Annotated in this window: 56 protein-coding genes and 1 tRNA gene (1 of these 57 running past the window's edge); 30 read left to right on the forward strand and 27 right to left on the reverse strand. The window is 65.2% G+C overall.

Annotation, left to right across the window (positions count from 1 at the left end; genetic code table 11):
- Positions 1-480 precede the first annotated feature (480 nt).
- From C8J42_RS16295 to rpsB, 13 genes are all read right to left on the reverse strand, one after another.
- Positions 481-798, reverse strand: coding sequence for a PilZ domain-containing protein (locus tag C8J42_RS16295; RefSeq protein ID WP_056066020.1), 318 nt, complete (start codon positions 796-798; stop codon positions 481-483).
- Between the two features lie 104 nt (positions 799-902).
- Positions 903-1,133, reverse strand: coding sequence for a 50S ribosomal protein L31 (gene rpmE, locus C8J42_RS16300; protein WP_055880673.1), 231 nt, complete (start codon positions 1,131-1,133; stop codon positions 903-905).
- A gap of 103 nt (positions 1,134-1,236) precedes the next feature.
- Positions 1,237-1,722: a 3-hydroxyacyl-ACP dehydratase FabZ gene (gene fabZ / locus C8J42_RS16305; RefSeq protein ID WP_120301394.1), complete on the reverse strand. Its 486-nt coding sequence runs from the start codon at positions 1,720-1,722 to the stop codon at positions 1,237-1,239.
- A 9-nt stretch (positions 1,723-1,731) separates the two neighbouring features.
- Positions 1,732-2,394, reverse strand: coding sequence for an OmpH family outer membrane protein (locus tag C8J42_RS16310; RefSeq protein WP_120301393.1), 663 nt, complete (start codon positions 2,392-2,394; stop codon positions 1,732-1,734).
- Positions 2,394-5,195, reverse strand: coding sequence for an outer membrane protein assembly factor BamA (gene bamA, locus C8J42_RS16315; RefSeq protein ID WP_243644545.1), 2,802 nt, complete (start codon positions 5,193-5,195; stop codon positions 2,394-2,396). Before bamA ends, C8J42_RS16310 begins: the two co-directional genes overlap by 1 nt.
- A 53-nt stretch (positions 5,196-5,248) precedes the next feature.
- Positions 5,249-6,382: a M50 family metallopeptidase gene (locus C8J42_RS16320; protein WP_120301422.1), complete on the reverse strand. Its 1,134-nt coding sequence runs from the start codon at positions 6,380-6,382 to the stop codon at positions 5,249-5,251.
- Complete coding sequence (locus C8J42_RS16325; RefSeq protein ID WP_133020916.1) at positions 6,379-7,536, reverse strand: 1-deoxy-D-xylulose-5-phosphate reductoisomerase; 1,158 nt, start codon at positions 7,534-7,536, stop codon at positions 6,379-6,381. The genes C8J42_RS16320 and C8J42_RS16325 overlap by 4 nt, the downstream gene beginning before the upstream one ends.
- On the reverse strand, positions 7,533-8,288 hold the full coding sequence (locus C8J42_RS16330) for a phosphatidate cytidylyltransferase (RefSeq protein ID WP_133020980.1): 756 nt from the start codon (positions 8,286-8,288) through the stop codon (positions 7,533-7,535). Before C8J42_RS16330 ends, C8J42_RS16325 begins: the two co-directional genes overlap by 4 nt.
- 65 nt (positions 8,289-8,353) lie before the next feature.
- A complete protein-coding gene (locus C8J42_RS16335) occupies positions 8,354-9,073 on the reverse strand; it encodes an isoprenyl transferase (protein ID WP_279388758.1) in 720 nt (239 codons plus the stop codon).
- A gap of 41 nt (positions 9,074-9,114) precedes the next feature.
- The gene (gene frr / locus C8J42_RS16340; RefSeq protein WP_056055952.1) at positions 9,115-9,672 is read right to left on the reverse strand and encodes a ribosome recycling factor; all 558 of its coding nucleotides are present in this window, start codon (positions 9,670-9,672) and stop codon (positions 9,115-9,117) included.
- Position 9,673: 1 nt separating this feature from the next.
- Positions 9,674-10,402 (reverse strand): UMP kinase, encoded by a 729-nt coding sequence (gene pyrH / locus C8J42_RS16345; protein ID WP_107954783.1) that lies wholly within the window; start codon positions 10,400-10,402, stop codon positions 9,674-9,676.
- A 1,128-nt stretch (positions 10,403-11,530) separates the two neighbouring features.
- Positions 11,531-12,463 carry a translation elongation factor Ts gene (tsf, locus tag C8J42_RS16350; protein WP_133020917.1) on the reverse strand — a complete coding sequence of 311 codons (933 nt, stop codon included), beginning with the start codon at positions 12,461-12,463 and terminating at the stop codon, positions 11,531-11,533.
- An 89-nt stretch (positions 12,464-12,552) separates the two neighbouring features.
- Complete coding sequence (gene rpsB, locus C8J42_RS16355; protein ID WP_133020918.1) at positions 12,553-13,407, reverse strand: 30S ribosomal protein S2; 855 nt, start codon at positions 13,405-13,407, stop codon at positions 12,553-12,555.
- A 324-nt stretch (positions 13,408-13,731) separates the two neighbouring features.
- Between rpsB and C8J42_RS16360 the strand changes: the two genes are divergently transcribed.
- Positions 13,732-13,965, forward strand: a complete 234-nt coding sequence (locus tag C8J42_RS16360; RefSeq protein WP_056489532.1) for a hypothetical protein — start codon at positions 13,732-13,734, stop codon at positions 13,963-13,965.
- Here C8J42_RS16360 and C8J42_RS16365 read toward each other — a convergent pair.
- Both C8J42_RS16365 and C8J42_RS16370 read right to left on the reverse strand, forming a co-directional pair.
- Entirely contained in the window at positions 13,904-14,749 is an 846-nt protein-coding gene (locus C8J42_RS16365) for a phosphatidylcholine/phosphatidylserine synthase (RefSeq protein WP_133020919.1), read from the reverse strand. The genes C8J42_RS16360 and C8J42_RS16365 overlap by 62 nt on opposite strands.
- Positions 14,749-15,477 carry a phosphatidylserine decarboxylase gene (locus tag C8J42_RS16370; RefSeq protein WP_056489534.1) on the reverse strand — a complete coding sequence of 243 codons (729 nt, stop codon included), beginning with the start codon at positions 15,475-15,477 and terminating at the stop codon, positions 14,749-14,751. The genes C8J42_RS16365 and C8J42_RS16370 overlap by 1 nt, the downstream gene beginning before the upstream one ends.
- Before the next feature lie 142 nt (positions 15,478-15,619).
- On the opposite strand from C8J42_RS16370, the gene C8J42_RS16375 reads away from it, so the two are divergent.
- Entirely contained in the window at positions 15,620-16,840 is a 1,221-nt protein-coding gene (locus C8J42_RS16375) for an NADP-dependent isocitrate dehydrogenase (protein WP_056055940.1), read from the forward strand.
- Between the two features lie 37 nt (positions 16,841-16,877).
- Here C8J42_RS16375 and C8J42_RS16380 read toward each other — a convergent pair whose 3' ends face one another.
- Positions 16,878-17,330 carry a hypothetical protein gene (locus C8J42_RS16380; protein WP_056065989.1) on the reverse strand — a complete coding sequence of 151 codons (453 nt, stop codon included), beginning with the start codon at positions 17,328-17,330 and terminating at the stop codon, positions 16,878-16,880.
- 66 nt (positions 17,331-17,396) lie between these two features.
- On the opposite strand from C8J42_RS16380, the gene C8J42_RS16385 reads away from it, so the two are divergent.
- Positions 17,397-19,175, forward strand: coding sequence for a cation:proton antiporter (locus tag C8J42_RS16385; protein WP_056065986.1), 1,779 nt, complete (start codon positions 17,397-17,399; stop codon positions 19,173-19,175).
- A gap of 30 nt (positions 19,176-19,205) precedes the next feature.
- On the opposite strand, the gene C8J42_RS16390 is transcribed toward C8J42_RS16385, so the two are convergent.
- Entirely contained in the window at positions 19,206-20,798 is a 1,593-nt protein-coding gene (locus C8J42_RS16390; protein WP_133020921.1) for a long-chain fatty acid--CoA ligase, read from the reverse strand.
- Between the two features lie 19 nt (positions 20,799-20,817).
- Positions 20,818-24,318: a DNA polymerase III subunit alpha gene (gene dnaE, locus C8J42_RS16395; protein WP_133020922.1), complete on the reverse strand. Its 3,501-nt coding sequence runs from the start codon at positions 24,316-24,318 to the stop codon at positions 20,818-20,820.
- Between the two features lie 106 nt (positions 24,319-24,424).
- Here dnaE and C8J42_RS16400 point away from each other — a divergent pair, with 106 nt between their 5' ends.
- Positions 24,425-25,018, forward strand: a complete 594-nt coding sequence (locus C8J42_RS16400; protein ID WP_133020923.1) for an HdeD family acid-resistance protein — start codon at positions 24,425-24,427, stop codon at positions 25,016-25,018.
- A 241-nt stretch (positions 25,019-25,259) separates the two neighbouring features.
- On the opposite strand, the gene C8J42_RS16405 is transcribed toward C8J42_RS16400, so the two are convergent.
- The 6 genes from C8J42_RS16405 to C8J42_RS16430 form a co-directional block, all read right to left on the reverse strand.
- Complete coding sequence (locus C8J42_RS16405) at positions 25,260-25,739, reverse strand: glutathione peroxidase (protein WP_133020924.1); 480 nt, start codon at positions 25,737-25,739, stop codon at positions 25,260-25,262.
- On the reverse strand, positions 25,736-26,332 hold the full coding sequence (locus C8J42_RS16410; protein WP_133020925.1) for a GNAT family protein: 597 nt from the start codon (positions 26,330-26,332) through the stop codon (positions 25,736-25,738). The genes C8J42_RS16405 and C8J42_RS16410 overlap by 4 nt, the downstream gene beginning before the upstream one ends.
- Positions 26,329-27,042, reverse strand: a complete 714-nt coding sequence (locus tag C8J42_RS16415; protein WP_133020926.1) for an ABC transporter ATP-binding protein — start codon at positions 27,040-27,042, stop codon at positions 26,329-26,331. Before C8J42_RS16415 ends, C8J42_RS16410 begins: the two co-directional genes overlap by 4 nt.
- Positions 27,035-28,285, reverse strand: a complete 1,251-nt coding sequence (locus tag C8J42_RS16420; RefSeq protein ID WP_056489550.1) for a lipoprotein-releasing ABC transporter permease subunit — start codon at positions 28,283-28,285, stop codon at positions 27,035-27,037. The genes C8J42_RS16415 and C8J42_RS16420 overlap by 8 nt, the downstream gene beginning before the upstream one ends.
- Before the next feature lie 731 nt (positions 28,286-29,016).
- Positions 29,017-30,015 carry a ribosome small subunit-dependent GTPase A gene (gene rsgA, locus C8J42_RS16425; protein ID WP_133020927.1) on the reverse strand — a complete coding sequence of 333 codons (999 nt, stop codon included), beginning with the start codon at positions 30,013-30,015 and terminating at the stop codon, positions 29,017-29,019.
- A 153-nt stretch (positions 30,016-30,168) separates the two neighbouring features.
- Positions 30,169-30,258, reverse strand: a tRNA-Ser gene (locus C8J42_RS16430).
- 156 nt (positions 30,259-30,414) lie between these two features.
- On the opposite strand from C8J42_RS16430, the gene hspQ reads away from it, so the two are divergent.
- The 4 genes from hspQ (at position 30,415) to C8J42_RS16450 (ending at position 32,417) form a co-directional block, all read left to right on the forward strand.
- Positions 30,415-30,810: a heat shock protein HspQ gene (hspQ, locus tag C8J42_RS16435; RefSeq protein ID WP_056065959.1), complete on the forward strand. Its 396-nt coding sequence runs from the start codon at positions 30,415-30,417 to the stop codon at positions 30,808-30,810.
- 237 nt (positions 30,811-31,047) lie between these two features.
- Positions 31,048-31,392 carry a 50S ribosomal protein L21 gene (gene rplU, locus C8J42_RS16440; RefSeq protein WP_056065957.1) on the forward strand — a complete coding sequence of 115 codons (345 nt, stop codon included), beginning with the start codon at positions 31,048-31,050 and terminating at the stop codon, positions 31,390-31,392.
- 13 nt (positions 31,393-31,405) lie between these two features.
- Positions 31,406-31,696: a 50S ribosomal protein L27 gene (rpmA, locus tag C8J42_RS16445; protein WP_133020928.1), complete on the forward strand. Its 291-nt coding sequence runs from the start codon at positions 31,406-31,408 to the stop codon at positions 31,694-31,696.
- A 175-nt stretch (positions 31,697-31,871) separates the two neighbouring features.
- On the forward strand, positions 31,872-32,417 hold the full coding sequence (locus C8J42_RS16450; protein ID WP_243644533.1) for a GNAT family protein: 546 nt from the start codon (positions 31,872-31,874) through the stop codon (positions 32,415-32,417).
- Between the two features lie 278 nt (positions 32,418-32,695).
- Here the strand turns inward: C8J42_RS16450 and C8J42_RS16455 are convergent, their stop codons facing one another.
- On the reverse strand, positions 32,696-33,565 hold the full coding sequence (locus tag C8J42_RS16455) for a metal-dependent hydrolase (protein WP_133020929.1): 870 nt from the start codon (positions 33,563-33,565) through the stop codon (positions 32,696-32,698).
- 63 nt (positions 33,566-33,628) lie between these two features.
- Between C8J42_RS16455 and C8J42_RS16460 the strand changes: the two genes are divergently transcribed.
- The 13 genes from C8J42_RS16460 (at position 33,629) to C8J42_RS16525 (ending at position 45,774) form a co-directional block, all read left to right on the forward strand.
- Positions 33,629-34,228, forward strand: coding sequence for a TetR/AcrR family transcriptional regulator (locus C8J42_RS16460; RefSeq protein ID WP_133020930.1), 600 nt, complete (start codon positions 33,629-33,631; stop codon positions 34,226-34,228).
- Positions 34,229-34,294: 66 nt separating this feature from the next.
- A complete protein-coding gene (gene obgE, locus C8J42_RS16465; RefSeq protein ID WP_133020931.1) occupies positions 34,295-35,341 on the forward strand; it encodes a GTPase ObgE in 1,047 nt (348 codons plus the stop codon).
- 148 nt (positions 35,342-35,489) lie between these two features.
- On the forward strand, positions 35,490-36,590 hold the full coding sequence (gene proB / locus C8J42_RS16475; RefSeq protein ID WP_133020932.1) for a glutamate 5-kinase: 1,101 nt from the start codon (positions 35,490-35,492) through the stop codon (positions 36,588-36,590).
- A 91-nt stretch (positions 36,591-36,681) separates the two neighbouring features.
- Positions 36,682-37,581: an NAD(P)-dependent oxidoreductase gene (locus C8J42_RS16480; protein ID WP_133020933.1), complete on the forward strand. Its 900-nt coding sequence runs from the start codon at positions 36,682-36,684 to the stop codon at positions 37,579-37,581.
- Positions 37,582-37,639: 58 nt separating this feature from the next.
- Positions 37,640-37,885 (forward strand): acyl carrier protein, encoded by a 246-nt coding sequence (locus C8J42_RS16485; protein WP_133020934.1) that lies wholly within the window; start codon positions 37,640-37,642, stop codon positions 37,883-37,885.
- Positions 37,886-38,020: 135 nt separating this feature from the next.
- Positions 38,021-39,283, forward strand: coding sequence for an aminotransferase class I/II-fold pyridoxal phosphate-dependent enzyme (locus tag C8J42_RS16490; protein WP_133020935.1), 1,263 nt, complete (start codon positions 38,021-38,023; stop codon positions 39,281-39,283).
- A 165-nt stretch (positions 39,284-39,448) separates the two neighbouring features.
- Positions 39,449-41,347, forward strand: a complete 1,899-nt coding sequence (locus C8J42_RS16495) for an ATP-binding protein (protein ID WP_133020983.1) — start codon at positions 39,449-39,451, stop codon at positions 41,345-41,347.
- Positions 41,348-41,436: 89 nt separating this feature from the next.
- Positions 41,437-42,630, forward strand: coding sequence for an LPS export ABC transporter permease LptF (gene lptF, locus C8J42_RS16500; RefSeq protein WP_207897156.1), 1,194 nt, complete (start codon positions 41,437-41,439; stop codon positions 42,628-42,630).
- A complete protein-coding gene (gene lptG / locus C8J42_RS16505) occupies positions 42,627-43,724 on the forward strand; it encodes an LPS export ABC transporter permease LptG (protein ID WP_133020936.1) in 1,098 nt (365 codons plus the stop codon). The genes lptF and lptG overlap by 4 nt, the downstream gene beginning before the upstream one ends.
- A gap of 79 nt (positions 43,725-43,803) precedes the next feature.
- Positions 43,804-44,220, forward strand: coding sequence for a VOC family protein (locus tag C8J42_RS16510; RefSeq protein ID WP_133020937.1), 417 nt, complete (start codon positions 43,804-43,806; stop codon positions 44,218-44,220).
- Between the two features lie 7 nt (positions 44,221-44,227).
- Positions 44,228-44,953 carry a hydroxyacylglutathione hydrolase gene (gloB, locus tag C8J42_RS16515; RefSeq protein WP_133020938.1) on the forward strand — a complete coding sequence of 242 codons (726 nt, stop codon included), beginning with the start codon at positions 44,228-44,230 and terminating at the stop codon, positions 44,951-44,953.
- Between the two features lie 39 nt (positions 44,954-44,992).
- Positions 44,993-45,409 (forward strand): hypothetical protein, encoded by a 417-nt coding sequence (locus C8J42_RS16520; protein ID WP_243644535.1) that lies wholly within the window; start codon positions 44,993-44,995, stop codon positions 45,407-45,409.
- Positions 45,409-45,774, forward strand: coding sequence for a hypothetical protein (locus C8J42_RS16525; RefSeq protein ID WP_133020939.1), 366 nt, complete (start codon positions 45,409-45,411; stop codon positions 45,772-45,774). Before C8J42_RS16520 ends, C8J42_RS16525 begins: the two co-directional genes overlap by 1 nt.
- A 213-nt stretch (positions 45,775-45,987) precedes the next feature.
- Here the strand turns inward: C8J42_RS16525 and C8J42_RS16530 are convergent, their stop codons facing one another.
- Positions 45,988-46,770 carry a crotonase/enoyl-CoA hydratase family protein gene (locus C8J42_RS16530; RefSeq protein ID WP_133020940.1) on the reverse strand — a complete coding sequence of 261 codons (783 nt, stop codon included), beginning with the start codon at positions 46,768-46,770 and terminating at the stop codon, positions 45,988-45,990.
- Positions 46,771-46,864: 94 nt separating this feature from the next.
- Here C8J42_RS16530 and C8J42_RS16535 point away from each other — a divergent pair, with 94 nt between their 5' ends.
- Both C8J42_RS16535 and C8J42_RS16540 read left to right on the forward strand, forming a co-directional pair.
- Positions 46,865-47,320, forward strand: a complete 456-nt coding sequence (locus C8J42_RS16535) for a PaaI family thioesterase (RefSeq protein ID WP_133020941.1) — start codon at positions 46,865-46,867, stop codon at positions 47,318-47,320.
- Complete coding sequence (locus tag C8J42_RS16540; protein ID WP_133020942.1) at positions 47,317-47,706, forward strand: PaaI family thioesterase; 390 nt, start codon at positions 47,317-47,319, stop codon at positions 47,704-47,706. Before C8J42_RS16535 ends, C8J42_RS16540 begins: the two co-directional genes overlap by 4 nt.
- A gap of 125 nt (positions 47,707-47,831) precedes the next feature.
- Here C8J42_RS16540 and C8J42_RS16545 read toward each other — a convergent pair whose 3' ends face one another.
- A complete protein-coding gene (locus C8J42_RS16545; protein WP_133020943.1) occupies positions 47,832-48,956 on the reverse strand; it encodes a PQQ-dependent sugar dehydrogenase in 1,125 nt (374 codons plus the stop codon).
- A 178-nt stretch (positions 48,957-49,134) separates the two neighbouring features.
- On the opposite strand from C8J42_RS16545, the gene rimP reads away from it, so the two are divergent.
- The 7 genes from rimP to C8J42_RS16580 form a co-directional block, all read left to right on the forward strand.
- A complete protein-coding gene (gene rimP, locus C8J42_RS16550; RefSeq protein WP_133020944.1) occupies positions 49,135-49,731 on the forward strand; it encodes a ribosome maturation protein RimP in 597 nt (198 codons plus the stop codon).
- Positions 49,731-51,491 carry a transcription termination factor NusA gene (gene nusA / locus C8J42_RS16555; protein ID WP_133020945.1) on the forward strand — a complete coding sequence of 587 codons (1,761 nt, stop codon included), beginning with the start codon at positions 49,731-49,733 and terminating at the stop codon, positions 51,489-51,491. The genes rimP and nusA overlap by 1 nt, the downstream gene beginning before the upstream one ends.
- Positions 51,491-51,730 (forward strand): 4-oxalocrotonate tautomerase family protein, encoded by a 240-nt coding sequence (locus C8J42_RS16560; RefSeq protein WP_133020946.1) that lies wholly within the window; start codon positions 51,491-51,493, stop codon positions 51,728-51,730. Before nusA ends, C8J42_RS16560 begins: the two co-directional genes overlap by 1 nt.
- Before the next feature lie 133 nt (positions 51,731-51,863).
- Positions 51,864-52,583, forward strand: a complete 720-nt coding sequence (locus C8J42_RS16565) for a DUF448 domain-containing protein (protein WP_347812417.1) — start codon at positions 51,864-51,866, stop codon at positions 52,581-52,583.
- A complete protein-coding gene (gene infB, locus C8J42_RS16570) occupies positions 52,580-55,435 on the forward strand; it encodes a translation initiation factor IF-2 (protein ID WP_133020948.1) in 2,856 nt (951 codons plus the stop codon). Before C8J42_RS16565 ends, infB begins: the two co-directional genes overlap by 4 nt.
- Positions 55,436-55,550: 115 nt before the next feature.
- Positions 55,551-55,940 (forward strand): 30S ribosome-binding factor RbfA, encoded by a 390-nt coding sequence (gene rbfA, locus C8J42_RS16575; RefSeq protein ID WP_133020949.1) that lies wholly within the window; start codon positions 55,551-55,553, stop codon positions 55,938-55,940.
- A 31-nt stretch (positions 55,941-55,971) separates the two neighbouring features.
- Positions 55,972-56,009, forward strand: the beginning of a protein-coding gene (locus C8J42_RS16580) for an AbrB/MazE/SpoVT family DNA-binding domain-containing protein (RefSeq protein WP_133020950.1). It continues 232 nt past the right edge of the window; only the first 38 of its 270 coding nucleotides appear in the window; it begins with the start codon at positions 55,972-55,974; its stop codon lies beyond the right edge, outside the window.

A 56,009-nucleotide genomic window follows, 5' to 3' on the forward strand; every position in this document is an offset into this window, starting at 1 on the left:
GAGGAGCCCGGAAACCGCAAGCCGCCGCCCACATGTCCCTTCATCTTAACCTACAATGTCAAAGAGCCGACAAAAATACCGACACTCGCATAACCTCCCTTGCGGAAGATTTGGAGCATCTGGTTTTCTTGCGACCGCTGCGTCCAGACCGTGTGGCCGTTCGCTGCGGTGACACCCCTCTAGGGCCACCTCCCCGACCCGTCAAACGCTATTTTACAGTTTGAGGTCGGTTTTTGGAAAAATGACGCCGAGGCGTCCAGCAGCGCCCTCTCGCACCTCCTGCATGGGCGATGGCTCGCCACTAGCGCGTTCCGGACAAAAGCTGACCTCGCCAATGCAGACCAGCTGGGCGTCGAGGCAGCCCCCCCCTTCCCCGACGGGGCAAACCGATCGAGCGCCCAGCTTCATTCTGCACGAAAATTTCGTGAGGAGAGGTGAGGAGAAATGTGGCGGACGGCGGCACGTCCACTCGGCAACGCGTCAGCCTGCGGACGCAGTAGCGACCAGCGCTTCGAATACGGACGCCGGCAGGGGAGTGTGGAACTTGCAACCCGCCGTGTAGTCATCGGCCCACATTACCTCGGCAACGACCTGCCCGATTTGCGGAAGGTTGAGCCAGATGCTGGTACCGCGCTTGAGCGCCGAATAGGTTTGAAGTCGTGCACCGTGGACCGAGATGTCGATCACTCTGCAAAGTGTGCGGCCGGTCTTACCGATCCGGACATCGAGCGAAACGGGAGCGCGAAGTGCGCTGCGCCGGGACTTGCGCTCTGCGGGTTCGAAGTCGGCGGCGAACATGGGGTCCTCGTCCTTGCGAGCCCAAATTTAGCCGTCGATCCCTAACGCCGTCTTAATAAAAGGCCCCGGAATGAATTAGTATCAATCCATTCCGGGGCTTTAGCTTACTTACGGAGCGTGAGACCGCCACCGAAACGCTTGTTGAAGCGCGCGACCTGGCCGCCCGTATCGAGCATCGTGCCACGGCCACCGGTCCATGCGGGATGCGCGAGCGGATCGATCTCGAGCGTCATCACATCGCCTTCCTTACCCCAGGTGGTGCGAGTCTGGTACTTGCTGCCATCGGTCATCTGGACGGTGATCATGTGATAATCAGGGTGCGTATCGGCCTTCATGGGAATTCTCCGTATGTGGCTGGTTCCGACCAGCCTGAAAAGGAAGGCGCGCTCGTACACGGACGCGCCCGAATTTACAACAATGCGAGGCTAGAGCCTCACATCAGGCTTTCGGCGGGTCGGCGATCATCGCCGTGAAGTTCGCCTCGGCAACCAGCTGTCCGTCGACCAGCGCGCGGCCGGCGAACTTGCACACCGAGCTGCGCTTCTGGACGAAGGTCACTTCGAGTTTCAGCAAAACGCCTGGCTCGACCGGCTTGCGGAACTTCGCCCCGTCGATCGCCATGAAATAGACGAGCTTGCCCGAACCCGCGAGACCCAGCGACTCGACGGCGAGAATCCCCGCCGCCTGTGCCATCGCCTCGACGATCAGCACGCCCGGCATGATCGGGCGTCCAGGGAAATGCCCCTGGAAGAACTGCTCGTTCATCGACACCGCCTTGATCGCGGTGATCGATGTGTCGAGGATCAGATCCTCGACACGATCGACCAGCAGCAGCGGATAGCGATGCGGCAACGCGGCCATGACGCGCCCGATATCGAGCGGACCCAGGCTAGCCTTTGCCCTGTCGTTCACAGTCTCGGTCATCGGTGTGACTTAGCGACCCTGCGGCGTGCGCGTGGCGGCAGGCGCACGACCGGCCGGAGCCGGCGCGGCGCCCTGCTGCTGGCCACCCTGCTGGTTCGGCTGCCAGTTTGCCGGCACGGCGGTGCTGACCGACGGTACGAGACGGTCGAGTTCGGTCGTGATCGCAGGCGTGATATCGGCAGTCGGCTGTGCGAACAGCGCGGCCTCGGGACGCAGCAGCAGGCTGACGTTCTTGGCGCGAACCGCGGCCGTCACGGCGTCGCTGAGCTTCGCCTGGATCTGCTCGATCGCGTATTGCTGCGCGCGCTGAGCGGGCTGCGTCAGGCGAGCAAGTTCCTGGTTCGCCGCGGTCTCTCGCGTCTGGATCGCCTGAGCCTGCGGACGCAGCGACGCGTCGGTCGCGCCCGGTGCACGCTGTGCGGTCTGGAACGCGGTGACCAGCGGCTGGAGCTCGCGAGCCACGGCCTGGCGGCGCGTCTCGGCCTGATCGAGCTGCGCCTTGTAGGTCGTCTCGATCTGGGCGCGCGCGGCGTTCCAGGCCTTCGAGTTGGCGATCGCACCCTGCGCGTCGGCGACGGCGATGCCCGAAACCTGTGCATCGGCAGCGGTCGCGGTCATGGCGGCAGGCGCAACGAGCGCTGCGGCGAGGAGAAGCGTCTTGAACGTCGTCATCAGAACTGTGTCCCTACGTTGAAAGTAATAAGCTTGGGGTCGTCACCCTTCTGGGTGAGCAAGGCTTTGGCGAGATCGATCCGCAGCGGACCGAATGGCGAGTTCCAGTTGACACCGATACCTACCGAGAGACGCGGCTTGGCCGAGTTTCCAAGGAACGTTTCCTGATAGATGTTCGGATTGAGATACCGCGCATTGGCGGTCGTACCAGAACACGTCGTCGCCCCGGCCGCTATCACGCCGACGGGGCAGATCGTCTGAACAGATGCTATGCCCGGCGTCGTCGCAGTCGCCGCAACTTCCGGCGTCAAGTAGAGCGGATTATCCCCGCTGTCCTTATACTGGTTTTGCAGCAACGTCGGCGAACCATCCGCATTGAACAGCAGTGCACCGGCCGCGCTTTTAGCCTGATCATAATTGAACGTCGGAAGCGGCTTCTTGATACCGAACAGGCTACCCACCTGTGCGTAGATCGATGGCCTCAGACCCAGTTCGCGTGCACCGGATCCCAACGGAATCTCGATTTCCGCACGCGCGAGGTAATAGGCACGGCCACCGAGTGCATCGTCCTGGATCTGATCGCGATCTGTCTGGACCGACTGCGAGCCATCGGCGGCGATCACGTAGCCGGCGCGCAACACACGGGGGCCTACGCCGCGAATGTCGAAGCCGCGGAACTGCGGCTCACCGAGATAGAAGCGATCGGTGATACGGATCGGGTCTCGCCCGGGGCCTGGGCTGCTCTCGAGAGGATGGATGTACCCGCCTTCTGCGACGATCGATCCGATAAACCCGCTGCCAAGGTTGGCGTATTTGGAGCCCTCGAGTCGCGTGCGCAGATACTTCACGTCCCCACCCAGCCCGGCAAAATCCTGGCTGAACGAAAAACGTGAACCCGCAGTAGGACGAAGGCGGCTGTTCAATGTATCTCGGCTGATCGAGTAGCCGACCGAGGACGTCCAACGGTTACCGATCGCTTCGCACAGATATCGGCCCGCCACTTCGAGGTTACATGAACCGTTTGCGTTCAGATATTGGCTATCGAGGCTAACCTCGTCGTAGGACAGACCATAGCGTGCCGAAAGCGACCAAAATTCAGTCAATGGCACGCCGGCACGAAGCTGGAAGCCGGTCGAGACCTGCGAATAGTTGGTCTGACGATCGTTACCGACATAGTTGAACGAGTTATAGTCGCGGCGGAAGATGTCGCCACCGACTGCGATGTTTTTGTCGAACAGATACGGCTCGGTGAAGCCCAGCTCGATCGACTTCGAGTAGCTCGAATAGTTGACGCCGGCGCGCAGTTCCTGGCCCTTGCCGCGGAAGTTGCGCTGCGTGATGTTCGCCTGGATGATGAACCGCTCGAGGCTCGAATAGCCGGCCGACAACTGAAGCTCGCCGGTCGACTTCTCTTCGAGGTTGGTTTCGAGGATCACGCGGTCGGGCGCGGAGCCCGGGAGCTGCTTGATCTCCATCTTGTCGGCGAAATAGCCCAGCGAGTTGATGCGATCCTGCGAGCGCTTGACCTGGAAGCTATTGAACGCGTCGCCCTCCGCCAGACGGATCTCGCGACGAACGACCTTGTCCTGCGTCTGCGTGTTGCCGTTGATGTCGATACGCTCGACATAGGTACGCTTGGCTTCGGCGATGTTGAAATTAATCCCCATCGTCAGCGTTTCGGCGTCCTTCTGGAACTCCGGATTCACCTCGGTGAACGCGTACCCGAACAGGCCCGCGGTCTGGCTGAGGTTGTCGACCGAATCCTCGACCAGCTTGGCGTTGTACCAGTCACCCTTCTTCAGCGGCAGCGTGGCCGCCAGCTTGGTGTTGTCGAAGTCGCGGATCTGGCTGTCGACGGTGACGTCGCCGAACTTGTAGCGCTTGCCCTCCTCCACCACGTACGTGATGATGAAGTCCTTCTTGTCCGGCGTCAGCTCGGCGACCGCCGACGTCACGCGGAAATCGGCGTAGCCCTGCGTCAGGTAGAACTGGCGGAGCTTCTGCTGATCGTAGGACAGGCGATCCTGATCGTAGCTGGTCGCCGACGACAGCAGGCGGAATAGACGCGACTGCTTGGTCGCCATCTGGCCGCGGATCTGGTCGTCGGAGAACACCTCGTTGCCGAGGATGTTGATCTGACGGACCTTGGACTTCGGGCCTTCACTGATCTCGAACACCACGTCGACGCGGTTCTGGTCGAGGTTGACCATCTTCGGATCGATCACCGCGGCGAAGCGGCCCTGGCGACGATACAGCTCGATGATCCGCGCGATATCCTGGCGGACCGCGGTACGCGTGAAGATCTGGCGTGGCGCGAGCTTGATCTCCTTGGTGATCTTGTCGCTTTTTAGCGCCTTGTTGCCCTCGATGATCACGCGGTTGATGATCGGGTTCTCCCGAACGCGCAGGACGATATTGCCGTCCTCGACACCTGCAATCGAGTAATCCGCGAACAGGTCGCTGGCCTGGAGATCCTTCAGCGCCTGATCGAGCGTCTCGGCGGTATAGGGGATGCCGACGCGCAGCTTGGTATAGCTGAGCACCGTCTCGCCCTCGATGCGCTGCGATCCCTCGACGCGCAAAGTCTTTATCGTCCGCACGGATACCGGCGCGCCGACGGGCGTTACTACCGGCGGAGCGACTCGCGTCGCACCGTTCCGCGTCACCGTTCCGGCAGGCGCTGTTGAAGGCGAGGCGGCGGGTGCCGTCTGCGCAAAGGCGGGGACGCCCGACAGGATCGTTCCTGCAAGCAGCAGGGCGCCCTTACGCGCGAAATCGTAACCGTTGATCGCTGTCACCAAACCCACCTTAAAAACGTGCACATACAAGGCGCGCCCGCCCTGCCCTATCGTCGTCAGCCGATCAAGCCGGCCAAGTTCTTCCAGAGCCCAAAATTGCCGAGATCGTTGAAGGTCACGAGCAACATCAGCGCGAGGATTGCCGCAAGGCCGCCACGAAACGCCCATTCCTGAACCTGCGGCTCGACCGGGCGCCTGCGCACCGCTTCGATCGCATAGAAGAACAAATGGCCCCCATCCAGCATGGGCACTGGCAGCAGGTTGATGAACCCCAGATTGATCGACACGAGTGCGATCAGGAAGACATAGGCGTCGAGGCCGAGTGACATCTGCTCGCCCGAGACCTTGGCGATGCTGAGCGGTCCGCCGAGTTCCTTCACCGAACGGCGTCCGGTGATGACCTGCCCCAACGTCTCGACCATCATCGAGACGATCTCGCCGGTCCGCTTTACCGCGATGACCGGCGCCTCGACCAGGCTGACGGTGACGATGATCGGCTTGCTGCCGGCGATGCCTAGGCGACCGATTCGATATTCGTTACCGAAGCGATCGCGCTGCAGTTCGGTGCCGATGACGATGTCGCGCGATAGCGCCCGGTCGCCGCGGACCGCGTCGATCCGGGTCCGCTCGCCAGCGCGGATGCGGGCATAGCGCGCCATATCGTCGAACGTCTCGACCGACCGGCCGCCGATGCCGGTGATCCGGTCGCCCGCCTGCAGGCCTGCCGCTGCGGCGGCACTACCGGGAACAGTGCCGCCGACGATCGGCGGCATCCGAATGTCGCCATAGGCGAACGCGAAGCCGGCGAGGATCAGGATCGCGACGACGAAATTGACGACCGGACCGGCTGCAACGACGATCGCGCGCTGCCATACCGGCTTCGACTGGAACGTACGCTGGCGTTCTTCGGCGGGGAGCGACAGCCACTCCGCGGAGGGCTGGCTGGCCGGGTTCATATCACCAGCGAACTTCACGTAACCGCCCAACGGCAGCCAACCGAACTTCCACCGCGTGCCGCGCTTGTCGGTAAAGCCCGCGATCTCGTGGCCGAAGCCGATCGCGAAGGCATCCGCCTTGATCCCGAAAATGCGCCCAGCGAGGTAATGTCCCATCTCGTGTACGAACACGAGGGGGCCGATCACCGCGGCGAACGACAATATGGTCAGCAGGACACCGGGTGTTTCGATCAAACCGCGTAATCCTTCACACGCTCACCGGCCAAGATCCGCGCCTCGGCATCGATCGCCAGCACGGCATCGACGCTGTCCGGCGCGGCCGGGTCATAACACGACAACGTATGTTCGACGATTGCGGCAATTTCGAGGAAGCCGATGCGACGTTGCAGGAAGGCCTCGACCGCTACCTCGTTGGCGGCGTTGAGAATTGCCGGCCGCGCGCCACCTGCATCGAGCGCCTCGCGGGCAAGCCGCAACGCAGGGAAGCGGACCGGATCGGGTGCCTCGAAGTCGAGCCGGCCGATCGCGACCAGGTCAAGCGGGGCCATCGGCGTCGCCATCCGGTCCGGCCAGGCCAGCGTATGCGCGATCGGCGTCCGCATGTCGGGTGGCCCGAGCTGCGCCAGCACCGACCCGTCGACATGATCGACGAGGCTGTGGATCACCGACTGCGGATGGATGACGATCTCGATCCGGTCGTGCGCAATCGGGAACAGCCGCGCGGCCTCGATCAGCTCGAGGCCCTTGTTCATGCAGGTCGCCGAATCGACCGAGATCTTCGCGCCCATCGACCAGTTGGGATGCTTGACCGCCTGTTCCAGCGTCACGCCGCGCATCTGCTCGGTCGTCCAGTCGCGGAACGGCCCGCCGCTGCACGTCAGGATGATCCGCCGCACACGTTCTGGACGAGTCGCGTCGAAACATTGGAAGATCGCGTTGTGCTCGGAATCGGCAGGAAGCAACGTCGCGCCAGTCCGCTTCGCCGCAGCGAGGATGACGTCGCCGGCGGAGACCAGCGGCTCCTTGTTGGCGATCACCACGGTACCGCCCTGCTCGATCGCCGCCATCACCGGCTTCAATCCCGCACAACCGACGATCGCCCCCATCGTCCAGTCCGCGCCCGAAGACGCCGCCTTGATGATCGCCTCGACACCGCCGCCTGCGCGGATCCCCGTGCCGGCCAGCGCCTCACGAAGCTCGGGAAGACAGCGCTCGTCCGCGACGACGGCGAACTCGGCCTTGGTCCGGATCGCCGCGGCGGCAAGCTTCGCCACATCGCAATTCGCCGTCAGCGCGACGACACGAAACCGATCGGGCTCCCGCTCGATCAGGTCGAGCGTCGAGGTACCGACCGAACCGGTAGCGCCCAAAATCGTGACGCTCTTCATGCGTAGAAATGCGGGAGCAGGACGAGGAACGCCGCGACCGGCGCGACCGGGACCAGCCCGTCGAGCCGATCCATCACGCCGCCATGTCCGGGCAGGATGTTGCCGCTGTCCTTCACGCCCGCCACTCTCTTCAACCAGCTCTCGTAAAGATCGCCCATCTGCGCGAGCACGGCGAGCAACGGCGTCGCCAGCGTCATCCGCATCGGCAGGCCGTATTGCGTGTGTAGCACCGCCGCGACCGCGCCCGCGAGCACGACACCACCGATCAGCCCCGACCATGTCTTGTTCGGACTGATCACCGGCGCAAGCTTGGGTCCGCCCAGCGTGCGCCCGGTAAAGAACGCGCCGATATCGCACGCCCACACCAGCGACAGCGCCCACAGCGTGTAGAGGATGCCCTCGTCCTGCCGCCGGATGATCATCAGCGCGAACACGGGAAGGCCACAATAGATAGTGCCCAGCGCCAGCTTGGGTTTTCGCGTCGTGATGACGACGAAGAACGCCGCCCCCACAAGCAGCCCCAGCGTGAAGAAATCATGGATCACGAGGATGAGCGACGCGGGGGCCATCAACGCGAGCGGCACCGACAGCGCGAACTGCGTCATCCGCTTGGTCTTGGCGTCGGCGCCCTGGAGCATCGACCATTCCGCCATCATGAACACCGCGGCGACCACGCCTAGCACCCAGAACGCAATCCCGCCGAGCGTCAGCGCAAGGCTGGCCACCGCGATCATGCCGACGCTGGCGATCATCCTGAGCTGGAGATTGGACGGCGTGCGCAACGCCTGATCGGGCGCCTTTTCAGGATCGGTAAGACTCACAGGCCACCGTAGCGACGCTGGCGCTGACCGAACGCCGCGACCGCATCGGCGAGCGCGGCGGCGTCGAAGTCAGGCCAGAGCGTGTCGACGAACAGGAGCTCCGCATACGCCGCCTGCCACAACAGGAAGTTCGACAAGCGCTGCTCACCCGACGTCCGGATCATGAGGTCCAGCGGAGGAAGGTCGTGCGTATCGAGTTCCGCCTCGATCGTCGCCTCATCGATCCTCGCCGGATCCAGCCCGCCATCACGCGCCCGCTCCGCCAGACGCCGCGCGGCGGTCACCAGTTCGGCATGCGCGCCATAATTCAGCGCGATCGCCAGAATCGGCCCGGTATTGCCCGCGGTCCGCGCGATGGCGTCATCCACCATCGCCACCAGATCGGGCGAAAAGCTGTGGTAGTCGCCGATCACGCGCAGCCGGACGTTCTCGCGCGCGAGTTCGTCGAGGTCGCTGCGGATGAAATGCCGCAGCAACCCCATCAGGTCGCTGACCTCCTCGGCCGGGCGCCGCCAGTTCTCCGACGAGAACGCGTACAGCGTCAGCGCCTCGATCCCCATCGCCCGCGCCGCGCGCGTCACCTTGCGCACCGCCTCGACGCCGGCCTTGTGCCCGGCGAAGCGCGGCAGGAACCGCTTCTTCGCCCAGCGGCCATTGCCGTCCATGATGATCGCGACATGACGCGGCACCGCCCCGCCTGCAGGAACGGCGCCCACAGGAACAGCAGCGAGCGGCGCGGCCGAGGAGGCCTGCAACCTCACTTGCCCAGGATTTCCTTTTCCTTGGCGGTCGCGGTCGCATCGAGTTCGGCGATGATGCTGTCGGTCAGCTTCTGCACTTCGGTCTCGTGACGCTTGCGCTCGTCCTCACCGAACACGCCCTTCTTCTCGTCGACCTTGAGCGAATCCATGCCGTCGCGACGGACGTTACGGACCGCGATGCGCGCCTTCTCGGCATACTGGCCGGCAAGCTTGGCGAGCTCCTTGCGGCGCTCCTCGGTGAGGTCGGGGATCGGCAGGCGCAGCGTCTGGCCGTCGACGATCGGGTTGAGCCCGAGGCCGGCCGAGCGGATCGCCTTGTCGGTCGGGCCGACGTTCGACTTGTCCCAGACCTGCACCGACAGCATCCGCGGCTCGGGCGCCGACACGGTCGCGACCTGGTTCAGCGGCATCGACGAGCCGTACACCGTCACCATCACCGGATCGAGCAGCGCGGTCGACGCGCGGCCCGTGCGCAGGCCTGCGAGATCGCTCTTCAGCGCTTCGACGGCACCCGCCATGCGGCGTTCGAGGTCGGTCTTGTCGTATGCGGCCATCTTAAAGCTCCTGCTCGTTCTGGACGATCGTCGACACGCCATCACCCGCCAGCACCGCGGCGAGATTGCCGGGTTCGCGGATGTTGAAGACGACGATCGGGATGTTGTTGTCGCGGCACAGCGCGATCGCGCTCGCGTCCATGACCTTGAGGTCGTCGGACAGCACGCGGCTGTACGTGACCGTTTCGTAGCGCACTGCGTCCGGGTGCGTCTTCGGGTCGGCGTTATAGACGCCGTCGACCGAAGTGCCCTTGAACAGCGCATCGCACTTCATCTCGGCAGCACGCAGAGCGGCGCCCGAATCGGTGGTGAAATAAGGGCTGCCGACCCCCGCCGCGAAGATCACGACGCGACCCTTCTCCAGGTGACGCTCGGCCCGGCGGCGGATGAACGGCTCGCACACCGACGCCATCGGGATCGCCGACTGGACGCGCGTGTCGACGCCGATCTGCTCCAGCGCGTTCTGCACGGCGAGCGCGTTCATCACGGTCGCGAGCATACCCATGTAATCGCCGGTCGCGCGGTCCATCCCACGTGCCGCGCCCGCCATGCCGCGGAAGATGTTGCCACCACCGACGACGATGCAGATCTCATAGCCCTTGGCCTTGATGTCGGCGATCTCCTGCGCAACGCGCGCGGTGACCGTCGGGTCGATCGACAGGCCGGACGGCCCCATCAGGACTTCGCCCGACAGTTTCAGCAGAATACGTTTGTAGCGCGGAGGCGTCATAAATCTCGAATATTGATTGGCGGGGCGGCGCGGACCTTAGGCGGCGAGGCCCGGGATGTGAAGCGCTGTGCGGCGCGTCCATCGCATTCGGGCGACGATGAAACAGAATTCCTTCTTAACGGGAAGCGCTGATCATGAAATTGCCGTCACTCCCGCAAGGCGGGAACCCACATGGCGGGCGTCCGGACGGATCGCTGGCATCGAAGTAGACACCAGCAACGAAAGGCACCGATCGTTGCACCGGAACGTACGGCTAGAGGCTATAGTCCTTCAGGGCTTTGTTATCGCCCGCACTCCCGCGGATCTTGGCTATATCCAGCGCTCGAGTTGCTGCTCGCAAACCGCCAGTCATAGAAAACCTACCCACATTAAATTTGCCACTCTCAAGCGGTAAAGCGACGCCCAACTCACCGCCGATCGAGAGAGAGTCGATCAGCGTATCATTCAGCGGCATCGTTAGAAGGTAACGTTTCTCCCATATCTTGCATTTCAGTTGGACCGTGAATGACCCCGCACTGGAATTGATAAGCGCTGGATATTCGTGGCTCTCAACGCACGTTGTTTGCAAGTTGAAGAACGTCGTACAGTCCCCGGTGCATACGACGCCGAACGCCGAACCGGATGCGTTCTTCGTCGTTGCCCAAGCCCCCTTCCCTACCGGGTAGATCGTCCAATCACCGAACTGCTCGTTCGTCGACTGGAACCGCGGCATGAGCGGTGGTGGCGTCACAACTACAGGCGGCGGAATGACGGGCTGTTTGCGTTGAGCGGCCGTAGATTGGGTTATCGCCAAGCCGGCAATTAATAGCCCACGCGCCAAATTTCGAACTACGACCATACGTACCCTCTTCCCTGCAAGACTTAATACGTCCTGCAAATCGGGGGTAGGTCAAGCGCCGAAACATTACGTTCGTTGAGTGCGAGCAAATGCATCCCGCCTGCGCGGGGATGACGGAGCAGCACGAAGGCTGCCCCGCTATCCTTCTCCCCTCGGGGAGAAGGTGGCCCGGCAGGGCCGGATGAGGGGGCGTGAGGTTCGAGACCTCGCCACTCCCCTCACCCTTCCCACTCGGCAAGAGCCGAGCGGGCCCCTTCCCCCTCCCCGTTGGGGCGAGGGAGGAAGTCAGCTTATGCCTGGGGCACGCCCGATGCAGCAGCAACCTCGGCTGCGAAGTCGGACTGCTCCTTCTCGATGCCTTCGCCGAGCTGGAAGCGGACATAGTCCACCAGCTTGATCTCGGTCCCTGCATCCTTGCCGGCCTTGGCGACGACGTCGGAGATCTTGGTCTTGCCGTCCATCACGAACAGCTGGCTGACCAGGGCATGCTCCTTGCGATACTTGGCGATGCCGCCCTCGACCATCTTGGCGATGATGTCGGCAGGCTTGCCCGACTCGGCGGCCTTCTCGGTCGCGATCGCGCGCTCACGCTCGATCTCGGACTCGTCGAGGTCGGCTTCGTTCAGCGCCTTCGGGAACGCGGCTGCGATGTGCATCGCGAGCTGCTTGCCGAGCGCCTGGAGAACCTCGTCCGAAGCCTCCGACTCGAGCGCGACGAGCACGCCGATCTTGCCGAGGCCGGGGGCCGCTGCGTTGTGAATGTACGGAACGACCGCACCCTTGCTGACTTCCAGCGTGCGCGAGCGGCGCAGCGACTGGTTCTCGCCGATCGTCGCGACGTTGTTCGTCAGGACTTCCTCGACGGTCTTGCCCGATGGCATCGCCTGCGACTTCAGCGCCTCGATTTCGCCGCCGGTCGCCAGAGCGATCTGCGTCACGTCACGGACGAACGACTGGAACTGGTCGTTCTTGGCGACGAAATCGGTCTCCGAGTTCACTTCGACCGCTGCGCCCTTGGTGCCCGACACGGCGACGCCGACCAGGCCCTCGGCCGCGGTACGGCTGGACTTCTTGGCGGCGGCTGCGAGCCCCTTGGTACGCAGCCAATCCATTGCCTGCTCCATGTCGCCGGCGTTCTCGCTGAGCGCCTTCTTGCAATCCATCATGCCCGCGCCGCTCTTCTCGCGCAGATCCTTGACCATTGCTGCCGTGATATCGGCCATGTCTCTAATCCTTTTTAGGTCTGAATATGGTTGCGGGCGAGGCAGAGCTTTCGCCCTACCCCGCCCGCATGACGGTTCGGCGACGACGCTTATGCGTCGATCTGGCGCTCACCCTCGGCTGCCAGCTCGGCAGCGATGTCGGCGTTCGCAGCCGACTCGCTCGTCGGCGCGCTGGCCTCGACGACCGGGTCTGCGCTCAGTGCCTCTTCCTTCGGCGGCTCGATCATCGCGCCGATGTCGGCACCGGTACGGCGCTGCTGCTCCTGGCCGCCGCGCGTCGCTGCGATCGCTATCGCCTCGCAGTACAGGCGGATGGCGCGGGCTGCGTCGTCGTTCGCGGGAACCGGGAAGGCGATGCCGTCCGGCGACACGTTCGAATCGAGGATCGCGACGACGGGAATACCCAGCGTGTTCGCTTCCTTGATCGCCAGCTCTTCCTTGTTCGCGTCGATCACGAACATCACGTCGGGAATGCCGCCCATGTCGCGGATGCCGCCGAGCGAAAGCTCGAGCTTGTCCTTCTCGCGGGTGAGCTGGAGGACTTCCTTCTTGGTCAGGCCGACGGTGTCGCCCGACAGCATTTCCTCGAGCGTCTTGAGACGCTTGATCGAACCCGAGATGGTCTTCCAGTTGGTGAGCATGCCGCCCAACCAGCGATGGTTGACGAAGTGCTGGCCCGAGCGACGCGCTGCGTCCGCGACGGGATCCTGCGCCTGGCGCTTGGTGCCGACGAACAGGACCTTGCCACCACCGGCAACAGCCGACGAGACGAATTCGAGCGCGCGCGCGAACAGCGGCACGGTCTGCGAAAGATCGAGGATGTGGACGCCGTTACGATCACCGAAGATGTAAGGCTTCATCTTTGGGTTCCACCGATGAGTCTGGTGGCCGAAATGCGCGCCCGTTTCGATGAGCTGCTGCATGGAGACGACTGGAGCCGCCATAGGGATATATCCTTCCGGTTGTGCCTCTGGGAAGCGGATGACGTCGTGGCCGAAGACCGTGACGCACCGGGCTATGATGCCTCCCATGCGGGGTTAGAGGCGCGGCCCTTAGCGTGGCTTAATTCGAAAAGCAATCACACCAAGCGCGCTTGACTCACGGAACGCAATGAGAACATAAAGGGCTCAGAGGGGAACAGATGTTCGACTCGGCGCGGAATCACCCCGGTAGGGCGGGATTCGAAATGCGACGAGTGGAACGATGTTTCTGACCAAGTGTTTGCGGATATTAGGAATTTGTTCGCAACTCATAGGAAGGCGGACGTGATGTTGGTTCTGAGCTTCATGGTTTTTGCTGGTGCATTCGCGGTCGCGGGCATGATGATCGTCTCGTCGATCGCACCGCAGTGGGATCGTATCGTGCGCCTCGCGATGGGCAACGTCGAACCCGCGTTCCAGCCGCTCCGCACGCTGGCCGTTGCGGAGCGCCGGATCGCGGTCAGGCGCTGGGCTTCGACGTCGGCTCCTGTGCCCGCCCGCCGCTGGAACGCTGCCGCCTGATCTTGGCATAGCTGGCGATGCTGAACGGCATCGAGAGCAGGTACAGCACGCAGATGATGCTGAGCGTATGCCATGGCGCGCTCACGATGGCAGCGCCTAGCAATACGACGAGCGCAATGGCCTCGAACCGGATGTTGCTGCGGAGTTTGACCGAACTCCACGAGTAGGTGGCGATACTCGACACCATCAGTAGCGCGACGAACGCGACCCAGGGCGCCACGAAATACGGCGACGCGAATTTGGGTTCATCGGTCCAGAACCAGAAGAACATCGGCATCAGCGCGAGTCCCGCGCCGGCCGGAGCCGGAACGCCGGTTAGGAAACCCGCGGACTTGTGCGGCTGGTGGCTCTCGTCGATCTTGGCGTTGAAGCGTGCGAGACGCAGCGCGCAGAACACAGCGAGGATCAGCGAGCAGATCCAGCCGACGCGCGGCAACGCCGTCAGCGACCAGAGATAGACGATCAACGCAGGCGCGACGCCGAACGAGATCGCGTCGGACAGCGAATCAAGCTCGGCACCGAACCGGCTTTCGCCATGCAGCATCCGGGCAATCCGACCATCGAGGCCGTCGAGCACGCCCGCGACCATGATCATCGCGACCGCGCTTTCCCATTGACCACCGATCGCGAATCGCACGCCACTCAGGCCTGAACACAGCGCTAGCGCGGTGACTGCGTTGGGAGCGACGGCGCGCAGGGGAAGTCCGCGCGGTGCACGACGTGTGCGACCGAAGCGCCCCCGGCCCCGCTCCTCGATCGAATCGGTCGAACCGTCGCGGTCCATCACTGCGCGATACCACCGACCGGAACGCCACCGACGCGACCAAGCACGGTCTCGCCCGCGATGCTGCGCTGGCCCAGACACACCTGCGGCACGACATGATCGGGCAGGTACACGTCGACTCGGCTACCGAACCGGATCAGGCCGATGCGCTGGCCGACCGCGACCATGTCGCCCGCCTTCACGAAGCCGAGGATGCGGCGCGCGACCAGGCCGGCGATCTGCGTGAAGCCGATCCGCATGCCGTTGCGGTCCTCGACGACGAAATGCTGGCGCTCGTTCTCATCGCTCGCCTTGTCGAGGTCGGCGTTGAGAAACTTGCCCGAAATGTAGACCACTTGGCGGATCGTACCGGCGATCGGCGTGCGATTGATGTGCACGTCGAACACCGACATGAAGATCGACACACGGACCAGCGGTGCGTCGCCGAGACCGTTCTCGCCGGCAAGCTCGCGCGGGATCGGCACGCGCTGGATCATCGTGATCAGCCCGTCCGCAGGCGCGACGATCAGGCCTTCGCCTTGTGGGGTGGTGCGGATCGGATCGCGGAAGAACGTCGCGACCCAGATCACGACGCCGACCATCGGCCAGAACAGCACGTGGCTGACGATCGTCAGCAACAGCGTGATGCCGGTCGCGATCGCGACGTATTTGTGGCCCTCCGGATGGACTGCGGGAAATCGCCATTTGACCGTGGAGGTCGTGACGGGCGGCTTGTCGAGCGATGCCATAACCTGCGGGTCTATCCGTGCACGACGCGCGATACAACGATGAACCGGCTTTTCCTTACAGCACCAACGGTTGGCCAGCGGTTGATCGCCGCGGCATGCTCCCCTAGACGCTCACCAAACCCCTCCCCCGAAGGACCCGGATATGGCGAAGATCAAGGTAAAGAATCCGATCGTGGAGATCGATGGCGACGAGATGACCCGGATCATCTGGGAATGGATCCGCGAACGCCTGATCAAGCCGTATCTCGACATCCAGCTCGATTATTACGATCTCGGCGTCGAGCATCGCGACGCGACTGACGACCAGGTCACGATCGACAGCGCGCTCGCCACGCAGAAGCACGGCGTCGCGGTGAAGTGCGCGACGATCACGCCCGACGAGCAGCGCGTGACCGAGTTCGGCTTGAAGAAGATGTGGAAGTCGCCGAACGGCACGATCCGCAACATCCTCGGCGGGACCATCTTCCGTGAGCCGATCGTGATCAAGAACGTGCCCCGCCTGATCCCGGGCTGGACGCACCCGATCGTCGTCGGCCGTCACGCATTCGGCGATCAGTACCGCGCGACCGACTATCTGGTCCCCGGCCCGGGCAAGCTGCGCCTCGTCTTCGAAGGCGACGACGGCACGGTCATCGACCGCGAGGTGTTCCAGTTCCCGTCGGCCGGCGTCGCGATGGCGATGTACAACCTCGACGATTCGATCCGCGATTTCGCCCGCGCATCGATGCATTACGGCCTCAACCTGAAGTGGCCGGTGTATCTGTCGACCAAGAACACGATCCTCAAGGCCTATGACGGCCGCTTCAAGGACCTCTTCGCCGAGGTGTTCGAGGCCGAGTTCAAGGACAAGTTCAAGGAAGCGGGCATCGTCTACGAGCATCGCCTGATCGACGACATGGTCGCATCGGCGCTGAAGTGGAACGGCGAGTTCGTCTGGGCCTGCAAGAACTATGACGGCGACGTCCAGTCGGATCAGGTCGCGCAAGGGTTCGGGTCGCTCGGCCTGATGACCTCGATCCTGCTGACCCCGGACGGCAAGACCGTCGAGGCCGAAGCCGCGCACGGCACCGTCACGCGGCACTTCCGCATGCACGAGCAGGGCAAGGCGACCTCGACCAACCCGATCGCGTCGATCTTCGCGTGGACCGGTGGCCTGAAGTATCGCGGCAAGTTCGACGATACGCCCGACGTCACCAAGTTCGCCGAGACGCTCGAGCGTGTCTGCGTCCAGACGGTCGAGAACGGGCACATGACCAAGGATCTCGCGATCCTGATCGGCCCCGACCAGCCTTGGATGACGACCGAGCAGTTCTTCGAGCAGGTGCGGTCCAACCTCGAGACGGAAATGGCCAACTGGGCCTGAACTGATGGCCGGGCGGTGCGACGCCGCCCGGTCTCATTCACCGCGATCCGACGCGTAAGCTCCGGTTGACCACCGCGGCGCGGAGATACTGGAAATACACGGCACAGCCGATCAGATGCGCAGTGAACGGTATGCGGGACAGCTTCCAGAATTCGACCTGGGCGCACGCAAGCCATAGGAAAAGCCCCGTCAGACCGAATGCGATCGTCGACAACAGGATCGACGAGAAAGTGGCACCGACGCCAAGCGTCAGCGGTCCCGCCCCGCGATAGCCGACAAGGTAGGGCGCAAGGATCAGCAGCCAGATGGCGCCCCAACCTGAGCTAGTCATAATCACAGACATCAAGAGCATCGCCGGTCCGTCGACGCTTGTGCCGCCCTCCGCATAATAGAGATGGCTGTGGTACATGATCAGCGGGATCGGCGCGCAGGCCAGCGCGATCCCGACGATCCATAGCGTCCATGCCCGTTTCGGTGTTCGCACGTGCATGGCGTTTCGCCCCTCTACGACACAAACAGCCTAGCCGCCCCGCCGCAAGGCTGGTCTAAGCGTAGCATGGCATTACGGCTCGACAATCAAGGTTTCAGCGACACGCTCGTCATTCTGGGCGCGGCGGGCCTCGTCATTCCCGCGTTCGCGCGGTTCCGGGTTAGCCCGGTCATCGGTTTCATCCTGGTCGGCCTGCTGGTCGGCCCCGCCGGCTTGGGCTCGCTCACCGGCTCTATGCCGTGGCTGTATTACCTAACCATCTCGAACCCAGAGTCGATCGAGCCGTTCGCCGAGTTCGGTATCATCCTGCTGTTATTCTCGATCGGCCTCGAACTGTCGTTCAAGCGGCTATGGTCGATGAAGCGGCTCGTATTCGGTACCGGCGCTGCCGAACTGATCGGCTCGGCGCTGATCATCGGCACGGCGCTGCACTTCATCGGCCAGGAATGGGCAGGCGCGATAGGGCTCGGGTTCGCGCTCGCGCTGTCCTCGACAGCTTTAGTCCTACCGCTCGTCGGCACGACGGGTGCGGTCGGTCGGGGAGCGTTCGCGATGCTGCTGTTCGAGGATCTGGCGCTCGTCCCGATCATCTTCGTGCTTGGTGCGCTGGCACCGACTGCGAGCGCAGACGGCTGGTCGAACATCGCCGGCGTGGCATTGCGCGGTGGTTTGACCGTCGTCGCGATGTATATCGGCGGGCGGGTCGTCCTGCCCCGGCTGTTCGGGCAGGCCGCGCGCACCAAGAGCCCTGAACTCTTCCTTGCCGCGTCGCTGCTGGTGGTGATCGTAGCGAGCGTCGCGACAACGGCCGCCGGACTGTCGCCTATCGTTGGCGCGCTGCTGGCGGGGTTGCTGATCGCCGAGACCGAATATCACAGCGAGGTCGAGGTCATCACCGCGCCGTTCAAGGGGCTCGCGCTAGGTGTGTTCCTGATCACGGTGGGCATGAGCCTCGACCTCCGGCTGATCGCGCAGAACTGGCCGTCGCTCCTACTCGCGGTGTCGGGCGTGGTGGCGACCAAGGCGATCGTCACGTTCCTGTTCCTGCGCGTCGCCAATTCGCGGCGCGGGGTCGCGGCCGAGACGGGCTTGCTGATGGGTAGCCCCTCCGAGACCACGCTGATCGTGCTTGCAACGGCCGCACAGGCGCAGTTGATCCTGCCGTCGACCGCCGCTTTCTGGCAGACCGTCACTGCGATTGGGCTGACGATCACGCCGCTGCTGGCAAAGCTCGGCCGCACCGTCTCGCGTCAACTGGAAAGCCGGTCAGGTGCCGACGCCGGCGATATTGAGATCGACGACGATGGGCCGGGAACCGTCGTGATCGGCTTTGGTCGGGTCGGGCGGATGGTCGCCGACATGCTCGCAGTTCATGGCCAGAAGTACGTCGCGGTCGAGGCGGATATCGACTCGGTCGAAGCAGCGCGGGCGCAGGGACATCCGGTGCTGTTCGGCGACGTGGCGCGCGCGGAATTGGTCGACAGGCTGAAGCTGCATACCGCCAAGGCGTTGATCCTGACGATGGACGATCCGGTGCTGACGGTACGCCTGGCGAGGCGGGTGCGGGCTTTGGCCCCGGACCTGCCGATCGTGGCGCGTGCGCGAGATACGGCGCATGCAGCCGAGCTGTACCGTGCAGGCGTCACCGATGCCGTGCCGGAGACGCTGGAGAGTTCGCTGCAACTGGCCGAGGCGGTGCTGGTCGATCTCGGCGTGGCGATGGGCCCCGTCATCGCCTCGATCCACGAGAAGCGCGATGAGCTTCGGCAGGAGATCAAGGCGGCGGCTGACATGCTGGTCGAACCGCGGATCAGAAAAGCTAAGCGCACGCCCCGCGCGGCATAAATGCCGCGTCGGGCGTCGCTTGAAGACCAGTCAGGCTGACGCCAGCGCGAAATCCTTGAAGCGTTCGCGTAGGGCGGTTTTCAGTAGCTTGCCCGTGGCGGTGTGCGGCAGGTCGTCGACGAAGACGATCGCGTCGGGGAGCCACCATTTCGCAACGTACTCGGCCAGGTGGTCGCGAATCTCGGCTTCTCCGACGTTGCTGCCGGGTTTGCGGACGACCAGCAGCAGCGGGCGCTCGTCCCACTTGGGGTGGTGGATGCCGATCGCCGCCGCCTCCGCCACGCCCGGACAGCCGACCGCCGCGTTCTCGAGATCGACCGAGCTGATCCATTCGCCGCCGGACTTGATGACGTCCTTCGAGCGGTCGGTAATTTGCATCGTGCCGTCCGCATGCAGCATCGCGACGTCGCCGGTGTCGAACCAGGATTCACCGTCAACCGCGTCCTCGTCGGCGCCGAAATAGCGTTGGACTACCCAGGGGCCCCTCACCTGCAACCGGCCGGCGACCTTGCCGTCGCGGGCTAGCACCGTGCCTTCGTCGTCGATAATGCGGAGTTCTATGCCGAAGGGGACGCTGCCCTGCTTGCCGACGAGGTCCAGCTTTTCCTCATGGCTCATGTCCTCCCAGTGTGGGGGCGCGAAGCCGGCGGTGCCAATCGGCGAGGTCTCGGTCATGCCCCAGAGGTGCTTCACCGTGGCGCCCATGCCCATGATCCGCTCGATCATCGCGCGCGGCGCGGCCGAGCCGCCGATCGTGACCAGTTTCAGATACGCGGGCGCGTCGCCGGTCGCTTCCATGTGGCCGAACATCGCTAGCCATACGGTCGGCACGCCGGCGGAATGCGTGACCTTCTCGTCGTTCATCAGGCGGCACAGCACGGCCGGATCGTTGACCGCGGAATAGACCACTTTCGCCCCCGACAGCGCGCAGGCGAACGGCAGGCCCCAGGCGGCGGCATGGAACATCGGCACGACCGGCAGCACGACAGCATTGGGAGAAAGATCGAACACCCACGGCGCGACCTCGGCCATCGCGTGGATCAGCGTCGAGCGGTGCGTATAGAGCACGCCCTTCGGATTGCCGGTGGTGCCGCTGGTGTAGCAGAGCATGCAAGGCTCGCGCTCGGGGCCTTCGACCCATTCATAGTCACCGTCCTCGGCGTCGAGCAGCGCCTGGAAGCCGTCGGGGCCGAGATCGTCGAAGCAGACGTAATGCCGAATGCTGGTCCATTGCGCGCGGAGGCGATCGACGAGCGGCTGGAACGCCTTGTCGTAGAGCATCACGCGGTCTTCGGCGTGGTTGGCGATGTAGACGAGTTGTTCGTCGAACAGCCGCGGGTTGATCGTGTGGATCACGCCGCCCATGCCGATCGTGCCGTACCAGGCGACGAGGTGGTGCGCGTGGTTCATCGCCAGCGTCGCGACCCGGTCGCCGGGCGCTACGCCTAGCTTTTCGAGCGCTTGAGCCAGTTTGCGGGCGTCGCGCGCGATACCCGCCCAGTTGATGCGCGTCTCGCGACCGTCGGCCCAGTAGCTGACGAGTTCCCTCGCGCCATGCTCTCTCGCCGCGTGGTCGATCAGGCGGGGAACACGAAGCTCGAAATCCTGCATTCCACCAAGCATTCTCGCTCTCCCAAGCTCGTTATCCGACTAGAGCGAGCCTCGTTTCCGAGGTCTTCATCTCCACCTTGGCGACACCGTGCAACGACTCGATGTGCTCGACAAGCTCTCCGTCGAGGAGGAAGTCGCGACCCAGCAGGATGCAGACCTCGCCGTCGGGCAGTTGCGCACGGACTCGCACCTCGCCTCGCGCGCCGCGATGCTCGGCCAAAAGCGATGCGAGGCCGGCGAAGGCGGTCATGTCGGAGATCGTCACGACCACCTGGAAGCGTGCCAAGTTGGCGAGGCCTTCGAACGGCTGGATGCGCTTGATGCTGACGCGCGGCGTGTCCTCGCCGGGCTTGCGATCGAGCTCGACGGTAATGAGCCCGCAGCCGCCGGCCTTTGCCGCTTCCTCCAGATCCTTCGAGACCTGGTCGTCGAAGCAGGTCGCCATGAACTGGCCACTCGCGTCGGAGCATTGCGCCATCATGAAGCGCTTGCCGCGCGCGGAAGTGCGGTAGCGGGCGTCCTCGACCAGCACCGCCATCGTCGCGCCGGCGCGGCTGCCGTCGTCGGGGATATTGAGCTCCGACAGCGCGGTGTAGGCGCGGGCGCCATGGCTGACCGCGATATGGCGGTGACGATCGACCGGGTGCGCGGAGAAATAGAAGCCGAACGCCTCCTTCTCCTGATCCATGCGCTGGCTGAGCGTCCAGCGGACCGATGGCGGCAGCTTGATCGCGTCGCCGGCGGGTTCGGCGTCCCCGAACAGGCCGCCCTGCCCGCTGGTCTTCTGTTCGTGCGTGCGCGCGGCGATCGCGAGGATCGTCTCGGCGGTGGCGTGGATGCCGGCGCGGTTCTGATCGAGGCCGTCGAAGGCACCGGCGGCGGCGAGCGTTTCGAGCTGGCGCTTGTTGAGCAGGCGCGGGTCGACTCGCTTGGCGAGGTCGTCGAGGCCGGCGAACGGGCCGTTCTGGACACGCTCGACGATGAGCTTTTCCATCGCGCCTTCGCCGACCGATTTCAGTGCGCCGAGGGCATAGCGGACGGCGAGGTTGTTCTCCTCGACGTCGGGCAGTACCTCGACGTCGAACTCGGCCTGGCTTGCGTTGATGCAGGGCGGCAGCGCGGTGATCCCGAGACGGCGCATGTCGTCGGTGAAGATCGCGAGCTTGTCGGTCTGGTGCAGATCGTAGCACATCGAGGCGGCGAAGAATTCGTGCGGGTGGTGCGCCTTCAGCCACGCGGTCTGGTACGCGAGCAGCGCGTAAGCCGCGGCGTGGCTCTTGTTGAAGCCGTAGCCGGCAAACTTGTCGATCAAGTCGAACAGCGCGTTCGCCTCGGCCTTCTTGATGCCGTTGACGCTCAGGCAACCCTCGACGAAGCCCGCGCGCTGCGCGTCCATCTCGGCCTTCACCTTCTTGCCCATCGCGCGGCGCAGCAGATCGGCGCCGCCGAGCGAGAAGCCCGCCAGCACCTGGGCTGCCTGCATGACCTGTTCCTGGTAGACGAAGATCCCGTAGGTCTCCGCCAGGATCGGTTCGAGCAGCGGGTGCGGGTAGTCGATCGCCTCGGTGCCGTTCTTGCGGCGGCCGAACGACGGGATGTTGTCCATCGGGCCCGGTCGATAGAGCGACACGAGCGCGATGATATCGCCGAAATTGGACGGGCGGACGGCGGACAGCGTGCGGCGCATGCCCTCCGACTCAAGCTGGAACACGCCGACCGTGTCGCCCTTTTGCAGGAGCGCGTAGACGCCGGTGTCGTCCCATTCGAGCGCGTCGAGATCGACGGTCAGGCCGCGCTTGGCGAGCAGTTGCACCGCCTTCTGCAACACAGACAGCGTCTTGAGCCCGAGGAAATCGAACTTCACCAGGCCCGCGCCTTCGACATATTTCATGTCGAACTGCGTGACGGGCATGTCGGAGCGCGGATCGCGGTAGAGCGGGACGAGCTGTGCGAGCGGGCGGTCGCCGATGACCACGCCGGCGGCGTGGGTGGAGGAGTGGCGAGGCAGGCCCTCCAGCTTCATTGCCAGATCGAGCAGCTTCCGGACGCCGTTGTCGTTGGCATATTCCTTCGCGAGTTCGCCGACGCCGTTCAGCGCGCGCTCCAACGTCCAGGGATCGGTCGGGTGGTTGGGGACAAGCTTCGCCAGCCGGTCGATCTGGCCGTAGCTCATCTGCAACACGCGGCCGGTGTCCTTGAGCACCGCGCGCGCCTTCAGCTTCCCGAAGGTGATGATCTGCGCGACCTGATCGCGGCCGTATTTCTCCTGGACGTAGCGAATCACCTCGACACGGCGGGTTTCGCAGAAATCGATGTCGAAATCGGGCATCGACACGCGTTCCGGGTTCAGGAAGCGCTCGAACAGCAGGCCCAGTTTGATCGGGTCGAGATCGGTGATCGTCAGCGACCAGGCGACGACCGAGCCTGCGCCCGAACCACGGCCCGGGCCGACCGGGATGTCGTGGTCCTTCGCCCATTTGATGAAGTCGGCGACGATCAGGAAGTAGCCTGGGAAGCCCATCTGGACGATCACGTCGACCTCGAACGCGAGCCGCTTGCGGTACACGTCGCGCCAGCCGTCTTCGCCTTCGCCGTGGAGTTCGGCGATGCGGGCGAGGCGGGCTTCGAGACCGGCTTCGGCGTCGTCGCGGAGGAGCTTTGCCTCACCCTCGATGTCACCGGCTAGGCTGGGGAGGATCGGCTTCCGATACGGTGCCATCACCGCGCAGCGCTGCGCGACGACGAGCGTGTTGGCGATCGCCTCGGGCAGGTCGGCGAACATCTCGTGCATGACCGGCGCGGGCTTCATCCAGGCTTCGGGACAGCTGCGGATGCGGTCCTCGGTCTCGACATAGGTCGAGTGCGCGATGCAGAGCATGGCGTCGTGCGCGTCGCCGAATGCGCTCTCGGTGAAGCAGCACGGATTGGTCGCGACCAGCGGCAGGTTGCGCTCATAGGCGATGTCGATGAGGTCCGTTTCGGCCGCCGTCTCGATCGCGTCGTTGCGGCGCGAGAGTTCGATGTAGAGGCGGTCGCCGAACAGCCCTTGCAGGCGATCGAGATAGGCGCGGGCGCGGGCGGGCTGGCCTTCCGCGAACAGACGGGCGAGGCCGCCTTCGCCGCCTGCGGTGAGCGCGATCAGGCCGTCGGTGTGGCGTTCTAGTGCGGCGAAGTCGACGTGCGCGGGCATCTCGATCGGGCGGTCGAGATGCGCCATCGAGACGAGCGCGCAGAGATTGTCGTAGCCGGTCATGGTCTGCGCGTAGAGCGCGAGCCAGTCGAACTGCGTCGCGACGCCGTCGGGCATGTCGGGACGGCCGACGCCGAGCATCACGCCGATGATCGGCTGGACGCCATCCTTCTTGGCGGCGTCGGAATAGGCCATCGCGGCGTAGAGCCCGTTGCGATCGGTCAGCGCGGCGGCGGGAAAGCCCAGCGCGCGCGCCTGCTTGGCGATTGCCTTGGGATCGATGGCGCCGTCGAGCATGGTGTAGCAGGAGAAAACGCGGAGGGGGACGTAACCGGAATGCATCGACCGGAGGTAGGCGCTGCGGTGCGATTCGACCAGCGCCGTTGAGTCCGATCGGAACCGCGGACACGACGAGCCGTTGCGGCGGGGACTTCTGGGAGCATTATACATGACCGATCCACGCGGGCACTTTGCCGATACCGAAACCACGGCTGCGGGGACGCCTCGTGCGGGGGCCGGCTGGGGGTGGATCCTGGCCTACGGCGTGCTGTCGGTGGTGCTCGGGATCATGGCGTTCGCATCGCCGTTTTCCGCGACCTATGCCGCGACTCTGGTGATCGGGGCGTTCCTGATTGCGGCCGGGATCGTGTCGATCGTGTCGGGGTTTGCCGGCAAGGGACACGAAGGGCGCGGCTACGCGATCGGGTTTGGGCTGGTGTCGCTGGTGATCGGGCTGATCATGGCGTTCGAGCCGGCGACGGGCGCGATCTCGCTGACGTTGCTGATTGCGGTTTGGCTGGGTGTGCGCGGCGCGTTGGAGATCGGGCTTGGCGCGCGGTTTCGGCGGGGCATGGGGCTGATGATCGCGCTGGGTGTGGTGAACATACTGCTGGCGGTGATCGTGTTGGCGACGCTGCCTTGGTCGGCGTTGACGTTGCCGGGGTATGTGCTGGGGATCAGCTTCCTGTTTGGCGGGGTGACTTCGGTTGCTTCGGCCCTCGCGCACAAGAAGGGCGCACCGGCGTTTTCGGTGACCGCCTGACTTTCCCCGCGAACTGCTTGTTCTCCCGCGAAGGCGGGAGTCCAGTCTGGGCCCCCGCCTTCGCGGGGGAACACGCTACGTTGGGATGCTTGGCCTCTCCTCGCGAGAAAGCGCCACCCCGGCGAAGGCCGGGGCCCAATTGGTGAGGTTGCAGTAACGGAGCGCAGCGGTCTTCACCGCCGTCCCCCAATTGGGCCCCGGCCTTCGCCGGGGTGGTGGTGTGGGGTGGTGCCCCTGTGGGTTAGAGCAGCTTCTCGATATCCTTGCGGATGTCCTCGGGCTTGGTCGTCGGGGCGTAGCGGTCCACCACCGCCCCATCGCGACCGACAAGGAACTTGGTGAAGTTCCACTTGATCGCCTTCGACCCGAGCACGCCCGGCGCGTCGGACTTCAGCCGCTCGAACAGCGGGTCGGCCCCTGCCCCGTTGACGTCGATCTTCGCGAAGACCGGGAACGTCACGTCGTAGGTCAGCGTGCAGAAATTGGCGATCTCCGCCGCGTCGCCGGGTTCCTGCCCGCCAAACTGGTTGCACGGGAACGCGAGGACTTCGAAACCCCGATCGGCATAGTCACGATGGAGTGCTTCGAGGCCGTCATATTGGGGGGTGAAGCCGCATTTTGAGGCGGTGTTGACGATCAACAGCACCTTGCCGCGGTGGGGTTCGAGCGAAGTCGCTGTGCCGTCGGCGTTTTTTACGGTGAAGTCGGTGATCGCGGTCATGGGCGGTCCTCGTTTCGCGCGAGCAGATACGTCAGGTTCTGACGCACGCCGGGCCATTCGTGGCGGAGGATGCTGTAGACGACCGTGTCGCGCAAGCGGCCGTCGGCCATCACTTGGTGCCCGCGCAGTATGCCGTCGCGCTTGGCGCCTAGGCGTTCGATCGCGCGTTGAGAGTTCTTGTTGAGCGAGTCGGTGCGAATCTGGACGCATTCGCAGCCGAGTGATTCGAAGGCGTGGGTCAGCAGCATCAGCTTGGCTTCGGTGTTGACGCCGGAGCGCTGTACGGACTTGGCGTAGAAGGTGCCGCCGATCTCGACTCGCTTGTTGCCCTCGTTCATCCGCATGAAGCGCGTGGTGCCGACGACGGTCCCGCCGGCCACCACCGCAAACAGTCGCGCCCGCCCGAAGTCCTGTTCGCGCAACGCGGCGTCGAGCCAGCGGTCGGGTGCCTTCATCATCGCGACGTTGGCGTAGAATGTGTCCCACAAATTGTCCGCCGACGCGGCCGCGACCAGCGCGTCCATGTCGTCGGCAACCAGCGGACGAAGCGTGACGTGACGCCCGGTCAGCGTCGGCGTCTCGCCCCAGGTCACGCTAGGCGTCCCTCGTGCAGTCGCAGCACGCGGTCCATGCGGGCCGCGAGCCGCTCGTTGTGCGTCGCGACCACCGCCGCGGTGCCCTGTTCGCGGACCAGACGGATGAACTCAGCGAAGACGATGTCGGCGGTATGCTCGTCGAGGTTGCCGGTCGGCTCGTCCGCCAGCACCAGCGCGGGCTTGTTGGCAAGCGCGCGGGCGACCGCAACGCGCTGTTGCTCACCGCCGGAGAGCTGGCTCGGGCGGTGCGTCAGGCGGTGGCCGAGACCGAGTTGCGTCAACAACTGCGCGGCGCGCGCGTCCGCCTCGGCCCGCGTCGCACCGTGGACGAGTTGCGGGAGGACGACGTTCTCGGTCGCGTTGAAGTCCGGCAGCAGGTGGTGGAACTGATAGACGAAGCCGAGGCTGTCGCGGCGCACCACGGTCCGCTCATGCGCGTTGAGCTTGGCCGCCTCGGTGCCCGCGATCCTGATCGATCCCTGAAAGCCGCCCTCGAGCAGGCCCACGGCTTGCAACAGAGTCGACTTGCCCGAGCCCGACGGCCCGAGCAGCGCGACGATCTCGCCCGGTGCGATCGCGAGGTCGACGCCGCGCAGGACGTCGATCGTCGCGCCACCCTGCGTGAAGCTCTTGGTCAGCCCGCTGGTCTGGAGGACGTAATCGTCGAACTTCTCGATCTGGCGATCGATTTTGAGGCCTTCATTCATAACGCAGCACCTGCACGGGGTCGGTACTCGCCGCTTTCCAGGCCGGATAGAGCGTTGCGAGGAAGCTGAAGACGAGCGCCATCAGCGCGATCACGACGATCTCGACGGGGTCGGTCTTCGACGGGAGTTCGGTCAGATAGCGGATCGACGGATCCCACAAATTCTGGCCGGTGAGGAGCTGGACGAAGTTCACGACGCCCTGTCGGTAGAACAGGAAGATGAAGCCGAGCACGAGGCCCGCGACCGTGCCGAGCGCCCCGATGGTGGTGCCGACGACGATGAAGATCCGCATCATCGAGCCGCGCGTCGCGCCCATCGTCCGCAGGATCGCGATGTCGCGCGTCTTGGCGCGGACCAGCATGATCAGCGACGAGAGGATGTTGAACACCGCGACCAGGATGATGATCGACAGCACGGTGAACATCGCGACGCGCTCGACCGCGAGTGCCTCGAACAGCTGGGCGTTCATCGTCCGCCAATCGGCGATCACCGCGTTGCCGCCGATCTTGTCCGCGAGCGGCTTCAGGATCTCGCCGACGCGGTCCGCGTCGACCGTCTTCAGCTCGACCATGCCGGCGGCGTCGCCCATCAGGAGGAGCGTCTGCGCGTCCTCGATCGGCATGATGATGTACGCCTTGTCGTAATCATAGACGCCGATCTCGAAGATCGCGCCGACCGTGTAGCTGACGATCCGCGGGACCGTGCCGAACGGCGTCGTCTGGCCCTGCGGGCTGAACAGCGAAATCTCCGAACCGACCTGCGCACCGAGCGATTCGGCGAGCCGCGAGCCGATAGCGATCCGGCCGGACCCTTGCGTGATCGACTGGAGCGAACCCATCACGACCTTGTTGCTGATCGTCGAATTGCGGCGGATGTCGTCGACACGCATCCCGCGCACCAGCACCGCCTCGGCACGGCCGTTATAGGTAGCGGCGAGCGGCTGTTCGATCAGCGGCAGCGCGCTGGTGACGCCCGGCGTCTTCTGCGCCTGCGCGACGATCTCGCGCCAGTCGGGGAGCCGGTTGCCGACGCCCTGCACCACCGCATGGCCGTTGAGCCCGACGATCTTGTCGAACAGCTCGGCGCGAAAGCCGTTCATCACGCTCATCACGATCACCAGCGCGGCGACGCCGAGCATGACCGCGACCAGGCTGATCGAGGCGACGAGGAAGATGAACGCCTCACCCTTGCCCGGCAGCAGATAGCGGCGGGCTATCATCCGTTCGTAGCGGGACAGGATCATGGGCGGCCAGGTTCGATCGTTAGGGATAGAGTGCAGCGGCTCTAGGACGCGGCCCGTTGCGAGGCAACTGTCGGGCCGGTTCTGAGGCCGGTGCGTGGCGGTGTGCTCGGCGTGCGGCGCCCCCCTCGTCCAGGGCCGGGTCAGTCCCGATCCGGAGGTGTCTAGATTGGTCTGTTGCGTAATCGCCACAGGCGCAGTTCAATCGTGAGCCGCCTCGCGCAAAGACCGTGACAAAATCCACGGACATAACTAGCAACAAACTCGCTGAGACACAGGCAACGGCCGTGGTTCGGGGACTGCTTTTCCGCTCCGTCGCAAGACGAGATGCGAGAGCAAAAAAATGGGGGCTGACGAGCGATCGTCACGCAGGCGCCCGGATCGGCAACGGTCCGGGCGTTTGCTTGTCCGGCATAGTTCACCGCAGCGATCTATACTTTGAAACATCTTCGTTTGCTGCCTACCCAATGCCGTCGAGCCAATAACGACAGTCTCTAGGGCTAATCGATATTCAGCTTGAGGCGCGCCGGTCCTAAAACCACTCAGTCACCCCGGACTCGTTCCGGGGCCCACCGTTCCGCAAGCTAAATTCTATCGATTTTGCGGCACCGTGGATGCCGGAACCAGTCCGGCATGACAGGAAAAGCGCTGACCTAGCGCCTCAAGCCGAATGTCGATCCGTCCAAGTTCTCATCCGGTGGACATCGCCGGGATGCCCAACGGCATCCCGGCCGTCAGCGGGTCCGGCGCTTGGTAAGCCGTGACGCGGCGCCGTTTTCTTCCGCGTTGAGCTTGCGCCAGCGTTCGAAGCGGTCCGGCGCCAGCGTCCCCGCAGCGATCGCCGCCTGAATCGCGCACCCCGGCTCGACGCCGTGCGAACAGTCGGCGAAGCGGCATTCCTGCGCGAGCAGCGCGATATCGTCGAACACCTCGGCCAGCCCGGTCGCCGCCTCCGACAATTGCAGTTCGCGCATACCGGGAAGGTCGAGCAGCCAGCCGCCCTGGTCGAGCCGGTGCATCTCGCGCACCGTCGTCGTGTGACGGCCGGTACCGTCCTTGACCCGCACCGCCTGCGTTCCGATGCTGTCCGATCCCCGCAACGCGTTGACGAGCGTGGATTTGCCGACGCCGGACGAGCCGAGGAACGCGACGGTCTTGCCGGGCCCGCACCATGCCGCCAGCCGCTTGACGTCGGCCCGGTCGCGCCCGTCCACCGTTTCGACGAGCAATCCCGGCTCGATCGCGCGCGCGGCGGCGGCGAACTCCTCGGGCGTGTCGGTCAGGTCGGCCTTGGTGAGGACGACGACCGGGGGCACCCCCACCTCGCGCGCCAGCACGAGATAGCGCTCGAGCCGGGCGATGCTGAAATCTTGGTTGCACGATGCGACGATGAAGACGGTGTCGACATTGGCGGCGATCATCTGATCTTTCCGCGGATCGGCCGGCGAGCGTCGCTTGAACAGGTTCATGCGGCGAAGGACGCGCGTCGCCTCCTGCGTGCGATCGTCGATCAGCAGCCAGTCGCCGACCGTCGGGTGATCGTCGGTCGGCTGCGCGCCTGCGATATAGGGCGAGACGAAACCGTCCGATTTGGCGCCGGAAACCGCGATCTTGCCGCGGTGCACGGCCATCACGCGGACAGGGTGGCCGTGGAGACGCTCGTCCTCGGTCAGCTGGTCCGCGAAATGCGCAGTCCAGCCAAGGTCTGCCAGAGTCTGGTCGGTCGATATCATAGGCTTGGTGCGGCATCCTTCTCGACGACGCGGCGGCGGTCGTACCGCCCATCGTCTAGGCCGCGACGGAGGGCATTGCCATCGCCGTATGCACGCGCGACCGCGCAATGGCGGTGCGCCTGACGGCGAATGTCCGGTGGTATAGGGAATAAATGGCGGAGAGGGTGGGATTCGAACCCACGGTACCCTCGCGGGTACGCCGCATTTCGAGTGCGGTACGTTCGACCACTCTGCCACCTCTCCGCAGGTCATCCGAAGCTCTGCGAACAGCGCCTCCGATCGGTCGAAGCGCGGCCTCTAATGAAAGGGCCCCAGCGATGCAAGAGGGTTTTGAGCGCTCCGGGCGCCGCTCGACGCGTTTTCCTTGTGCGGCGCAAAACAAACCCTAAATTGGCGGATATGCCCCGACACGACAGTATCGCTCACGACATCACCCGCCCGATCGTGCCCGCCGAGGTGGTCGCACCGCCGGTTTCGCACGCGAATTTCTCGATCGGCGACGTCGTGCGGCATCGGCTGTTCGATTTTCGCGGGGTGATCTTCGACGTGGATCCGGTGTTTGCGAACAGCGACGAATGGTATGCTGCGATTCCCGAGGATATTCGGCCGCGGAAGGACCAGCCCTTCTACCATCTGCTCGCGGAGAACATGGAGTCGAGCTACGTCGCCTATGTGAGCCAGCAGAATCTGGTGCCGGACGATAGCGACGAGCCGGTCGACCACCCGGCGATCGATGGGCTGTTCAGTGAATATGCGGATGGTCGGTACGCGCTGCGGCAGGTTCATCGGCATTAAAGGCGAATCGCTTAGCTTGTAAAAAGCTTGTTCTCCCGCGAAGGCGGGAGCCCAGACTGGGCCCCCGCCTTCGCGGGGAAACAATTCTCTGCCTCGCCGGTGGGTAGCACCTCGCGCTAAACCACCCTTTACCGCCCCTTCGCGGTTGACAACCCTCCCCCCCTCGCTTAGCTGCCCGGCTTCTTCCGGCGGACCCTGCGTTCGTGGGATACACGTATTTGGAAAGTGACAAGGGCCATGTTCGCAGTCGTGCGCACGGGCGGCAAGCAGTATCGCGTCGCCGCCGGAGATAAGATCGTCATCGAGAAGATCGAGGGCGATGCAGGTGCGTCGGTGACGCTGGGTGACGTATTGCTGGCGGGCGAAGGCTCCGAGCTGCGGTCCGTCGAGGGCTTCGTCGTCGCTGCAGAGATCATCGCGCAGGCGAAGGCGGACAAGGTCATCGTCTTCAAGAAGCGTCGTCGTCATAACTATCGTCGTAAGAACGGCCATCGCCAGCAGCATACGATCCTGAAGATCGTCAGCGTTGGTGGCCAGACCGCCAAGCAGACCGAGGCTGATGCCCCGGCCGCTCAGGCATAAGGAGTAGCTTCAGATGGCACATAAGAAAGCAGGCGGCTCTTCGCGCAACGGTCGCGATTCGGCCGGTCGTCGCCTCGGCGTCAAGAAGTTCGGTGGCCAGGCGTGCGTCGCCGGCAACATTCTCGTGCGTCAGCGCGGGACGAAGTTCTACCCGGGCACGAACGTCGGTATCGGTACCGACCACACGCTGTTCGCGCTGGTCGATGGCCGCGTCGTGTTCAGCCAGGGCAAACTCGGTCGCAAGTTCTGCTCGGTCGAGCTGGCAGCGAACGACACGGCAGAGATGGCAGCAGCAGCCGAATAAACATCGGGTAACCATCCGGGTTGCCCACCAGGGTGACCCGGGTCGCGAAAGCGAACCTGAACAAGGGAGACGGGTCACCCCGGCTCCCTTTTTTATTGCTCCCTCCACGCGGCTGTCGCGGTCCCGTCATCCCGACGTGGCATGCGCGCAGCCAATGACGCGATAGGAGAGAGCCGTGTTCGCGCGCACCAAGAGACTGACATTGCGGCCGGGTTGGCCGGAAGATGCGCCTGCACTGGCGCGGGCGATCGGCCATGAGTCGGTGGTCGCTAAGCTGAGCCGCGTGCCATGGCCGTATGCGCTGAGCGATGCCGAGGCGTTTCTGGCGCAGCCGCGTGGGCCGCACGATCCCCATTTCATGATCGAGACGATGGAAGCGGGCACGCCGCGACTCGTCGGCGGGATCGGTATCCGCGCGGCGGATGCAGGGCATGAGCTTGGCTATTGGCTGGCGCCGGACGCCTGGGGTCGCGGCTATGCGACCGAGGCTGGCGAGGCGGTGGTGGCGATGGCGCGGCATGCGCTGGGCCTGCACCGGCTGGATGCGTTCCATTTCGTCGATAACCCGGCGTCGGGACGCGTGCTGGCGAAGCTAGGGTTTCGGCCTACGGGGCGGGTCGAGGCTCGGACTTCGCGGGGGCGTGGGGGTGAGGCTCCTGCGGTGATGTTCGAGCTGGATCTGGATGACGATCGATGTGCGCCGATGCCTTTGGCGGCTTGAGTCGCGCGACCATTATGGATCGGCACCACCCCGGCGAAGGCCGGGGCCCAATTGGAAAGGTCGCAGTAACGGAGCGCTGACCTCCGTTAGAAGCGTCCCCCAATTGGGCCCCGGCCTTCGCCGGGGTGGTGCTTCAGTTTATGTGGGTAGCCCCTCAGCAATAGCTGTTCCCCCGCGAAGGCGGGGGTCCAGGAATCACGGGCGGTGGTGCTTGGTATCCTGGGCTCCCGCCTTCGCGGGAGAACTGGGAAAGGAGGGAGAGGCCTCGAGCCCAGGGCTCAGGCCACCGCGACCGCCCGCTTCGCAACCGGCAACACCGCCGCCTCATACTCGCTCTCCGCCAGCCCGATCAGCGCGCGGTCGTCGTGCTTCCACGGGTGGAACCCCGGCAGGAAATACGCCGCCCACACACCCGCGATCTTGCGCGCCATCCCTGGATTGCCGAACGCGTACCACGCCATCCGCGCCCACACTCTCGGCCCGGTAAGCCCGTCCTGTCGCAACAATTCCGCCATCCCCCGTGCGCGTCCGGTGAAGAACCGCCACGTCGTGATCAGCATCACCAGCGACTTCACCCGCCAGCGCGTGAAGCGCGGCCAATCGCGAGTTGCGTGCAGCCATGTGTCGTAGGCGACACCCTTGTGCTCGATCTCCTCGGCGGCATGCCACAGCCAGAGCGCCGCCGCCTGCTGGTCCCCGCCCGCGAGATGCTTCGGATTCGCGATCAGTTCATGCGCCAGCATCGCGGTGAAATGCTCGAGCGCGGTGGTGGCGGCGAGGCTCGCGATCTCGGGGCGGCCCTTGGTCAGCGCCAGCGCCGCGTCGACGTCCACGATCAGCGGCGCGACGTCATACCCCTGGTCGGTGACGTGGCGGTTGAACGCGACGTGCTCGCGCGTGTGGATCACCTCCTGCTTGATGAAGGCGTTGATCTCGGCGTGGAGTTTCGGCGGCGTGCCCTCGCGAAACTTCCGGACGCTGTCGACGAAATAGCCCTCGCCCTTCGGAAACGTCACCGACAGCGCGTTGTAGAACGCCGTCGCTACGGAATCGTCGTTCAGCCACCAGCGACGAATCGCGGCACCGCGGCCGAAGCGGCGGTCGCGTGGGGTGATCGTCAGATCGGCAGGCGTGGTTGCTTTCGCCACGGAAACCTCCAAACAGGAATGAACACTCGTTACTTACATTGATGTAAATAGGTTTTCCGGTCCGTGACGTCAACACCGCGCAAGCGCCTCTCCCCCACCGAATCGCGTGAAGCCGCCGTCGAGGCTGCGCGGGCCCTGCTCGTCGAAAGCGGCCCCAGCGCCGTCACGCTAAAGGCTGTGGCAGGTCGCGTCGGGCGGACGCACGCCAACCTGCTCCACCATTTTGGCTCGGCGGAAGCGCTGCATACTGCGCTGATCACGCGGATGGCAGCGGACATCGTCGGGACGATCGGCGCCGCGGTGCTGCGCGTGCGGGCGGGCGAGTTGGATCCACGCGAGGTCGTCGAGATGACCTTCGACGCATTCGGCAAGGGCGGCGCGGGCGCGCTGGCGAGCTGGATGATCCTGTCGGGCAATACCAATGCGCTCGATCCGATCCTGACCGCGATCCACGACCTCGTCGACGAGCTGGCAGAGGGTGACATGCCCGGCGATCAGCCGATCCAGGAGCAGACGTTGACGCTGGTGCTGATGGCACTCGGCGATGCGCTGATGGGGGCGCCGATGGCGCGCGCGCTGGGGCTGCCGGTCGGCAAGGCACGCGAACTCGCGCTCGATGCGTTGCTCGCCAGCAAGGACGCCGCCGCCCCTTCCCGCTGCTGAACCACTCGAACTGCCGGCCGAATCGCAGAGGGTGGAGATTTTCGCCAATTTCGCTATGGGGCGGCGATGCATTTTCTAGACCAAGCCAAGATCTACGTACGTTCGGGTGAGGGCGGCCCCGGTGCCGTCAGCTTCCGCCGCGAGAAATATATCGAATATGGCGGCCCCGATGGCGGCAATGGCGGCAAGGGCGGCGACATCGTGTTCGAATGCATCGCCGGCCTGAACACGCTGATCGACTTCCGCTACACGCAGCATTTCCGCGCGCCACGCGGCTCGGGTGGTTCGGGCTCGAACCGCACCGGCGCAGGCGGCAAGGATCTCGTCATCCGCGTTCCCCTTGGCACGCAGGTGCTGTCGGAGGACAAGGAAGAGGTGCTGATCGACTTCACCGAGGTCGGCCAGCGCGAAGTGCTGTTCCGTGGCGGCGACGGCGGGCGCGGCAATGCGAGCTACAAGACCTCGACCAACCGTACCCCGCGCCAGCACGGCACCGGCTGGCCGTTCGGCGAGGCGTGGGTCTGGCTGCGGCTGAAGCTGCTCGCCGATGCGGGCCTCGTGGGCTTGCCGAATGCGGGCAAGTCGACCTTCATCAACCAGGTGACGAACGCGCAGGCCAAGGTCGGCGAGTACGCCTTCACGACGACGCGGCCGCAGCTGGGCGTGGTGCGCCACAAGCAGCGCGAGTTCGTGATCGCGGATATTCCGGGGCTGATCCAGGGCGCGGCCGAAGGTGCGGGGATCGGCGACCGGTTCCTCGGGCATATCGAGCGTTGCCGGGTGCTGCTGCATCTGGTCGATGCGAACGACCGTGACGTGGCCGAATCGTACCGGATCGTGCGCGACGAGCTGGAGAATTACGGCGAGGGGCTCACCGACAAGAAGGTAATCGTCGCGCTGAACAAGATCGACATGCTCGATCCGGAGCTGATCGCGGCTCTGTCGGCGGAGCTGGCGGAAGCCAGTGGTGCCGAGGTGATGGCGATTTCGGGGGCGAGTGGTGCTGGTATCGAGGCGGTGCTGGACCAGCTGATCGAGGCGATCGGGCCGGCGGCGGGCGCGGCGAAGGAACTGGAAGAAGGCGAAGTGCCGGTCGCATGGTCGCCGCTCTGACGTCTTGCTTAGCCCTCTCCCCTACGGGGAGAGGGTTGGCTTTAGATTTCTCCCCTCCCGCTTGCGGGAGGGGTCGGGGGAGGGCTTTCTTGCCGACAGGTCACGCCCGCCCCTCCCCTAACCCCTCCCGCAAGTGGGAGGGGAATGCATGATGTTTCCACCGTCGTCTTGCGCGCGGCTGATCGTGAAGATCGGGTCGGCGTTGTTAGTCGATCCTGATGGGAGCGTTCGGCGGGGGTGGCTGAGCGGTCTCGTTGCCGACATTGCCGCTCGGACTGGTGAAGGCCAGCAGGTCGCGATCGTGTCGTCTGGCGCGATTGCCTTGGGCGCGCGCCGGCTTGGTCTCGCCAAGGGTGGGCGGGCGAGCCTCGAAGATGCGCAGGCGGCGGCCGCGACCGGTCAGATCGCGCTCAGCCAAGTCTGGGCCGAACTGCTCGCCGCGCAGGGGCTTAACGCAGCGCAGATACTCGTAACGCTCGACGATCTCGAAGACCGGCGACGCTATCTCAATGCCGCCGCGACGCTCAACCGGCTGTTGTCGCTGAAGGTCGTGCCCGTCATCAACGAGAACGACAGCGTCGCGACAGAGGAAATCCGCTTCGGTGACAATGACCGCCTCGCCGCCCGCGTCGCGCAGGCCGCCGGCGCGCAAGGCGTGATCCTACTGTCCGACGTCGACGGGCTCTACACCGCCAATCCGCATACCGATCCCTCCGCAACTCATATCGCCAGCGTGCCGCGGATCGATGCGGTGGCGGGGATGGCGGACGACGGGTCGGGCTCGGGAATGGGATCGGGTGGGATGGCCTCGAAGATCGCCGCGGCGCGGATCGCGACGGGTGCGGGTATTCCTTTGGCGATCGCGTCGGGCCGGATCGAGCACCCGCTGTCCACCCCTGCCCGGCACACGATCTTCACCGCCGAGCGGACTGCGTCTGCGCGGAAGGCTTGGTTGGCGGGCGGGCTGACCGCGAAGGGTGCGATCCATGTCGATGCGGGGGCTGCGGCTGCGCTTGGTCAGGGGCGGAGTTTGCTCGCCACGGGCGCGACACGGATCGACGGCGGTTTCACGCGGGGCGACCTCGTGACGATCGAAGGGCCGAGCGGGACTGTCGCACGGGGCCTTGCGGAATATGATGCGGCGGATACCGCACGCCTGCTTGGTCGACATAGCGACGATCATGCGGCCATCCTTGGCTACGCTCCAAGATCCGCGCTGGTGCATCGCAACCATCTGGCGCTCGTATGATCGGCCGGGCCTTGTTCACCCGCGAAGGCGAGTGTCCAGTCTGGGCACCCGCCTTCGCGGGTGAACATACTTCTACCTCGGGGACGCCGTCATGATCCTGGCCATCACCGGCGGCACCGGGTTCGTCGGCAGCCACCTGATCGATCATGCGCTCGAGACCGGGCACACCGTCCGCGCGCTCGCTCGGAAGCCGCAGGCCAAGCGCATCGGCGTGACCTGGATCGAAGGCGCGCTGGATCGCCCGAAGAGCCTCGCGACCTTGGTCGAAGGCGCGGACGTGGTGATCCACGTCGCCGGTGTCGTCAACGCGGCCAACCGTGCGGGCTTTGCCGAGGGCAACGTCGCCGGCACCGAAGGCATCCTTCAGGCGACGCGAGCGGCCGGCATCCGCCGCTTCGTCCACGTCTCCTCGCTCGCCGCGCGCGAGTCGACGCTGTCGAACTACGGCTGGTCGAAGGCCGAGGCGGAAACGCGCGTGCAGACGTCGGGGCTGGACTGGACGATCGTCCGCCCGCCCGCGATCTTTGGTCCGCGCGATCTTGATATTCTCGATCTCTTCAAGGCGGCACGGTCCGGCTACATCCCGATGCCGCCGGCCGGCACGCGAGTCTCGTTGCTGTACGTCGAGGATTTGACCACGCTGTTGCTCGCGCTCGCCGAGACCGCCGATGCGCCGTCGATCATGGAGCCCGACGACGGCGTGCCGAACGGTTGGGACAATCGCGATTTCGCGCGCGCGATCGGCGTGGCCGTCGGCAAGCCGGTCAAGGTCTTCTCGACACCCCGCGCGATCCTGAAGCTCGCCTCCGCCGCCGACCAACTCGTCCGACGTCGCAAGGCGAAGCTCACGCGCGACCGGGTCAGCTATTTCTGCCATCCCGATTGGGTCTCGCACAAGCCGCCGCCGCCCGCGCTGTGGACGCCGTCCGTCCCGACCCCGCAGGCGCTCGCGCAAACCGCGGCGTGGTATCGCGCCGCCGGGCTGCTATAGCGCCGAAAAGCCGCCGCAATTCCCTGTCAGGACTGCGCCGACACCCGGAAGGATTACGATGAGCGACCGCCAGCAGATCTACGACACCGTCACCGCGCAGATCGAGCCGTTCAACAAGAAGAACGCCCCGCTGACCGATGCGACGACGTTCCAGGGCGACCTGGAGTGGGACAGCCTGACCGTCATGGATTTCGTCGCGGCGATCGAGGACGAATTCGACATCATCATCACGATGAACATGCAGGCCGAGATCGAGACGGTTGGCCAGTTGGTCGACGCGGTTGCGAAACTGAAGGCCGCCTGAGCAAGCCCTTCGTCCCTCCCCCGTTCGGGCTGAGCGAAGTCGAAGCCGCGCCCCACGGGCCACCCTTCGACTTCGCTCAGGGCGAACGGGGTGGTTGGGGGATCGGGATACCTTCCAACCTGTGGAATCGATAGAATGACCGAAGCCGCCACCACCGCCCACGCCCTCCCCGTCGACGCCCCGGAGGTCGCCCCCGAACGCGATCTCATGTCGAAATTCGACGCGCTGATCGCCGAACGCGAGGCGCTGATCGCCAGTGGCGTGCGCAATCCGTTCGCGATCGTGATGGACGAGGTGAAGGGCCCGACTCAGGCGGTGATCCGCGGCAAGGACACGATCCTGCTCGGCACGTACAATTACATGGGCATGACATTCGACCCCGACGTGATCCAGGCGGGCAAGAATGCGCTCGATGCGTTCGGGTCGGGCACCAACGGCAGCCGGATGCTCAACGGCACGTTCCACGACCATATCGACGTCGAGCAGGCCCTGCGCGAGTTCTACGACATGACCGGCGCGATCGTGTTCTCGACCGGGTACATGGCCAATCTCGGGATCATCTCGACGCTCGCCGGCAAGGGCGAATACGTCATCCTCGACGCCGACAGCCACGCGTCGATCTACGACGGCTGCAAGCAGGGCAATGCGGAGATCGTCCGTTTTCGCCACAACGACGTGAACGATCTTGACAAGCGGCTCGGCCGCCTGCCGAAGGAGGCCGGCAAGCTGGTCGTGCTCGAGGGCGTCTATTCGATGCTCGGCGACATCGCGCCGCTGAAGGAGATGGTCGCGGTCGCCAAGAAGCATGGCTGCATGGTGCTGGTCGACGAGGCGCATTCGATGGGCTTTTTCGGCCCCAACGGGCGCGGCGTGTACGAGGAGATGGGGCTGACCGACGAGGTCGATTTCGTCGTCGGCACGTTCTCGAAGTCGGTCGGCACGGTCGGCGGGTTCGTCGTGTCGAACCATCCGAAGTTCGAGATGGTGCGCTTCGCCTGCCGCCCGTACATCTTCACCGCATCGCTCCCCCCCTCGGTGGTCGCGACCGCCGCGACCTCGATCCGCAAGCTGATGACCGCGCACGACAAGCGCGCGCAGCTCTGGAAGAACGCGCGTCGGCTGCACGGCGGGCTGAAGGCGATGGGGTTCAAGCTCGGCACCGAGACGTCCGACTCGGCGATCATCGCGGTGATCCTGACCGACCAGGAACAGGCGATCGCGATCTGGCAGTCGCTGCTCGAGGGTGGTCTCTACGTCAACATGGCGCGCCCGCCCGCGACTCCTGCAGGGACGTTCTTGCTGCGGTGCTCGCTGTGCGCTGAACATACCGACGAGCAGATCACGACGATCCTTGGGATGTTCGAGACCGCTGGCCGCGCCGTCGGCGTGATCGGCTGACGGTTTCCTCCTCCCGCGGGGAGGAGGAAACATCCGTGAAATGTTCGATCGGTACCGGCATTCCAGGTCATTGCGTGTGGGCAACGACGCGTTAGGATGCCGGCCGTGACGCAAGACGAGGTCGAGACTGCGGCCCAGGGGGGCGGGGCGAGGTGGCGCATAGCCATGCTGGTCGTGATGGGCCTGCTCGGTGCGGCGGTGCTGGTCGCGCTGATCGTGACGCTCGGCCACGCCAATCGCCAGCGCGATCGCGCGCTCGAACTACAGGCGCACAGCTATGACGTGATGATCCTCGCGCGCACGCTGTCGGGGACGATCGCGCGATCGGAGGCGTCGCTGGGGCGCTACGTCATCAGTGGCGACAAGCAGCTCGGGCAACTGTATTTCGACGAATGGCTGCTCGCGGGGACGCAGATCGACCGGCTCGACCAGATCACCAACGACAATCCCGAGCAGCAGCCGCGAGTCGATCGCCTGCGTGCCGCCTATGACGCGCGCGGGCGGGAGTTGTCGCTGACGGCGCTCAACACGCGCTACGGCAAGAACGGCCAGGCGCTCGCACGCTATTACCAGGGGCGAAAGGCGCCGACGCTCATCGAGATCAACACGACGCTCGACACGCTGATCGCACGCGAGCGCGCGTTGTTGGACGACCGAACGGCGGCGGCCTTGGGATCGGTCGAGCGGTCGAGCTGGGTCGCAGGGGTGCTGGCGATATTCGGCGTGCTGATCGTGCTGGGCGCGATCCTGCTGGGCTGGTTCACGATCCGCGCGGTCGGCGAGCGGGCGACTGCGCTTGCCGATGCCGAGCTGGAGCGCGAGCGCGCGGACGAGCTGACCACCGCGGTCGCTGCCGCCACCGCCGAACTGCGCGTGCAGGAGGCCAAGCTGCGCCAGATCCAGAAGATGGAGGCGGTCGGGCAGCTGACCGGCGGGATCGCGCACGACTTCAACAACATGCTGGCGGTGGTGCTGGGCGGTCTGGAACTGGCGCGGCGCAATCTCGGGAGCGATGATCCGGCCAGCGTCCGTCGCCATATCGACAGCGCGACCGAGGGCGCAAACCGCGCGGCGGCGCTGACCCGCCGGCTGCTCGCCTTCAGTCGCGAGGATTCGCTGAAGGCGGAGACGATCGACGCCGCCGCGCTGGTCGCCGGCATGTCGGACCTGCTCGACCGCACGCTGGGGGACGCGATCACCGTCATCGTGCGCGACGATGCGGCGGGCGGGTGCGTCCGCGCAGACCGCGTCCAGCTGGAGAACGCGGTGCTGAACCTGGCGGTCAACGCGCGCGACGCGATGAACGGTCGCGGCACGCTGACTGTCGCGACCGGCACGACGACGCTAGCGGCGGAGCAGGTCGGGCGGTGCGCGGCGGGCGATTACGTCACGATCATGGTCGGCGACGATGGCTGCGGGATGGCGCCCGACATCGCCGAGCGCGTGTTCGAGCCGTTCTTCACCACTAAGGAGGTCGGCAAGGGCACCGGGCTCGGGCTCAGCCAGATCTTCGCGCTGGTCCAGCAGTTGCACGGCGAAGTCGGCATCGTTTCCGCACCGGGCGAAGGGACGACCGTCACGCTCTATTTTCCGCGCGCCGCCGAGCTGGTCGCGACGCCCCTGCCGACCGTCCCGATCGCGATGGTCGAGCCGATCGCACCGACGATGCCCGAGACGTTGCAGATTCTGGTGGTCGAGGACGATCCGCGCGTGCTGGCCGCGACGACCGGCGCGCTGGAGGAGATCGGGCATCACCCGATCGCGTGCGACGATCCGCTTGCCGCCCCTGCGCTGCTGGCGGCGAACCCGGGGATCGGGTTGATCATTTCCGACGTGCTGATGCCGCGCCAGACCGGGCCGGAGATGATCGCCGCGCTCTCGCCGCTCTATCCGCACGTCGCGGTGCTGTTCGTCACGGGGTTTGCCGGCGAAGTGAACGTCGCGCAGTTCGGTGGGCACGAGGTGCTGCGTAAACCCTTCACGCTCAACGGGCTGGAACGCGCGGTCATGACGGCGATGGCCGCTGAGCGCCGCCAGACGAACCACCCGATCGCCGCGGAATGATCGTTCACTGATGCGTTGCGATTGAGGATGACGCCTAGCGCGTGCGCCCCTATACCCGCGCGACCCAGCATACCGAGCCCAACCCGCGCATGAAATCCATCGACCGCTACATGGCCCGGCTGATCGCGGTGCCGCTCTTTTCGACGCTGCTGATCGCCGTCATGCTGTTCGTGCTCGATCGCATGCTCGGGCTGTTCAATTTCGTGGCGACGCAAGGCGGGCCGATCAGCGTCGTGTGGCGAATGCTCGCCAACCTGCTGCCCGAATATCTGGGGCTCGGCATTCCCATCGGGCTGATGCTCGGCATCCTGCTCGCGTTCCGCCGGCTGTCGACCTCCTCCGAGCTGGACGTGCTGCGCGGCGTCGGGATGAGCTACAATCGGCTGCTGCGCGTGCCGTATATGTACACGATCGCGCTGGCGCTGCTGAACCTCGCGATCGTCGGCTATGTCCAGCCGATCGCGCGCTATTATTACGAAGGCCTGCGGTTCGAGTTGCGCACGGGTGCGCTCGGCGCGTCGATCAAGGTCGGCGAGTTCACCAATCTCGGCAGCAAGATGACGCTGCGGATCGAGGAGAGCAAGGACAAGGGCCGCGAACTGTCGGGCATCTTCGTCCACGCGCAGAGCCCGAACGGCGACTGGCTGGGCGTGACCGCGGAGAAGGGCAAGTTCCTCGCGACCGACGATCCCAACGTCATCATCTTCCGGCTCGCCAACGGCACGCTCGTCCACAACCGGCCCGAGTTCAAGACGCCGCGCGTGCTGACCTTCACCAGCCACGACCTGCCGATCAACCTGCCCAAGTTCGAGAGCTTCCGCGTCCGAGGAGGCCGCAATCTCGAATACACGCTGCCCGAACTCGCCAAGCAGGGCCAGCGTGGCAAGACGCTGGAGCAACGCGATGGCAGCCGATCGGAGTTCCACTTCCGCCTGGCCGAAGTCGCGACGATGTTCCTGTTGCCACTGCTCGCGCTTGCGCTCGGGGTGCCGCCCAAGCGATCCTCGTCCGCGCTCGGCGTGTTCCTGTCGATCGTGATGATCGTCACCTATCACAAGGTGAACCAATACGCGGCGGACGTCGGCGAACTCGGACGGATCGACCCGATCATCGCGCTGTGGGTGCCGTTCACGATCTTCGCAGGGCTGATCCTGTGGATGTACTACACGATCGCCTATGTCCCCGGCGGGCAACCGATCGGTGCGCTCGAACGTGTCTTCTCGAAGACGTTCAAGGCGATCACCAAGCGTATCCCGGGCTTCCGTAAGAGCAAGGCCGCATGAACATCGTCAGCTTCTTCCCGTCGCGGACGGTCGCGATCTACATGGGACGGATGTTCCTGGTGCGGACGTTCGCGGTGCTCGCCGCGCTCGTGCTGGTGCTCCAGGCGCTCGACCTGCTGAGCAACTCCGGCGACATCCTCGCCTTTCCCGGCAATGGCGATGCGCAGGTCTGGCAGTATGTGTCGCTGCGCGCGCCGCAGATCGTCTCGCGGTTCCTGCCGTTCTCGGTCCTGCTCGGCACCATCCTGACGCTGATCACGATGAACCAGAACAGCGAGATCGTCGCGCTGAAGGGCTCCGGCCTGTCCGCGCACCAGGTGCTGGCGCCGTTGCTGGTCGCGAGCCTGGGTGTCGCGGTGATCAGCTTCGTGTTCAACGACCGCGTGGTGGCGCGCGCGACGGCGACGCTGAACCAGTGGCAGAAGGTGAATTACGGCAAGCTGCCGATCGATCGCGGCGACCGCGCGAACGTGTGGGTGCGCGACGGCGACGACCTGATCGAGGTCGCGCAGATCCGCGGGCGCGGCGATGCGACGCGGCTTGGCGGCATCACGCTGTACGATCGCACCGGCGGTAACCTCGTCGCGATCCTGCGGGCGGATCACGGCAGGCGCGTCGCGAACGGCTGGGAGGTAAGCCCTGCGACCCGGTTCGACGTGAAGAGCGGCAACGTCCGCCCCTTGGGCGCCGTGGTGATCGCCAAGGACGTGCGGCCGGACCAGTTCACGCTGGCGAGCGTCGATGCGGACGGACTGTCGTTCGGCGCGTTGAAGGCGGCGATCGCGGACCTGTCCGACGCGGGGCGGCCGACCAAGGCGCTCGAAGGGTCGTTGTGGCACAAGCTGTCGGGGCCGCTGTCGTCGGTGCTGATGCCGCTGCTGGGCGCGGTCGCGGCGTTCGGGATCGCGCGATCGGGCAAGCTGTTCGTGCGCGCCGTGATCGGCATGGGACTTGGTTTCGCATTCTTCGTTGCGGACAATTTTGCGCTCGCGATGGGCAATCTCGGCGCCTACCCGCCGTTCCTCGCCGCCTGGGCGCCGTTCCTGCTGTTCTTCTTCATTGGCGAGGCGGTGCTGATCCGGTCGGAGGAATAGGACGCCGCAGGTCGGTCACACCCTTTCACGCCACCGCCCCCGTCCCTATCTGCGGTTCCGAACAACCCTCGGAGCAAGCATGAAATATCTCCACACGATGATCCGCGTGACCGACCCGGCGAAGACGATCGCGTTCTTCGAGACGCTGGGCCTGAAGGAGGTCCGCCGGATGGAGAACGAGAAGGGGCGGTTCACGCTGATCTTCCTGTCGGTCCCCGGCGACGAGGGCGCAGAGGTCGAGCTGACGCACAATTGGGATCCCGAGGAGTATGGCGAAGGCCGCAATTTCGGTCACCTCGCCTACCGCGTCGACAATATCTACGACACCTGCCAGCGGCTGATGGATTCGGGCGTGACGATCAACCGGCCGCCGCGCGACGGTCACATGGCGTTCGTGCGGACGCCCGACAACATCTCGATCGAGCTGTTGCAGGCGGACGGCGCGCTCGATCCCGCCGAGCCGTGGGCGTCGATGCCCAACACCAGCAAGTGGTGACACGCTGATGCTTGATATTGTCCGCGTTCCGGTGCTGGCCGACAATTACGCCTGGCTGATCCACGACACCGTCTCAGGCGAGACGGTGGTGGTCGATCCGGGTGAGGCGGGGCCGGTGATCGCCGCCGCGAAGAAGCGCGATTGGCGGATCGATCGGGTGTGGACGACGCACTGGCATCCCGATCATACCGGCGGCAATGCCGAGATGAAGGCGTATGGTGCGACCGTCGTCGGGCCGGCGGTGGAGGCGGACAAGATCCCGACGCTCGACGAGCAGGTCGGCGAAGGCGATGTCGTCCGTCTTGGTGCACATGAGGCGACCGTGATGACGGTGCCGGGGCATACGCAGGGGCATATCGCGTTTCACTTTGCCGACGACGCGGCGATCTTCACCGGCGACACGCTGTTCGCGATGGGGTGTGGGCGACTGTTCGAAGGGACTCCCGCCGACATGTTCGCGAACATGCAGCGCTATGCGGTGCTGCCGGATGAGACCGAGGTGTTCTGCGGGCATGAATATACGCAGAGCAACGGGCGCTATGCGCTGGTTGCCGAGCCGGACAACGGCGACATCGTCGCGCGGATGGCCGAGGTCGATGCGGCGCGCGCGCAGGGGGAGCCTACCGTGCCGACGACGATCGGGCGCGAGCGGGCGACCAATCCGTTCCTGCGCGCGACTTCGCTCGAGCAGTTTGCGGGCTATCGTGCGGCCAAGGATGCGTTTCGCGGGTGAAGCGCGTATAAGGGCGATGGGATTTTGAGGAGCGTTGCGATGCGTATGCGGACCCTGCCACTCTTGATGCTGCCGGCGCTGATGCTGGGTGCGTGTACGCAGACCCAGGCGGAGGTTGAGCGAGCGCAGGTTCGTGAAGCAGGCGTGCAGGAGAAGCTGGCGAAGGAACTCGCCGGGCTAGTTCCGGGCAAGCCCGAGACGTGCATCAGCCAGTTTCCGCAAAAGCAGAGTTCGGGCTACGGCGCGACGATCCTGTACCGGGTGAATAGCGGGCTGGTGTACCGCAGCGATACCGTCGGCGGATGCGAGGGGATCGCGCGCGGCGATATCCTCGTGACGCGGACGCCGACCGGGCAACTTTGCCGCGGCGACATTGCGCAGACGTTCGACCAGGCCTCGCGCTTCCCGACCGGGAGTTGCAGCTTCGGCGACTTCGTCCCGTATCGGAAGCCGTGATGCGCGGGGCGGTTCTCGCGGCGGTGGCGCTGCTGACGGTGGCGATGCTCGGCGCGGGCAAGTCCGACCCGTTGGCGGGTCGGGTTGCGGGGGCGCCGGTGCGGTGCATCGATCTTCAGCAGTTGAACGGGCCTGAGATCGTCGATTCGCAGACGATCCTGTATCGGCAGTCGGGCAAGCAAATCTGGAAGACCGGGCCGGTTGGCGAATGTCCTTCGCTGCGGCCGCTCGATACGTTGATCGTCGATGTCTATGGCGGGCAATTGTGCCGGAACGATCGGTTTCGGACGGTGTCGGTGGGTATGTCGATCCCATCGGGGTATTGCCGGTTTCGGGATTTCACGCCGTATGACAAGGTGAAGTAGCGGGGTCGGCTTCATCTCGACGCGCACCCTCCGAACTTGTCGCACCACCCCGGCGGAGGCCGGGGCCCAATTGGGGGACGGTGCTGACTAAAGACGGCGCCCCGTTACATCGACCTTTCCAATTGGACCCCGGCCTGCGTCGAGGTGGTAGAAGTGGGGCGGAACGTCGCCCCCCTTCCGTCATCCTGACGAAAGTCAGGATGACGGAAGGGCTCAGTCCTCGAACACTGCAGCCCGCTTTTCCATGTTAGCCCGCACCTGTTCGACTTGGTTCGGCGTGCGGATGACCTTCAGCTGCTCTTCGGTTTCCGCGTGCAGCACCGCCACCGCGTCCGCATCCGCCGCGAGGTTGTAGAGGCGCTTCGAGCCCTGGATCGCATGGGGGTTCCTCGCCGCGATCTCGCGCGCAAGCATCATCGCCTCGCCGAGCGGGTCTTCGGACAGGCGCGTGACGAAGCCGTGGCGCACTGCCTCCGCCCCGTCGAACTCGCGTGCGGTGTAGGTGAGTTCGCGGAGCACGTCGTCGCGAGCCAGCGTTCGCCACAGCGCGATGCCCGCCATGTCGGGAACCAGGCCCCAGTAGCTTTCGCGGATCGCGAAGCGGGCTTGGGGGTGGGCGATGCGGATGTCGGCGCCGGACATGATCTGGAAGCCGCCGCCGAACGCGACGCCGTGGACCGCGGCGATCACCGGCATCGGCAAGGTGCGCCAGCCCCAGGCGACCTGCTGGACGAGGTTCGCCCCCTCCTCGGTCCGGTCGCCCAATGCCAACCCGGAACCACCGTTCGCCATCGAGGCCATGTCGAGGCCGGCGCAGAATGCCTTGCCCTCGCCTGAGAGGACGACGCAGCGGACGTCATGCATCCCCTTGAGCCGGTCGATCGCGGCGGCGATGCCTTCGAACATCGCCGGGTCGATCGCGTTCATCTTGTCGGCGCGCGCAAGGCGGACGTCGGCGATGCCGTCCGTGACGGTGATGGTGACCCGGTCGTTCATTCTGGCGATCCTCTCGATCTTTGCGCGAACGCTAACCGGCCCCGCCTCCTCCCGCAATGTTGCGCAGGCTCACACGGCGTGTAGAGGCTCGCGCATGGCTGGTTTTGATCCACAATGGTTTGCGACGCGCGGGTTCGGCGGGCACGGTGCCGCGCTGGGGATGCGCTATCACGCGCATGGCGACGACTGGGCGGAGCTTGCGCTGCCCTATGACGAGCGGCTGATCGGCGATCCCGCGAGCGGCGTGATCGCATCGGGGCCGATCATCACGATGATGGACATGGCGACGAGTCTGGCGATCTGGATCAAGCGCGAGGCGTTCGTGCCGCACGCGACGCTGGATTTGCGCGTCGATTACCTGCGGCCGGCGACTCCGGGAAAGACGGTGATCGGGCGCGGGGAGTGTTACCGCATCACGCGGTCGATCGCGTTCGTGCGCGGGCAGGCGCATGACGGCGATCCGAGCGATCCGCTGGCGCATGTCGCGGGGACGTTCATGGTGGTGGGCAACGTCGCCGGCATGGGGATTGGCATGAGGGGCGGGGCATGAGCATCGGGTTGCCGCCTTATGCGGAGATTTTGCGCGTTTCGGTCGAACTGGAGGAGGGCGCGCCGCCGGTGCTGGTGATGCCGTTTGCGGACGACGTGCTGGGGCGGCCGGGGTTTCTGCACGGCGGTGCGATCTCCGGGTTGCTGGAGATGGCGGCGATCGCGGCTTTGCAGCATGCGCTTGAGGCTGAGGGTGGCGGGCGGATCAAGCCGGTGAACGTTACCGTCGATTTCATGCGGGGTGGTCGGGACAAGCCTACGCGGGCGGCGGGCGTGGTGACCCGGTTGGGGAACCGGGTGGCCAATGTGGAGGCGACCGCTTGGCAGGATGAGCGGGAGAAGCCGATCGCCGCCGCGCGGATGAATTATCTGATCGTGCGGGACTAGCGCGCTTCTGCTCCCCTTCCGCTTAGCGGGAGGGGTCGGGGGAGGGGTGTGCCTCACAGACCGGACGCCAGTACGTACGTCGCGCCCTCCCCTGACCCCTCCCGCAAGCGGGAGGGGAATGTGGGTTATTTCGTGGTCAGTTTGATCAGGCGGCCTTGCGAGTCGCCGCCGTCTTCCAGCACCCAGATCGCGCCATCCGGGCCTTGTTCGACTTCGCGGATTCTTGCCCCCATGTCCCATTGGTCGCCTTTTGCCGCGTTGGTACCGGTAAGGTGGACGCGGACGAGGGACTTCGAGGACAGGCCGCCGATGAACGCGTCGCCCTTCCACTGCGGGAACATGCTGCCCGAATAGATCATCAGGCCGCCGGGCGAAATCACCGGGTTCCAGAACACCTTGGGCGGTTCATAGCCGTCGCCGGGCTTGTGATCGGGGATGTCGGTGCCGTCATAGTTGCTGCCATTCGACGCGTTGGGCCAACCATAGTTGAGGCCGGGCTTGATGAGGTTGACCTCGTCGCCGCCCTTGGGGCCCATCTCCTGCTCCCAGAGATTACCCTGCGCATCGAACGCGATGCCGAGCAGGTTGCGGTGGCCGTAGCTCCAGATTTCGGGCGCGAAGCCCTTGGCCACCAGCGGGTTGCCGGGGGCAGGCTTGCCGTCGAGCGTGAGGCGCAACACCTTGCCGAGCGTCATCTTGGGGTCCTGCGCGGGGGTGAATTTCTGGCGCTCGCCGTTGGTGAAGAACAGGTATCTGCCGTCGGGCGAGAACGCGATGCGGCCGGAATAATGGCCGTTGCCCTCGACGAACGGTCGCGCGCTGAACAGCGCTTCGATCTCGCCGAGACGCGTGCCACCACCACCATCCGGACGCAGGCGACCGCGCGCGAGGACGACGCCTTTGCCGCCCTCGCCTGCGGTCGAATAGCTGAAATAGACGCGCTGGCTGGTCGCGAAGTCGGGCGCGAGGACGACGTCCATCAGGCCGCCCTGCCCGGCCGAATCGACGGTGAGCGTCGCGACCGTCTGGCGCGACTTGCCGTCGGCGGAGACGAGCAGCATCTGGCCCTGCTTTTCGGTCACGAGCATGCGCTTGTCGGGCAGGAACGTCATTGCCCAGGGCGATTCGAAGTCGGCGACTACAGTTTCTTTGAACGGCTTGCCCGCGGCAGCCGGTTGCGCGGAACAGGCAGTCGAGGCGAGCAGCGTGGTTGTCAGCAATCCAGTGGCGAACAGCGTTTTGCGAATCATGATCTTCTCCCGGAAATCCCTGCGCTAACGCAGCGTACTAAACGAAGGTTGCTCCCGCTTGCGGACGGGCGCCACCCCGCGTATAGAGGCACCACTTCTCTACATCGCCAGATGAAGAGGCTGCGGGGCTTGCTCCGCGGCGGCAATCACCTGTGCTTTGGCCCTGTTTGGAATTTCGATGGCGAATATCGCCCTGCTGACCGACCTGATCGAACCCGAGGCGACCGCGCTCGGCCTCAGCCTCGTGCGCGTGCGCATGCAGGGCGGCAAGTCCGATCCGACGTTGCAGGTGATGGCCGAGCGCCCCGACACCCGCCAGTTGCTGATCGACGATTGCGCCGAGCTGTCGCGCCGCATCTCCGACAAGTTCGATGCGCTCGAAGCCGAGGGCAAGGACCCGGTCGGCGAGGACGCGTACCGTCTCGAGGTATCGAGCCCCGGTATCGATCGTCCGCTGACCCGGCTCCAGGATTTCGCCGACTGGGAAGGCCAGGAGGCGCGTATTCGCCTCGTCGAGCCGTTCGAGGATCGCAAGCAAATCTCGGGTAACCTGATGGGCGTCGAGGGGACGAAGATCACCGTCGACGTCAACAAGCACAAGGTCATGACGATCGACTTTTCGCAAGTCGCCGACGCCAAGCTCGTCATGACCGACCGTCTCATCGCCGCGACCGCGCCGCTTTCGATCGAAGGCGCGGACGAGGTTTTCTATCAAGATACGCCCACCGATGAGCCCGATGCTCACGAGGCCGACACCGAAGAAGGACAGCATTGATGGCCACGGCAGTCACCGCAAACCGCGCGGAACTGATCGCGATCGCGAATTCGGTCGCGTCGGAGAAGATGATCGACAAGGCGATCGTGATCGAGGCGATGGAGGACGCGATCCAGCGCGCCGCCCGCTCGCGCTACGGCGCCGAGAACGACATCCGCGCCAAGCTCGATCCGAACACCGGCGATCTGCGCTTATGGCGTGTCGTCGAAGTGGTCGAGGCGGTCGACGATTATTTCAAGCAGGTCGACGTCAAGGGCGCGCAGAAGCTCCAGAAGGACGCCGCTCTCGGCGACTTCATCGTCGATCCGCTGCCCCCGATCGAGTTCGGCCGCATCGCCGCACAGGCCGCCAAGCAGGTCATCTTCCAGAAGGTCCGCGACGCCGAGCGCGAGCGCCAGTTCGAAGAGTATAAGGACCGCGCGGGCGAGATCATCACCGGCGTCGTCAAGCGCGTCGAGTTCGGCCATGTCGTCGTCGACCTGGGCCGCGCCGAGGGCGTGATCCGCCGCGACGCGCAGATCCCGCGCGAAGTGGTGCGCGTCAACGACCGTATCCGTTCGCTGATCCTGAACGTCCGCCGCGAGAACCGTGGGCCGCAGATCTTCCTCAGCCGCGCGCACCCCGACTTTATGAAGAAGCTGTTCGCGCAGGAAGTGCCCGAGATCTACGACGGCATCATCGAGATCAAGGCCGCAGCCCGCGATCCGGGTTCGCGCGCGAAGATCGGCGTCATCTCGCATGATTCGAGCATCGATCCGGTCGGCGCGTGCGTCGGCATGAAGGGCAGCCGCGTCCAGGCCGTCGTGCAGGAAATGCAGGGCGAGAAGATCGACATCATTCCCTGGTCGCCCGACATCGCGACCTTCGTCGTCAACGCGTTGCAGCCGGCATCCGTGTCGCGCGTCGTGATCGACGAAGAGGAAGAGCGCATCGAGGTGGTCGTTCCCGACGACCAGCTGTCGCTGGCGATCGGCCGTCGCGGCCAGAACGTGCGGCTTGCGTCGCAGCTGACCGGCAAGGCGATCGACATCCTCACCGAGGCCGATGCGTCGGAGAAGCGCCAGAAGGACTTCGTCGAGCGCTCGGCGATGTTCGAGAAGGAGCTCGACGTCGATGAGACGCTCGCGCAGCTGCTGGTCGCCGAAGGGTTCACGAACCTCGAAGAGGTCGCCTATGTCGAGGTCGAGGAGATCGCCGGCATCGAGGGCTTCGACGAGGACCTGGCGGGCGAGTTGCAGAACCGTGCGACCGAAGCGCTTGAGCGTCGCGACGCTGCGAGCCGCGAGGAGCGCACTGCGCTCGGCGTCGAGGACGCGCTTGCCGGTATGCCGTATCTGAACGAGGCAATGCTGGTCACGCTCGGCAAGGCGGGCATCAAGACGCTCGACGACCTCGCCGATCTCGCGACCGACGAACTGGTCGAGAAGAAGCGCGTCGAACCGCGTCGTCGCAACGAGGATGCTCCGAAGCGGCCTGAGCCGAAGGGCGGGATTCTCGCCGAGTATGGCCTGAGCGACGAGCAGGGCAACGAGATCATCATGGCCGCTCGCGCGCACTGGTTCGAGGACGAGGCTCCCGAGGCTTCGGCTGACGACGTTGAGGGGGATGAGACTCCGGTGGAAGAGGCTTCGGCTGATGACGCTGTGGTCGAGGACGCTGCGGCTGAAGACACGACGGCCGAAGATGCTTCGACCGACGAAGCTTCGGTTGAAGAAGAGGCGGACAAGACCGACTCGAAGAGCGAGGGCGACAAGGCCTGATGCCCTTCGTCAGCATCCGCATCTCGGGGTCCGCCACCAAGGACCAGAAAGCCGGCATCGTCGCCGACGTCACCCAGTCGCTCGTGCAGCGGCTGGGAAAGAACCCGGCTGCGGTGCAGATCGTGATCGAAGAGGTCTCGACCGAGAATTACGGCGCGGGCGGCCAGCTGCTGGTCGACCGCGACGCTCCGAAGACGACTCCAGCGCAGGAGGACGCACATGCGGAACCCTCCCGATGACACCGCGCCGCTAAACTCCCCTCCCGCTCGCGGGAGGGGTCGGGGGAGGGCAGTCACGGCCGCCGCCCCTGCGGATAGCCCCTCCCCTGACCCCTCCCGCTCGCGGGAGGGGAATGAGCCCGTTCGCAAGTGCATTCTTTCGGGCGAACGCGACGCCAGGCCGCACCTCGTGCGACTCGCGTTGTCGCCCGATGGCCAGATCCTTCCCGACGTTCGCGCCAAGGCTCCCGGCCGCGGCGCGTGGATCGGCGTGACTCGAGTCGAACTCGAAGTCGCGATCAAGAAGGGCAAGCTCAAGGGCGCTCTCTCCCGCGCGTTCAAGACCGGCGAGTTCACCATCAATCCCGAGCTTCCGGCCAAGATCGAGTCCGCGCTGGAGCGTAACGCGCTCGACCGGCTCGGGCTCGAATCGCGCTCGGGGACGGTGCTGATCGGCTCCGACCGGATCGAGCAGAACGCGCGCCAGGGCAAGCTGAAGGCGCTGTATCACGCGTCCGACGCGGCCGAGGATGGCAACCGCAAGCTCGATCAGGCGTGGCGCATCGGCAACGATGTCGAGGGCTCGGGTTTGCGGGGGTTGGCACTCCCGGTATCGCGCACCATATTGGCGTTGGCGCTGGGGCGGGAAAATGTGGTACACATTGGCCTGACCGACCGCGCTGCAGCAAAGCGGGTGAGCGAAGCGCTCGACCGTTGGCTGCATTTTATCGGCCCCGAACCTTCTTCCGTGTCTTGCGAAACGGCCTCGCAGGGCGCATCGGCGTCACCACAAAATGGGGCGCCACCGATACAACAGGCGTCCGGATCGACCGGAACACGCCCGGCCGTGGACATGACTGAGGAATTTGAGTGAGCGACACGGACAACGAGAAGCCGAAACTTGGCATGCGCGCACCTTTGGGTGTGAAGCGCACGGTCGAGACCGGCCAGGTGAAGCAGAGCTTCAGCCACGGCCGATCGAATACGGTGATCGTGGAAACCAAGCGCGCGCGCGTCCTGCGCCGTCCGGGCGAGCCCGACGTGCAGGTCGCGGATGCCGCACCGGTTGCCGCGCCCGCCCCGGCGGCTGCCCCCGCAGCCCCGGCACCGCAGGCGCGCGCACCGCAGCCTGCGCCCGCCCCCGTGCGCCAGCAGCAGAGCAATCTGTCGCCGCAGGAGCGCCAGGCCAAGCTGCTCCGCGAGGCCGAAGAGCAGCGCATGAACACGCTGGAAGAAGGGCGTCGTCGCCAGGAAGCCGAGCGTACCAAGGCTGCCGAGGACGAGCGTAATCGCGTCGCCGATCGTGCGCGTGCCGAGGCTGAGGCCAAGGCGCCGAAGCCCGTCGAGGCCCCTGCGCCCGCACCGGCTCCTGTGGTCGAAGCGGCTCCCGCTCCGGTCGCGGCTCCGACGCCAGCGCCTGCACCGGCTCCGGTCGAAGCCCCCGTTGCTGCGGCTCCTGCCCCGGCACCGGTTGCCACCGCACCTGCGCCTGCACCGAAGCCTGCTCCGGTAGTGGCTGCTCCTGCGCCGGCCCCCAAGCCTGCGCCGGCTCCCGTCGCTCCGCCGGCACCGCCGCCCATTCTCGAACTGACCCGCGATCCGGCGTTCCCGGCACCACGCCGGTTCTCGCCGGTGGCGCGTCCCGAGCGTCCTCCGCCGCCGCCGAAGCCTGTCGCAGCACCCGCTGCCGCGGCGCCGACCACGGCTGCGAATGCCGGCACGACCGCGGCTCGCCCTGGCGCGACGGGGGTCAACGCTCCGGCTGGTGGCGTCCGTCGCGACGCAGTGCCAGCACGTCCCCAGCAGCGTGACCGCAAGGGCGACGATCGTCGCACCTCGGGCAAGCTCACCGTCAACCGCGCGCTCGGCGATGGTGATGGCGCACGCGCTCGTTCGCTCGCCGCGCTGAAGCGTGCGCGCGAGAAGGAGCGTCGTGGCACCGGTGGTCCGCGCGAGGCGCAGGCCAAGCAGATCCGCGACGTCGTCGTCCCAGAGGCGATCACGGTGCAGGAACTCGCCAACCGCATGGCCGAGAAGGGTGCCGACCTCGTCAAGGCGCTGTTCAAGATGGGCATGCCCGTCACGATGACGCAGACGATCGACCAGGATACCGCCGAGTTGCTCGTCACCGAGTTCGGCCACAACCTGACGCGCGTCAGCGATGTCGACCAGGATCTGGCCAACGACACGATCGACGACGCCGAGGAGACGCTGCGCCCACGCGCGCCGGTCGTCACGATCATGGGCCACGTCGATCACGGCAAGACGTCGCTGCTCGATGCCCTGCGCGGCACCGACGTGGTGCGCGGCGAAGCGGGTGGCATCACCCAGCATATCGGCGCGTATCAGGTCACGCTGAAGGACAAGTCGAAGATCACCTTCCTCGACACCCCGGGCCATGAGGCGTTCACGCAGATGCGTGCGCGTGGCGCGGACGTCACCGACATCGTCATCCTGGTGGTGGCGGCGGACGACGGCCTGATGCCGCAGACGGTGGAGGCGATCGCCCACACCAAGGCGGCGGGCGTGCCGATGATCGTCGCGATCAACAAGATCGACAAGGAAGGCGCCAATGCCCAGAAGGTGCGCGAGCGCCTGCTGAGCGAGGAGATCGTGGTCGAGGACATGGGCGGCGACGTCCAGGACGTCGAAGTCTCCGCGACCAAGAAGATCGGTCTCGATGCGTTGATCGAGAAGATCCAGCTTCAGGCCGAACTGCTCGAACTGCGCGCCAATCCGGACCGCGCCGCCGAGGGTACGGTGATCGAGGCCAAGCTCGACAAGGGTCGCGGGCCCGTCGCGACGATCCTCGTGAACCGCGGTACGCTGCGGGTCGGCGACATCTTCGTGGTCGGCGGCGAGAGCGGCAAGGTCCGGGCGCTGGTCGACGACAAGGGCAAGCAGATCAAGGAAGCCGGTCCGGCGATGCCGGTCGAGGTCCTCGGTCTGTCGGGTGTTCCGCAGGCGGGCGATCCGTTCCAGGTGGTCGAGAACGAGGCACGGGCCCGCGAAGTCGCGGAATATCGTCGCAGCGTGAAGACCGACAAGCGGACGGCTTCGGTTCCTGCCAGCCTCGAGAGCATGTTCTCGGCGCTGAAGGAAAAGCAGGCGATCGAATATCCGCTGGTCGTGAAGGCGGATACGCAGGGCACGGTCGAGGCGATCGTCGGGGCGATCAACAAGATCTCCACCGACCTGATCAAGGCACGCGTGCTGAGCTCGGGCGTCGGCGGCATCACCGAGTCGGACGTCACCCTGGCGGCCGCATCGGGTGCACCGATCATCGGCTTCAACGTTCGTCCGAACGCCAAGGCACGCGAGATTGCCGAGCGCCAGAAGGTCGCGTTCAAGTATTATGACGTGATCTACGACCTGATCGACGAGATCCGGGCGGGGATGGCAGGCGAGCTTGGGCCGGAAGCGTTCGAGACGGTCGTCGGTCGTGCCGATATCCGCGAGGTCTTCTCGGCGGGCAAGCACGGCAAGGCGGCAGGTCTGCTCGTCACCGAGGGCAACATCCGCAAGGCGCTCAAGGCACGCATCACGCGCAACGACGTTATTATCTATCAGGGCGAAATCGCATCGCTGCGTCGCTTCAAGGATGATGTCGCCGAGGTCCGTGCGGGGCTGGAGTGCGGCGTGACGTTCACGTCGAACTTCGTCGACATCAAGGCCGGCGACGTCCTTGAGACGTTCGAAGTCGAGATGCGCGAACGTACCTTGTAACTACTAAAGCCCTCTCCCCTGCGGGGAGAGGGTTGGGTGAGGGGCTGTCCCCGGCGCTGGCGTATGTGGCACCCCTCACCCCCGCCCTCTCCCCGAGGGGGAGAGGGAGCTTAAGATGAAGACCGATACCCCAGAAGCAAAAGCCGTCCGCTCGTTGCGAGTCGGCGAACAGGCGCGTCATGCGCTGTCCGACATCCTCGCGCGCGGCGACGTCCACGATCCGGTGCTCGAAAAGCACCTCGTGACGATCACCGAAGTCCGCATGTCGCCGGACCTCCGCCACGCCACCGTCTTCGTGAAGCCGTTGCTCGGCAAGGACGAGGAAAAGGTGCTGAAGGCGCTCCGCACCAACACCGCCTACCTCCAGCGCGAAGTCGCGAACCGGGTGCAGATGCGGTATGCCGCCAAGCTGAAGTTCCTTGCGGACGAGAGTTTCGACGAAGGCACGCATATCGACACGCTGCTGCGTGACCCGCATATCGCGCGGGATCTGGCGGAAGATTGACTTTTAGCGCGGTAAGACGCATCTTACCGCGATGAATGCTCAGACGAAAATGTCGGAAAAGGGTCAAGT

The organism is Sphingomonas sp. PP-CE-1A-559 (genome assembly GCF_004340965.1).
Taxonomy (GTDB): domain Bacteria; phylum Pseudomonadota; class Alphaproteobacteria; order Sphingomonadales; family Sphingomonadaceae; genus Sphingomonas.

Coding starts and splice junctions, on each gene's coding strand:
- C8J42_RS16520 (WP_243644535.1), top strand. CDS start 44,993: ATGCGTATGCGGACCCTGCCACTCTTGATGCTGCCGGCGCTGATGCTG.
- C8J42_RS16310 (WP_120301393.1), bottom strand. CDS start 2,394: ATGACGACGTTCAAGACGCTTCTCCTCGCCGCAGCGCTCGTTGCGCCT.
- rpmE (WP_055880673.1), bottom strand. CDS start 1,133: ATGAAGGCCGATACGCACCCTGATTATCACATGATCACCGTCCAGATG.
- C8J42_RS16385 (WP_056065986.1), top strand. CDS start 17,397: ATGGCATTACGGCTCGACAATCAAGGTTTCAGCGACACGCTCGTCATT.
- C8J42_RS16400 (WP_133020923.1), top strand. CDS start 24,425: ATGACCGATCCACGCGGGCACTTTGCCGATACCGAAACCACGGCTGCG.
- C8J42_RS16330 (WP_133020980.1), bottom strand. CDS start 8,288: ATGATCGCCAGCGTCGGCATGATCGCGGTGGCCAGCCTTGCGCTGACG.
- rpsB (WP_133020918.1), bottom strand. CDS start 13,407: ATGGCGGCTCCAGTCGTCTCCATGCAGCAGCTCATCGAAACGGGCGCG.
- frr (WP_056055952.1), bottom strand. CDS start 9,672: ATGGCCGCATACGACAAGACCGACCTCGAACGCCGCATGGCGGGTGCC.
- C8J42_RS16510 (WP_133020937.1), top strand. CDS start 43,804: ATGAAATATCTCCACACGATGATCCGCGTGACCGACCCGGCGAAGACG.
- C8J42_RS16525 (WP_133020939.1), top strand. CDS start 45,409: ATGCGCGGGGCGGTTCTCGCGGCGGTGGCGCTGCTGACGGTGGCGATG.
- pyrH (WP_107954783.1), bottom strand. CDS start 10,402: ATGACGCCTCCGCGCTACAAACGTATTCTGCTGAAACTGTCGGGCGAA.
- C8J42_RS16360 (WP_056489532.1), top strand. CDS start 13,732: ATGTTGGTTCTGAGCTTCATGGTTTTTGCTGGTGCATTCGCGGTCGCG.
- C8J42_RS16415 (WP_133020926.1), bottom strand. CDS start 27,042: ATGAATGAAGGCCTCAAAATCGATCGCCAGATCGAGAAGTTCGACGAT.
- hspQ (WP_056065959.1), top strand. CDS start 30,415: ATGCCCCGACACGACAGTATCGCTCACGACATCACCCGCCCGATCGTG.
- obgE (WP_133020931.1), top strand. CDS start 34,295: ATGCATTTTCTAGACCAAGCCAAGATCTACGTACGTTCGGGTGAGGGC.
- rplU (WP_056065957.1), top strand. CDS start 31,048: ATGTTCGCAGTCGTGCGCACGGGCGGCAAGCAGTATCGCGTCGCCGCC.
- C8J42_RS16365 (WP_133020919.1), bottom strand. CDS start 14,749: ATGGACCGCGACGGTTCGACCGATTCGATCGAGGAGCGGGGCCGGGGG.
- C8J42_RS16480 (WP_133020933.1), top strand. CDS start 36,682: ATGATCCTGGCCATCACCGGCGGCACCGGGTTCGTCGGCAGCCACCTG.
- C8J42_RS16390 (WP_133020921.1), bottom strand. CDS start 20,798: ATGCTTGGTGGAATGCAGGATTTCGAGCTTCGTGTTCCCCGCCTGATC.
- lptF (WP_207897156.1), top strand. CDS start 41,437: ATGAAATCCATCGACCGCTACATGGCCCGGCTGATCGCGGTGCCGCTC.
- C8J42_RS16485 (WP_133020934.1), top strand. CDS start 37,640: ATGAGCGACCGCCAGCAGATCTACGACACCGTCACCGCGCAGATCGAG.
- dnaE (WP_133020922.1), bottom strand. CDS start 24,318: ATGCATTCCGGTTACGTCCCCCTCCGCGTTTTCTCCTGCTACACCATG.
- tsf (WP_133020917.1), bottom strand. CDS start 12,463: ATGGCCGATATCACGGCAGCAATGGTCAAGGATCTGCGCGAGAAGAGC.
- C8J42_RS16405 (WP_133020924.1), bottom strand. CDS start 25,739: ATGACCGCGATCACCGACTTCACCGTAAAAAACGCCGACGGCACAGCG.
- C8J42_RS16490 (WP_133020935.1), top strand. CDS start 38,021: ATGACCGAAGCCGCCACCACCGCCCACGCCCTCCCCGTCGACGCCCCG.
- C8J42_RS16530 (WP_133020940.1), bottom strand. CDS start 46,770: ATGAACGACCGGGTCACCATCACCGTCACGGACGGCATCGCCGACGTC.
- C8J42_RS16370 (WP_056489534.1), bottom strand. CDS start 15,477: ATGGCATCGCTCGACAAGCCGCCCGTCACGACCTCCACGGTCAAATGG.
- C8J42_RS16540 (WP_133020942.1), top strand. CDS start 47,317: ATGAGCATCGGGTTGCCGCCTTATGCGGAGATTTTGCGCGTTTCGGTC.
- proB (WP_133020932.1), top strand. CDS start 35,490: ATGATGTTTCCACCGTCGTCTTGCGCGCGGCTGATCGTGAAGATCGGG.
- lptG (WP_133020936.1), top strand. CDS start 42,627: ATGAACATCGTCAGCTTCTTCCCGTCGCGGACGGTCGCGATCTACATG.
- C8J42_RS16380 (WP_056065989.1), bottom strand. CDS start 17,330: ATGCACGTGCGAACACCGAAACGGGCATGGACGCTATGGATCGTCGGG.
- rsgA (WP_133020927.1), bottom strand. CDS start 30,015: ATGATATCGACCGACCAGACTCTGGCAGACCTTGGCTGGACTGCGCAT.
- C8J42_RS16535 (WP_133020941.1), top strand. CDS start 46,865: ATGGCTGGTTTTGATCCACAATGGTTTGCGACGCGCGGGTTCGGCGGG.
- fabZ (WP_120301394.1), bottom strand. CDS start 1,722: ATGACCGAGACTGTGAACGACAGGGCAAAGGCTAGCCTGGGTCCGCTC.
- rbfA (WP_133020949.1), top strand. CDS start 55,551: ATGAAGACCGATACCCCAGAAGCAAAAGCCGTCCGCTCGTTGCGAGTC.
- rpmA (WP_133020928.1), top strand. CDS start 31,406: ATGGCACATAAGAAAGCAGGCGGCTCTTCGCGCAACGGTCGCGATTCG.
- C8J42_RS16295 (WP_056066020.1), bottom strand. CDS start 798: ATGTTCGCCGCCGACTTCGAACCCGCAGAGCGCAAGTCCCGGCGCAGC.
- C8J42_RS16495 (WP_133020983.1), top strand. CDS start 39,449: ATGCTGGTCGTGATGGGCCTGCTCGGTGCGGCGGTGCTGGTCGCGCTG.
- rimP (WP_133020944.1), top strand. CDS start 49,135: ATGGCGAATATCGCCCTGCTGACCGACCTGATCGAACCCGAGGCGACC.
- nusA (WP_133020945.1), top strand. CDS start 49,731: ATGGCCACGGCAGTCACCGCAAACCGCGCGGAACTGATCGCGATCGCG.
- gloB (WP_133020938.1), top strand. CDS start 44,228: ATGCTTGATATTGTCCGCGTTCCGGTGCTGGCCGACAATTACGCCTGG.
- C8J42_RS16420 (WP_056489550.1), bottom strand. CDS start 28,285: ATGATCCTGTCCCGCTACGAACGGATGATAGCCCGCCGCTATCTGCTG.
- C8J42_RS16375 (WP_056055940.1), top strand. CDS start 15,620: ATGGCGAAGATCAAGGTAAAGAATCCGATCGTGGAGATCGATGGCGAC.
- C8J42_RS16560 (WP_133020946.1), top strand. CDS start 51,491: ATGCCCTTCGTCAGCATCCGCATCTCGGGGTCCGCCACCAAGGACCAG.
- C8J42_RS16545 (WP_133020943.1), bottom strand. CDS start 48,956: ATGATTCGCAAAACGCTGTTCGCCACTGGATTGCTGACAACCACGCTG.
- C8J42_RS16325 (WP_133020916.1), bottom strand. CDS start 7,536: ATGAAGAGCGTCACGATTTTGGGCGCTACCGGTTCGGTCGGTACCTCG.